The following is a 57,671-nucleotide window of genomic DNA, read 5'->3' as shown; positions in this document are numbered from 1 at the left end:
GAGATTGCTTGTACGTCAATGAGCGATTTTTGGAGATGGCGGGACTGACTGCGCCAAAGGCACTCGGCGAAGGTTGGGCGCAAAGTTTGCATCCCGAAGACCGCGAGCGTGTTTTGAGCCAGTGGTATCGCGCTGTCATAGACAAGTTGCCATGTAAGTTAGAGTACCGCTTTTGCAACGGTGAGTTGACAACCTGGGTATTTTGGCAAGCAGTGCCAGAAATTACCAAAAGCGGGGAAGTTCTAGGCTATCTCGGCACGTTGACCGATATCACCGATCGCAAGCAGGCAGAATTCGCGCTGCAACAGGCCGAAGAGAAATACCGCAGTATTTTTGAAAATGCGATCGAAGGCATTTTCCAGACAACGCCCGACGGACGCTACCTCAGCGCTAACCCTGCTTTGGCGAGAATTTACGGCTATTCCTCGGCCGCCGACTTGATCGCGAACATACGCAACATCGACAGCCAACTCTACCTCGATCCCAACCGCCGTGTCGAGTTTTTGCGCGCGATCGAAAAACACGGTTTTGTGTCTGAGTTCGAGTCCCAAGTTTACCGCGCTGACGGCAGTACTATCTGGGTTTCCGAGAACGGCCGGGCAGTTCGCGATCCTGACGGAAATTTACTTTACTACGAAGGCACTGTCGAAGATATTACCCTCCGCAAAATAGCAGAAGATAAGTTGGTACACGATGCTTTGCACGATATGCTAACCGGTTTGCCCAACCGAGCTTTATTTATGGATCGCTTGGGGCACGCGATCGATCTTTCCAAACGCCGCCCCGAAATTTTGTTTGCGGTGCTGTTTATCGATCTCGATCGCTTTAAGGTTGTTAACGACAGTTTGGGGCATTTAGTGGGCGATCGGTTGCTCATCGCGATCGCGCAGCGCCTGGGAATCTGTTTGCGCGCTGGAGATACCGTTGCGCGTCTTGGTGGCGACGAATTCGCTATTTTGCTGGAAAATATCAAAAGCACCGAGGATGCGATCCAGATTGCCGAACGAGTGCAAGCGGAACTGGCAGAGCCTTTTTACCTTAACGAATATCAAGTTTTTACCAGTGCTAGCATTGGGATTGTTTGTTCTGGTTTGCCTCGATATCCAAGGGAAACTAGCAAACTGTCGAGTCCCGAAAATTTGGGAAATATCGATCGGGAAACTTCTTTGTCTGGCTTATCTTCCGACTCTCCTGTTCCCAATGTCCCGTTCCCAATGTTGTACGATCGGCCTGAAGAACTGCTCCGAGATGCAGATGCGGCCATGTATCATGCTAAGGGATTGGGCAAAGCTCGCCACGAAGTTTTTGACTTAAGTATGCACACTCGCGCCGTCGCCCTTTTGCAACTGGAAAACGACCTGCGACGCGCTTTAGACTCCCAGGAATTTCAGCTTTACTATCAGCCTATCGTCTCTCTTGTTACTGGTAGAATCAGCGGTTTTGAAGCGCTGCTGCGGTGGTATCACCCGCAGCGGGGTGTCGTAGCTCCTGGCGAGTTTATTTTAGTAGCTGAAGAAACTAGATTGATTATACCTATTGGCTGGTGGATGATGCGATCGGCTTGCCATCAGATCCACGAGTGGCACCAAAAATTCCCCGAAAATCCGCCGTTGACTGTCAGCGTCAACCTTTCTAACCAACAATTTAAACAACCGGATTTAATCGATCGCATTCGCGACATTTTACAAGAAACTCAGCTTGACCCCCGCACTTTAAAGGTAGAAATTACTGAAGGCGTCATCATGGAGAATGCCGAATCAGCAGTGGCTATCCTCGCGGAATTGAAAAATTTACAAATTCAATTATATATTGACGATTTCGGCACTGGCTATTCTTCTTTGAGCCGCCTGCACACTTTTCCAACTGATGCTTTAAAAATCGATCGAGCTTTTGTCAGCCGCATGACTGAAGATGAAGGCAACGAAGCGATTGTACAGACTATTTTAATTTTAGCCAGTCATTTAGGCATGGATGTAATTGCTGAAGGCATCGAAACCAGCGAACAGCTTAATTTACTTAGAGCGCTGCAATGCGAATACGGACAAGGATACTTTTTCTCAAAGCCGATAGACAGCATCGCAGCCACACTTTTAATAGAAAGTCAACCCCAATGGTAAGGATCGCGAATTAAATAACTTACAATTTTAATTGTTATTGTGGAAGTTATTTAATTCTCATTCCTAATTAGTCAGGAGTCGTTAGTCATTGGTCATCAGCCATTGGTAATTGGTAGTTGGTAATAAGAAGTCGAAAGTTAAAAGTTAAAACATTCCTTCTGACTAATGACTAATGACTAATGACTAATGACTAATGACTTAAACTTTCGCTTCCAAGGACTTGAGAAACTCAGTATTTACCCCCGACTCGCGCGTCAGGGCAATTTTCCCAGTACGAGCAATTTCCTTAATCCCAAATCTATTCAGCACCTGGACGATCGCCACCATTTTACCGGGATCTCCGACAACTTCCAATGTCAGCGTATCATCACCAATATCCACCACTCGCGCTCTAAAAATTTGAGCTAACTCAATGATCTCCGATCGCGTCCCGCTAGCAGCATTAACTTTCAGCAACATCAACTCCCGTTCCACACAGGGAATTTCCGTTATATCCTGAACTTTAAGCACGTTAATCAACTTGTACAGTTGCTTTGTCAACTGCTCAATAACTTGGTCATCTCCGGGTACAACCATCGTAATCCGAGACACTCCCCCTTGTTCCGCCGGGCCAACGGCCAGACTTTCAATATTAAAACCCCGACGGGCAAACAAACCAGCAATTCGAGTGAGGACACCCGCTTCATCTTCAACTAAAACCGAAAGAGTGTGTTTCATCAGAAAATTGGGTAGAAACCTCGTCCTTTTAGGACGGCTTTATATTACAATATAATTGGTCAACGACCCACCCGAGACGATGGATCAAACAGCCTATACGAGCGAAGTTCAGCCCGAGGTGCTGGCGGCGAAGCAAAATCGGTAGACCGGTTCAAGAGGATAGGGCAATGGTAAACATCCCTAGAATCAAAACGAAGAAGAATTCCGTTTGGTATTCGACACATAAAAACCGCTTTCTCTTGCGGGGTTAGTCTGTGGAGCGAACATAAGACCAAATCTCTTTTAGGGTGGAGGCAGTTGCGAAGAAGCAGAAATTCAAATCGTGAGGTTTGGGAATCCCCGTCCGCGACGGTCGGGGTGGATGTCAATTCTCCAAAAAGACGCATTTCGTGCAATTCTACTTTCGCCCATTCGCCTGAGACCAGAAGTGCACGCCCATTCAACCTGCCTTAGACATTTTATCGCGAGTTACTGGCCGTTCCTTTCCAGGAAAAAACAATATATTAAGCTGTCGGGGCGCCTAGTAACGCCCGATCGACAATATCACTCATAGATCGGCGTAAATCCGCCCCCACCCGCTTATTTTTGTCGATCGCACGCACATGATCTAAGTTTTTTTGTGTACGAACCTACACAATTACTTGAGCGAATAAAAACTTGAAAGGTCGGGCGGCCCACTGGGACTGAAATTTTGAGACCAATTGGTCTCAAAATTCCTTCAGAGAAAAACCCGGTGTTGCAGAGATGGCATCTGGCGGCGGACTTGTTCTAGTCGATCGGGATTAATTTCTGCAATTGCCACACCCGGTTCGTCTCCAGCATCCGCCAAAACGGCACCCCAAGGGTCTACAATCATCGCGTGACCGTGTGTTTGACGGCGGCCGTAGTGGTGTCCAGTCTGTGCAGGTGCGATCGTATAACAAGTATTCTCGATCGCCCTAGCTTGCAACAAAACCTTCCAGTGATCCTTGCCAGTGTAAGCAGTAAACGCCGCCGGCACGAACAAAATATCAGCCCCCTTGTACGACAAATGCCTGTACACCTCCGGGAACCGCACGTCGTAGCACACCGAAAGTCCTAGGGTGCCCAAATCCGGCGACACATAAACAGGGGGCAAATCTTCACCAGCTTTCACAGTGTTCGATTCCCTGTAAGTAATGCCGTCTGGCACATTCACATCAAACAAATGTACTTTTCTGTACCTTGCCACTTCAGTGCCGTTTGGGTCTACCAGCAAACAAGTATTGTATACCTTCCCCCCGGTCGTCGGCACTGGAAATCCGCCGCCCAGAATCGTTACCTGGAACCGCTGGGCCATCGTTTTGAGGAATTTTTCGCTTTGGATGCCGATCGCCTCTGCTGAAGCAATCTTTTCCTCCTCTTCGCCCATAAACGAGAAATTTTCTGGTAAGGAAACTAACTCCGCACCCCGACGCACTGCCAGGTCGATTAATTCCTCTGCCTGAACCAAATTTTTTTGCAGGTCAGGCAAGCTAGTCATTTGAATTGCTGCGGCGAGATAAGACTTCATCGATTCAAAATATTAGTCAATAGTCAATAGTCAATAGTCATTAGTCATTAGTCATTAGCCATTGGGAACTAATTTGATAACTAAATAGTTTAGATCCTTGGGTTTTACCCATCTCGGCGCTGGTTTTGCCCGAACTGGTATGGTTTGAGAGTTTTGATATTTGAGTTTTAAATTAGCCTGTAACTCATCACTCAAAACTCAAAACTCTCAACTTTTTACTCCTAGGTTTTGTAACCTAATTTCCTTCAAATCTTACGGCATCGGATGGAAAAGCAGGTCGGGGAAAAAGCGGTTAAATTCAATTAAAGCCGCAGCTTGAATAGATATCCAAAGGATAGCCAATACTGGTGCTGTCGAAAGAAACTTGACAAAGTATTGCATGAATTCTGCTCCTGAAAATTCCAGACAGTTGGTAATTGCCGATCGGTCTAGCGCGCTAATTGCTATTTTCTAGTTAACTACTTAACTGTTAGCTATTAGCTCTTCTCCATTTCCCAATTTTAGCGGGGGGAAACAGTAATTTCGTCGTCCTTCGCAAACATTTCACCGCTGGTGATTGATGTGAGAGCTGCCAGAGGCCATAAAACGCCGCTCAGCATACATTTGATTGCCAAAGGAACGTCGATAATAATCTCTTTTTCCTCTGGGGTTGCTGATTTCTTGGTAACTTGCAGATAAGAACGGCCCACCCAACCAATCCAACCTGCGATATACAAGAACAGTATGCTAGGAATCAAAAAGTCCCCTGCTTTGCTCAAGTTGCCGTCTACGATTAAGTGCGGGTATCCTTCCGGGCCGCACATAGCTTGAGAATAGCGATCGAATCTTGCTTTCGCAGATGCGGGGTCGCCATTGGTTGAACGTGCATTTTTAGCCAGTTCCTTGAATTCGGGAGAGTCCTTGCACGGCACTAAATTGTAAGCCGAAGCAACTGGAGCAAAACTGATCCAGACACTCAACACTAAAATTGCAGCAAACAATCGTCGCATGGAATTGTTTCCTTTTGTTACAAAACAATAAGTTTTTGTACAAGCATTTCAACTTGCCGATCTGGAATCCAGATTACCGTGTTTGTTGACAGTGTAAAGTATCCATCATTGATGTGGCAAAGTCCAATAGAATGAGGGATTCCCGTTCTCATAGGTCAATGCTGAGCTAGCAATACCGCGAGGATATTCCTTCATTGCATCCGATGATGGTCTTACCTGTCGATCGGGCAAAAATCCCTTAACAATAACCTGAGTACAGGTAGAGCGGGGGACTTGCGCCGAATTAGTTAAGCTAGCAATAACTAACCTATCAAATAAAATTAGCAGTTAATGGCAACCATTTTCGCAATCGAAACAAGTTGTGACGAAACAGCAGCAGCAATTGTTAAGAATCGTCAAGTTTGCAGCAATGTTGTAGCATCGCAAATTAAAATCCACCAGCAGTTTGGCGGGGTAGTACCGGAAGTCGCTTCGCGGAGTCACCTAGAAATGCTCAATCAGGTAATTGCCCAGTGTCTCGGTGAAGCAAACCTGAGTTGGTCAGAAATTGACGGCATTGCAGCGACTTGTGCCCCCGGTTTAGTAGGTGCATTGTTAGTCGGGCTGACAGCGGCGAAAAGCTTGGCAATAGTCCATCAAAAACCTTTTTTAGGCGTCCATCACCTCGAAGGACACATCTACGCTTCTTACCTTACCGAACCCGACTTGCAGCCACCGTTTTTGTGTTTGTTAGTTTCCGGGGGCCACACTAGCTTTATTTACGTCAAAGATTGCGGCGTTTATGAAACAGTAGGACACACACGCGACGACGCCGCAGGCGAAGCTTTTGATAAAGTCGCGAGACTGTTGCAGCTAGGATATCCCGGCGGGCCGCTGATTGACAAATTGGCCGCCCTTGGCAATCCCCAAGCATACCCTCTACCAGAAGGCAGAATTTCCTTGCCCGGTGGTGGCTACCATCCTTACGACAGTAGTTTTAGCGGGTTGAAAACTGCTGTTTTGCAATTAGTGCAGAAACTCAAGAAACAAAATAACAATGTGGGTGAGGAAGGCATCTTGACTGCCTCTACAATTAATGATATTGCGGCCAGCTTTCAGGAAACTGTAGCTAAGGGTTTAACAAAAAGAGCGATCGACTGTGCCGTAAATTTCGGGCTTACCACTATTGTAGTCGGCGGCGGAGTTGCAGCAAACAGCGGACTGCGAAAACACTTACAAGCAGCAGCAGCCAAACACAACTTGCGGGTATTGTTTCCGCCATTAAAATATTGTACAGACAACGCAGCAATGATCGGCTGTGCGGCGGCAGAACACTTGCAGCGAGGACACACATCACCACTCACTTTGGGAGCAAATTCAAGAATGGCTGTCAGCGATATTATGGAACTGTACAAGAGTCATTAGTCATTAGTTGTTAGTCATTAGTTATTAGTCATTAGTTATTAGTCATTAGTTAACAGTCATATCATATCCGATCGAGTGACCGCGATTAAAAGGGCGGGTTTTTGAGATTGTCAATTATTGGCAGATGTTTTTCGTGAACCCGCCCCTACCGTATTAAGGGTAATCGACAGGACATAATATCATTAGTTAACAGTTAACAGTCAACAGTCAACAGTCAACAGTCAACCCAACGATGAAAATCCGATCCGCAAAAGAAAGCGATTTGCCAGCAATTGTCCAAATATATAACGCAGCAATACCGGGCAGAATGGCCACAGCCGATTTAAAACCAGTCTCAGTCGAAAGCCGCCTCCCGTGGTACAGAGAACACTCCCCAAATTCCTGGCCGATTTGGGTAATGGAATCAGAACAAAATATTGTTGGTTGGCTGAGTTTGCAGATTTTCTACGGACGCGCTGCCTATCAGCATACAGCAGAAGTTAGCATCTACGTCGCACCCGATCGCCAACGCTGCGGAATCGGACAAAAATTATTGCAATCGGCAATTGTGCGGAGTCCAGAATTGAAGCTAAAAACTCTCATAGGAATAATTTTTGCTCACAATCAGCCGAGTGTAAGATTGTTTGAGAAATTTGGCTTTCAGCGGTGGGGATATCTGCCGCAAGTTGCCGAACTTGACGGCGTTGAAAGAGATGTCGTAATTCTGGGTTTGCGTTGTCTTTAGGGAAACGGCAATGCCCATTGGTGTCAGCTTAAACTGTCAGTCCGCCCAATCATTCCGTCCGCCCGTCAGTCCGCCAGGGAATGAATTCCCTGTCTAATAGCGAAAGTCCTCTTAAGAGGACTAATGAATCTTAAATTTTTCTTCTCAGTCCTCTTAAGAGGACTTTCGCTTTGAGGCAGGGGTTGAAACCCCTGCCGGAGTATCGGTTGTACGTTAAGTTGTCACCAATGGGCATTGCCGTGTCCTAATTTGGAGGAAACGGCAACACCTTGTCTTGATTTGTAGGGAAACGGCAATGCCGTGTCCTAATTTGGAGGAAACGGCATTGCCGTTTCCCTGGCTCAATCTGGTAAAATTGTAATTTCATCCAAAGATGCGATCGCCACATCAGCATTTTCCAAATGACTAACCTGGGCCTTTCCCCAACAAATCCCGATACAGCCAGCCGCGCCCGCATTTTTACCCATCTGAATATCGCCCGCTGAATCTCCCACCATCAAAGTTGCTGCGGGATTTACTCCGAGTTTCTCACAAGCTTGCAAAAACAATTTCGGGTCTGGTTTATGAAGCGTTGAATCAACTCCCATTTCTAACTGAATGTAGTCAGCTAATGCGTGGTGTTTCACAAACTTCTGCACCGATTCTGTTGTAGCAGCCGAAAGAATTCCCAGTTTTAAACCCGCTTCCGAAAGATATTTCAGCACTTCCAAACTGCCGACAAATAAAGGAGAAACTGCACTATTTTTAAACATTTCGTCAGCTTCATCAAAAGCGCGACGCGCAATAGTTAAAGATTCTAGCCATCCCCTGCCGGTTTCGGCGATGTATCCCGCCGCCACAATCTCATTTTCCCTACGACTACCGACGGCCAGCAAGCCTGTGGGGTCGATGCTGCCACCTTCGATGCCGAAAGCCATTTGTAAAGGCTCTCCAACGCCCGGAATTTGAGCGTCTGCGAGGCGCGATCGCTTAATCCCCAACAATCTCAAAAATTCTTGAGAATCCTCTAGAGTGCCGTCTTTGTCAAAGATTACGGCTTGGATATTCGAGAAGGTAATGCCCCGACATTTAATAGTTACCAAGAATCTGAACTCCGTAATATTTATATCAGGACACAACAATGTTGTGTCCCTACAATATCATGTGCGATCGATTAACCATAATACAATACGCTTGGGTTAGTTTGATACTCCCCACCGATGAATCGGGGGGATTCTTGACGTATTCCATAAAAGAACTTTCAAAGGCGTTATCAAGGCACCTCTACCCACTCAGCTTGAACGAGTCCAAACCTTGCGTATACTTTTAGCTTTTTATACTTTCAGAGTCCATCGCAACGCCAGATAGGTACGCTCAATAATTCACTGTTACTTGTTTGGTCAGGCTACGGTCAAGCCGAGACGAACCAACTCAGGAGTTTCACCTTATTAAATTATTTCAACACGTAGATGGTTATTCTTAATCGATGTAATTAGTGTATCATTTCAATTAAATTTGTGCAATTATTTTAAGGCGACTAAATAAGTCGCAGCCACGTTCCTCCCCATGTCTAAAGCCAGGGGCTTCCCGCTCGTTTTTCGGTGAAAAAAACTGATCGTGCGTAGGTTGGGCCCGTGAAACGGAGGGTGCGCTACGCTCGGAGCCCACCTACAGAAGAGTATTGAACCATAACATGGCGGCCGGGGCGGGTTTTTGAGATTGTCAATTATTGGCAGGTATTGTTGGTGAACCCGCCCCTACGAAAATCGCGCTCGATGACCGGAGATCATATCAGTGGCCGGGGCGGGTTTTTGAGATTGTCAATTATTGGCAGGTATTGTTGGTGAACCCTTCGACTACACTCAGGGCATCGCCCGCCCCTCCAAGAATCACGCTCAATTGACATGATTTCTGTAGGGGCGGGTTCACCCTGATCTTCAACACAAATCCCAAATTCAATAAACCCGCCCCGGCCGGATATTACGATCGATCGACCGGACATGATATCATACAAAATATTTAACTACCAGCCGGGAAGTCCCTCGGTATATTTAGAGGGGATTAATCTGAGCGCTGCGCGAAGTACCCCGAATAAATTACGCCCGCGTGATGAAAGGCTCGTCGGGTGTAGGTACGGAAACCGACAATTAGACATTGCGAGTACCTTTAACTATGATGTACTTCCTAGATATTAAAACAAAAGAAATGGTATATTAAGGTAGGTCGAAAAAAGAAGCTAAAAATGCAACTCACTTACAAATACCGCCTCAAACCAACCAAGCCCCAACTATCAACTATTGTGGCTCATTTAGAACTCTGCCGTCGGCAGTACAACTACCGAATCGGCGAAAGATTTAGGTGGTGGGAAACCACGAGAACACCTATCAACGCCTGCCCATTGATTGTTTCGATAGTCCCTGTTGAGGAGATTTATCGAAATATTCCCTTGACTAGATTGCAAACTAGGGATGGCAGAAAAAAGGATGAGTCAGGCAATCCTCTAACCAGGAAAGGTGATGTTTTCTCAAACATTGAAGGCGGATATGTACAGTGGCAGACGATACAATTAGCTGACCTGAAAAACACTAAAAAACTATTTCCTGACTACAAAGCGTTGGATTCTCAGGTTTTGCAAGATGTCGTCAACAGAGTTGAAACTTCCTTTTCAAATTTCACCACGCCCGATAAAAACGGCAATCGTAGAGGTCAGCCCAGATTCAAAGGGCTTCACTACTACAAATCCTTCACTTATCCTCAACTAGATAACTTAGATATTGTCAAGGACGAGCAAGATAGGATTTGTATTAGTCTCGCCAAAATAGGTAAGCGTGCCTATGGTTTTCCACCGTCCAATACCAACAAAGTTCAAAGTTAAGACGGGTACAGTTATCAGAGAAGCGGATGGGTGGTATATTTCCCTGACGCTAGAAGATAAAACGGTTCCCGTAACGGTTGCAGAAATTCAGCCGACGGTCGAAAATACTGTTGGCATTGATTTGGGAGTCACTAATTACGTCTATCTTTCCAATGGCGAAAGAGTTGAGAATCCTAGATTTTTGAGGAAATCGGCTCAGAAATTAGCAAGGCTTCAAGCGAAGTTAGCTAATAGAGTCAAGGGTTCTCAACCTTGGAAAATAATCAAGGACAAGGTTTCCCAACTCCATCAGTTCGTAGCTAGAGCTAGATTAGATTTTCAATTTAAAACTGCACAGCAGCTCTTTAGCAAGTGTGAGGTTTTAGTTGTTGAAGATTTGAGCGTCAAAAATCTAACTAGACGTGCCAAGCCCAAGACTGATATTGAGAATGGTAATTTGGTTTATTTGCCTAACGGTCAGTCAGCTAAGAGTGGTTTGAATAAATCCATGCTTGATGCTGCTCACGGGCAATTCGCCAACGTTCTGAAATATGTCGCCTGGAAACTAGGTAAAAGTGTTTTATTTGTTGATCCAAAGGGAACTTCCCAGCACTGTTGGAACTGCCTCAACAAAGTCCCGAAAGAATTATCGGAACGGTGGCATTCTTGTCAATGTGGAGAATCTTTGGATCGAGATGAAAATTCAGCCAAACTCATAAGAAAAATTGGTCTGAGTTACAAAAGTGGCGGGGGAACTCCGTCACTCAAAAAAGCCTTTGAAAAAAAGGAAAAAGAAGCCTGCGGTCTAACTGTACTCAGTTGACCGTCAGGTTCGTTCACAATCGTCCTACTAAATTAGCCACCATTAATCCTAGTACAACCGGCTGAATCGGCTTAACCATATGCCTTTGAAAACCAGCTTCGATCGCCCTTTCGCGTTCTTTATCGCCCGCATAGGCAGTCAGCGCCGCGGCGGGGATTTCTCCTCCGGCTTCCGCAGCAAGAGCTCGCACTTCTCGAATTAAGAAATACCCATCTTCCTCTGGCATTCCGATATCGGAGATTAGCACGTCATATCTGGCCGGATTTTCAGTCAAAGCAGCGATCGCACTTCTGGCAGATGCAACTGCCAAAACCTCCGCCCCATAGCCTTCAAGCACAAATTGTAAAAAGTCGCGGGTATCGATCTGATCGTCTACGGCTAAGATGTGCAAGCCTTCTAGAGAGGGGACGCGATCGCTAGAGGCGTTTAAAGGCCCTACCAAAGCAGTTGACTTTAAATCGATCGCCGATGTCAACTCTTGAGGTAGCGATCGCAACGGCAATCTCACAGTCATTGTAGTTCCTTGTCCCTCACCCGGACTTTCGGCTTGCACCGTTCCCCCGTGCAATTCAACCAGGTGACGCACGATCGATAAACCCAATCCCAGCCCTTGATTGGTCTTAGTGCTGCTGGCATCACCTTGATGGAAACGATCGAAAATATACGGCAAAAATTGTGCCTCAATCCCTTTTCCCGTATCGCTGACTCGAAGTTCAGCATGATTCTCAATCGTCGATAGCATGATTTCCACTCGTCCCCCCGCCGGAGTAAACTTAATCGCATTCGACAGAAGATTCCACACAACTTGCTGCAAGCGATTGATATCCCCTAAAACAGTCGTAGAAATCAACTGCGAAACAATTTGAATGTTTTTTGCTTCGGCTGATAATTGAACCCCCTCCAGCGCAGCTTGCACCACTAACCGCAGATCGATCGGACAAATGCACAGTTGAAGCTTACCACTCGTAATCCGAGAAATATCCAGGATATCTTCGATTAACTGAGATTGCGCCCTCGCGCTGCGCTCGATCACCTCTAAAGCCTTAGTAACGGCTGGTTCCTTCAGTTCCCCCGAACGCAGAATTTGTGCCCAGCCCAGGATCGGAGTCAAAGGATTGCGTAATTCATGGGAGAGATTCGCCAGAAATTCATCTTTACTACGGTTGGCTGTTTCTGCCTGTTGGCGGGCCAACTGTTCATGCAGTAATAACTGCGATCGTACAGTCTCAAACTGCTTGCGCTGCGTGATATCCTCGATCGACAACAGAATCATTAAAGCTTGGTCTTCTCTTTCAAGTTTACAAGCATTCAGCAGCATGGTTTTGGGCCCGATCTGCTCAAACAGGTGATCCAACTCAAAGTTTTCAAGCTGAACATCACTAACCAGAATATCTTCCAGAATCCATCGCACTTGGGGGATATTCCACTGCCCGTTGCCTAGCTCAAACAGCGAAGATTTTGCTACTTCTGACGGTGAAACCTGAAACATTTCATAGAACGATCGATTTGCTTTATTCACTCGGAAATCAGCATCTAGGACGACTAAAGGCGTTTGCACAGTTTCCACAATGGTTTCAGCATAATTTCGGGCCTCCTCCAAGGTTCTGGCACTGCGTTTAAGAGCATCAATATCGAGCAAAACCATCACCACACCGTCAATCTGGTTTTCCGTTGTCCGGTAAGGACGAATGCGGAGGTTGTACCAATATCCCGATAAAGTTTGAACTTCTTGTTCTTTCGTCTGGAGAGTATCAATCACCTCCAAAATCATCTGTTCCAAGTCAGGAACGTTCAGAGTTGAGCGGATGTCGCTAAAAGGCCGTCCAACATCTGTGGGAATCACACTAAAAATTTGCTGTGCCGTTGGCGTAAAGCGTCGAATCTGTAAATCGTTTGTCAGCATTAAAATAGGGATATTGATACTGGAAAGCAAATTTATCAGATCGTTATTCACCAGGCTTTGTTCAGTATTGCGGCTGCGAAGTTCATCGTTAGTGGTAGTGAGTTCCTCGTTAGTGGCTTGAATCTCTTCTTTGGCAGTCTCTAACTCCTCATTCGTGCTTTGCAACTCCTCGTTGCTGGATAGGATTTCTTCGTTGGCAATTTTGAGGTCTTGGTTGAGACTTTCCTGATCCTGGATCACCGCTTGCAGTTGAGATTGAGCCGCAGTTTTTTCTTGGTTAGCCGCTGCAACTTGCTGGCTCAGCAGCTCAATTTCGCGCACTAAATCAGCTTGCTCGAAGCTTTCAGAAGGGAGAGTGCTGAAGTTAAGCACGGGGGGTGCAGCCTCTTCAAATACCACCAAAAAGTAGCGTCCTTCGACCGCCGGTGGCCCGAAGGGAATCACCTCAAAATTGACGATACTCGATCGTCCGCCCGATTCAAGCAATACCCTTTCTTTCCTAATGGTTACGTTCTGCGTTTGTGCCTGATAAATCGCGGTGCGAAGCTCAACCAGCAAGCCTGCCCTTGCCATTGCCAGCAAGTTTAAGTCGGGCGTTCCGGCTACCACTCTCAAGTAAGGATCGATGTCTCCCCGCACTTGCAGGATTTTCATCTGCTCGTTGACAACCACACTGGCTGGGGCATATCGATTTAAAATCAGTTGGTCAGTTTCTTGTTGTAAATCCAAGCTATTCGTAAAATTGTTTTTCACTTCCTCCCGTTCACGTGCTTTAGCGACGGGATAGGAACTCGGCGTAAACGAAAAATGGGGACGAGTCGCAGTCAACTTTTTGGCATAAATTTTAGACTTTTTATCCACTGAAGTAAACAAGTAGGAAAATTCTCCGGTACTCTCAGAAGTGCCTAACAGGAGAAAGCCCGTTGGCTTAAGACTGTAATGGAAAATCGGCATCACTTTTTTTTGCAATGACTCTCCCAAGTAGATCAGCACATTGCGACAGCTAACTAAATCGATATTGGAAAAAGGCGGGTCACTGCCTAAGTCTTGTCGGGCAAATACACAAAGTTCGCGGACTGCCTTGCTGATTCTATAGCTACCTCTTGCTTCGGCAATAAAGAAGCGAGTACGTCGTTCTGGTGAAACATCTACCATCTGGTTTTCTGAGTAGACGCCACACCTCGCTTTGTTGATAGCGTGTTCGCCAATGTCCGTGGCAAAAATCTGGATCGGTGGCTGAATGGCTCGATCGCCCAAAAACTCTAACAAGCAAATGGCGATCGAATAAACTTCTTCACCTGTCGAACATCCCGCCACCCAAATCCGAATCGGAGTTTCGGCCGATTTATTTTTGGTAATCGTGGGGAAAACCAGTTCTTTTAACTTTTCAAAGGCTTCGGGATCGCGGAAAAAACTGGTAACGTGGATCAGGATTTCTTCATACAGGGCTGTGACTTCAGCCGAATTGTATCGAAGATGTTGGGCGTAATCATCCAAGATTTCCAGCTTGTACAACACCATCCGTCGCTGGATGCGTCGAGCGATCGTCCTGGGTTTGTACTGGCTAAAATCAACGCCTGTGGTGGATTTCAGCAGCGCAAAAATAGTAGCCAGGGCATCTCCCTGTTCGGGCGATTCCTCAACTTTTGTCATGGCAAGCGGGCCAGTGAGAAGGGGATTGTGACTATAGTTTGCCAGTTCCTCGGCAATTTTTTCCGGTGGCAGAACGAAATCGACATTGCCTGTCGCAACAGCGGTATTCGGCATACTATCGAATTTTGCTGTGTCTTGACATTGAGCAAAAGTCATGCCTCCGGCTGCTTTGATTGCCTTGAGCCCGAGTGAACCGTCTCCGTCTCCCCCGGATAATACTACGGCGATCGCTTTGTGCCCGCGATCGATCGCCAATGAGGTAAAAAACGCATCTCCCGGCATATATTTGCCATAAACCTTCTCGCGCGGTGATAGTTGCAGGACGCCTTTAGATAGCACCATCTTGGTGTTAGGCGGAATAACGTAGACTTGATTGGGTTCTACAGCTACGCCGTCTTTTACCTCATTCACAGGCATTTGGGTGGTTCTCGCGAGAATCTCGCTAAGCAGACTTTTGTGATTGGGATCTAAATGCTGAATCAGCACAAACGCCATACCCGTATCGGCCGGTAAATGGCTGAGTAACTGCGTGAATGCTTCCAACCCTCCTGCTGAGGCGGCAATTCCAACAATGGGAAAGGGGGCATCGGTTTCGGTTAATTGTTCGCTGTCGAGGGCGGCTGGTGCGATGGCTTCGGGTGTATTTTCTGGAGATAATTGAGGAGAAGTCATGCTATGAAGTCGAGGACTTCAGCTATTCAGCAACCTACAGTTCTCGCAAGATGCCGCTGAAGAACCCGTACTATACTTAAGTATACCTTAAGTTATAGGTATTATGCAACTCATTTAATGAGTAAGTATACTGTTGGAGCCATGATCTGAGCGCTCTCGAACAACTCTATCTGCTGTTGGGGCGATCGTAACGAGAGGCTGGCAATAACCAAGTAGTATATCTGCTTGCCTACTTAGCTTTTTTCACCGACAAGTGTAGCAGACAGCGGGATTACTGATTCCGTATTAATTCTAGCAGTATAAGCGACTTGTGCGCCTTGTATTCCTTTTAAATCTTCTACTCGTTTTTGAATTTCGGAGACTCCAGCAGCTTTTAATGCTGTTAAAAATGCTTCGTCGCTGTAAACATCTTCGGAAAATGAAACTTCGTCACTTTTAGAAAGATTTTGAATGCGGGCGGCTTTGTTGACTGTAGAGCCAAAATAGTCGATCGAATTATTAAGATTTACCAGCAAAGCCGTACCTCGGTGAATGCCAATTCTGACTTGAATCCACTCTTGTGGTTGGCGAGTTGAGTTATACTCTCTCAAACAGGCTACAGCACCAGCGGCAGCCATAATTGCTTGTTCGTTGCTGATAAAGGAAGCCATGACAGCATCGCCGATGGTTTTAATGACTTTACCGCCAAATTTCTCGATCGACTCAAAGAAAATTTCAAAATGATCGCGCACAATATTGTAAGCTTTGGTATCTCCCAGTGTTTCGTACATTCTGGTAGAACCGGTAATATCAGTAAACATAATAGTAATCGCCCGAATCTTGACTCGCTCTCTTTCCGAGATTACTCGATCGCCGAACAAACGCTTATAATCCGGGTGATGAAGCAGTTGCATTCCTGACAGCCGCAGGGGCAGTTGTTCGACAGTTAATTCATCGGGCAATTCATCTGAATGCAAAATCAGCCCCGACAAATTGTGTTCGCTATTAGTTAATTCTATCTTGAGTTTTCCCGGACGCACGGCAAGCTCTTTTTTATCGAAATCTGGGCCGGCCAACTGCAGCAGTTTAATTTCTTGTATCTCTTCTGTTTCTTCGCCTTCAACCTTTAAAATCCCTTTAGCTAAAGTCAGGGGACAGCAGTAGCGATATCGACCTTTTTCTAAGCTAACTATCTCGGATTCGGTGCAGTATAAAGGCGTTACCAGTTGCAGTTTGCTCTGGAGTACGGGAGGGGGAGCGCAGACGGGCCGCAGTTGCGGGTCTTCGATTTCTTTGTTCAGGGAAAAAGTGACTTCCACGCGATCGAGCAAATCAATGTTAAACTCGCGCTCGCACATCGGGCAAAAAGACATTTCTGATGTGTCTGCCAAATCCTTAAATTCTTCTGTAATCATGTTGCAGTGGGGGCAGTGAATATCCCAGTGCAAGTCGAAGACACCGGCTTTTACTCCGTGCAGAAATTCGGAAGTAATTTTTTTAACATTCTTGACTGTATCGCCTGCTACGTAGTAAGGATTAATTCTCAATCTCTGCAAAATGTGGGAACCGATTAACCAGTTTTCGATTTGGTCGATCGTTCCTTTGCTCGAATTGGGACGTTTTTTGAGCTGTTCTAATTTTTCTTTTAATAGTCCGATTTTCATGATTCACTTGCCTTTGAGCCTCATGGCAAGAAATTTCTAAGTATTCTTTTGTGTAATTTGCTTGTCTAGTGTGTTTTTGCCTGAGAATGCTGATGAGTTGGGGAGCATCTCATATTTGTAAAAACACTTCTTCTGGCTCCTTCCTTCTTCCTCTTCTCTCTTCTCTCCTGCCTCCTGCCTCAAAACTCCTGCCTCAAAACTCCAATTTCTAGCGGAGGCCTGCTTTCATTGAGATGCTCCCGATGAGTTGGCACTTGTGCGGATGTCCCTGATGTTTGTAAATCTTAACAAATTAGCAGCGTAAAGGCTAGGTTTATTTAGGCAGATCGATCGCGCTGTCACTTGTTTTAATTCCAAGTGCGATCGCTGCATCTGCCTGCAGGAACATATTAAATTGTTGGTAATTGGTAATTGCTAATTGGTAATTGCTAATTGTCAACCACTAAGTAGGGAGACAGCAATGCCCATAGGTGTCAACTTAAGCTGTTAGCTCGCCAAGTTCGTTAGTCATCCCGTCAGTCCGCCAGGGGTTTCAACCCTTGCCGGACTATGGGTTTAACGTTAAGTTGACACCTATGGGCAATTCCGTTTCCCTACAAATGCCCGCGTACTTTTCAGAATTGATATTAATTGGTAATTAATGATTGGTAATTGGGACGTTTAAGGCAAAAAAAAAGAGGGAATTTTCCCTCTTTTAATCACACTAACTGTGATCTTATTCTTCCGTCGCAGGAGGGATTTCTTCCTCTACATCTAATACTGCTTCGGGTGCTGCTTCGGGTGCTGCTTCGGGTGCTGCTTCGGGTGCTACTTCGGGTGCTACTTCCGGCAGATCCTCTTCCATTGCTGAGGGCACATCTTCGAGTTCGTCGGAGAAGTCATCATCAGCATCAGTTGAGTCTACAGGAATGTCTATGCCTGCTTTAGCTTGCTTTTGAGCCAGCATTTTCTCGCGGAACTTAGCTGCCATTTCCTCAGCTTTTTCGTATACCAATTCGCGATTTTTGACCATCGCGCCCGGTTCCGGTTCCAACTGCTTGGTTGAGAGAGAAATCCGGCCCCTCTCGGCATCCAAGTCAATGATCATCACTTTCACTTCGTCGTTGACATTGAAGACGCTATGAGGCGTATCGATGTGATCGTGTGAAATTTCCGAGATGTGCAGCAAGCCGCTGACGCCGCCGATGTCGATAAAGGCACCGTAAGGCTTGATACCGCGTACTGTACCGATGACGACTTCCCCGACTTCGAGGCGGTTCATCTTGCGCTCAACTAAGGCGCGACGATGGCTCAATACTAAGCGGTTGCGGTCTTCGTCTACCTCTAAGAATTTTAATGGTAATTCTTCGGCGACTAATTCTTCCTTCGGTTTGCGGGTACTGATGTGAGAACCGGGAATAAAGCCTCGCAAGCCTTCTATTCTCACGAGTGCGCCGCCGCGGTTGGTGGCAAATACTTGCGATCGTACTGTGGCATCTTCTGCTTGCAGTTGTCGCACTCTTTCCCACGCCCGCATATATTCGATGCGCCGGATGGACAGGGTTAATTGTCCGTCTTCATTTTCATCGGTTAGAATGAAAAATTCTCTGGTTTCGTTTGATTGCAATACCTCTTCAGGGCTTTCCACTCGATTGATGGACATTTCCTGAATGGGAATGTAAGCTGCTGTTTTAGCACCGATATCAATCAGAGCGCCCCTCGGTTCTATACTAAAAACTGTACCCGCTACTACATCGCCCGGGCTAAAGTGATAGTCATATTTATCAAGTAGGGCTGCAAAATCTTCGTGAGTAAAGCCGATGTCTTTGACTGTGGTTTTGAGATTGACCATGCGAATAGTTTCCTAGGATTTCTCTCCTTCATGTTTTTCGTTTGTGCCGGCAGATATTCGAGATTTTGGTGAAAAAGCGATTAACTTTTTTCAAAATCTTTTACTAAAGTCAGTTTTCGCTAACTTTTGCCAGGTGCAACTGCACACCAGCGCTTGCCATTACTGTTACTCCATACTCTGTGTTAAAACGTTGAATCTTAACATTCCGAGTCAAGTAGACTATTTTGACACTCTCAGGTATAAATAAACTGAGATTCTTCGTTCAACGAGCCGACTTGCTGGCGACAGGATTACTCCAGTCTAAGTAGAGGTCGGTTTCTCCAGAAGCGTAAATTTCGGTATGTCCTACCGTATTTAATTAGTCACCGAGCTTTAGTTAGGTTTTGTTCAAATGCGAGCTTTCCTAAACTGCAACACCGTTAGGTGTGACTACGCACTCAACTAATCCAGTTAAGTTTTTACGTTGTCTAGTTATACTCTATTTTAGACCGATGACGATCATATCACACCCAGCACTGTTACTGAGAAAAAAGAACACTCGCTCGAATGAGAGTCCCTTGAGTCGCTATTCCTCCGGGCCTTCATCGGGACACGGTTTTCAATCTCAAGCGAATATTTCTCTAAATTAATTTAAGCGAGCTTAGCTGGGAGTTGCACAGGATGCTGGGCTTTCTCGATCGACTGCTTCGGAATCCGGCAAATCTGCGTCAAAATTTGTCCCTGTTTCTGTATCTTCAGCTTCGTTGAGGGGATTCTGAAGGTGATTTAGGGTATCTACAAAATCTCGGATGCCTCGAAATTGCCGATATACCGAGGCAAAACGGACATAAGCGACTTCGCTGAGGGGTCGCAGGTGCAACAGCACCAGTTCCCCTATTTCTGAACTGGCGATTTCTCGGAGCGATCGACCTTGAAGTTGTGCCTCGATTTCTTCTGCCAGAGTTTCGAGATGCCCGGAAGACAAACCGGTTTTTTCGCAGGCCCGAATCAATCCCCGAACTAATTTTGACCTGTCAAAAGATTCGCGCTTGCCGTCCCGCTTGATCACCGTAATCGGCACAAATTCTATGCGTTCGTAGGTTGTGAAGCGGTGCTGGCAGTTCAAACACTCACGCCGCCGACGGATGCTTTGACCTGATTCGGCTGAACGCGATTCTAGAACGCGGCTATTTGTGTGTTGGCAGGAGGAACAGCGCATGATTGCTGATTTTAACAGGCATTGCCAGCAAATTGCCATTCATCTAACCGCTTGGGGTCTGATGAATGGCTGGACTAGAAAAATCACTTAGCACACAGCGGTGAAAGAGTCCCGCACCAAATTAGATCGCTATGATGCGGGCTAACCGCAGTCCGGTTCAGGATATTTTGGACTTACCGCAGGCGTATAGCTAATTATTTGCCAATCCGGGGAGGTTCCCGAAATGCGATCGCAAAAAATAGTACGCCTATGGCTAAAGCCAGAATCAAAATGTAAGCAACACTTTCCATGTTAAATTTTCCCTATCTTCCCTTGCCGTATTATTTTATCGTGAACAAACCTGACGGTCAACTGAGTACAGTTAGACCGCAGGCTTCTTTTTCCTTTTTTTCAAAGGCTTTTTATAGTGAGGTAGTTCCACCCCCACTTGCTAATATAGTATCAGAGTATTTCCCGATCATCTTGGGGTTTAAAAGAATAATTGTCGGTTTCGGTACCAAAACCCAACAAACCTTTCATCCCAAGGAGTAATTCCCAACGAGGTACGGGGCCGAGCGCTCAGATTAATCCCCTCTAAATATACGTTCGGGACTTCCCGGCTGGTAGTTAATTGCTGGTTTTATTATTAACTAAAAAAACCCGGTTTCTTGAAGAAACCGGGTTTTTTACACCGGGGATGTTTCCCGGCTAGCCAGAGGCTGGCAAAATTTAGAGAGGTTCTTGTCTTCTGGTGGTCACGTCGCCCAGTTTTTGGAACAGGCCCCACTCGACTTGTTCTTCCAAGTCAGCCTCAACTCCAGCAAACACGTCGCGGAAAATAGTCCGAGAACCGTGCCAGATATGGCCGAAGAAGAATAGCAAAGCAAAGCAAACGTGTCCGAAAGTGAACCAACCGCGAGTCGAAGTGCGGAAAACGCCGTCAGAATTCAAGGTTTCGCGATCGAATTCAAACACTTCACCCTTTTGAGCAGCGCGAGCAAACTTCTTAACATCTAGAGGATTATTAAAGGTTTGACCGTTAAGTTCACCACCGTAGAAGCTGACGGTAACTCCGCTTTGTTCAAAGCTGTATTTTGATTCAGCACGGCGGAAGGGGATGTCAGCGCGAACGACCCCATCTTTGTCCGTCAAAATTACTGGGAAAGTTTCAAAGAAGTTGGGGAGGCGGCGAACCGACAATACCCGACCTTCGCTGTCAGTAAATACTGGATGGCCCAGCCAAGATTTAGCAATACCGTCGCCATTGACCATCGCGCCGGCCCGGAACAAACCGCCTTTAGCAGGAGAGTTGCCCACGTAGTCGTAGAAAGCCAATTTTTCGGGAATTTGTTCGTAAGCGGATTGGAAGCTAGCGCCACCGGCCAAGCTAGCTTGAGCTCTGCGATCGATTTCTTGTTGGAAATAGCCGCTGTCCCACTGATAGCGAGTCGGGCCAAAAAGTTCGATCGGAGTTGCAGCAGAACCGTACCACATCGTACCCGCAACCACAAAGGCTGCGAAGAACACGGCAGCGATACTGCTAGAAAGTACAGTTTCGATATTCCCCATCCGCAGGGCTTTGTAAAGACGTTCCGGCGGCCGCACTGTCAAGTGGAACAAACCGGCAATTACGCCGACTACGCCCGCTGCAATGTGGTGAGCCACGATGCCGCCCGGATTGAACGGATCGAAGCCTTCAGGGCCCCAAGCAGGCGCCACTGGCTGGACGTGACCGGTCAGGCCGTAGGGGTCGGACACCCACATTCCGGGGCCAAAAAGTCCCGAAAGGTGAAATGCGCCGAAGCCGAAGCAGAGCAAGCCGGAGAGGAACAGGTGAATGCCAAACATTTTTGGCAAGTCGAGGGCTGGTTCACCGGTGCGAGGGTCTCTGAAAAGTTCTAAGTCCCAAAATACCCAGTGCCAAACTGCTGCTAAGAACAGCAGGCCAGAGAGGACGATGTGAGCGATTGCGACGCCTTCAAAGGACCAGAAGCCCGGATCGACGTTACCTTCGCCAGTGATGCTCCAACCGCCCCAAGAACCCGTAACTCCCAAGCGAGTCATGAAGGGCAACACGAACATCCCTTGACGCCACATTGGGTTCAGAACTGGGTCTGTGGGGTCAAAAACTGCTAGTTCATAAAGGGCCATTGAGCCGGCCCAACCTGCCACGAGGGCTGTGTGCATTAAGTGTACAGAAATCAATCGGCCTGGGTCATTTAAGACGACTGTGTGTACGCGATACCAGGGTAGTCCCATTGACTGCGGTTCTCCAAGGTGTAAGTGATGATGTCTATTTTTACGGAAAAATCAGATTCTCAATCCCCAGCAGTTACCTGCAGGGTTTAAACTCTGCCTTTTGCCGACTGCCATCTACCTTCAAAGGTGGAGGCATAAAAATGAAAGTTATTTAAAGAAGTGTATCGAGTGTTAGAACCGATTGCAATATGTTGAGCATTACATTAGTTGCGGGTTGCCCATTTCGCAGCGGGCGGCGATCGTCCCGAGGCGTTCGAGGACTTGCTCGGCATCGATCAGTCTGGTGAGGGTGACGTTGCCGATATTTTTGGCGGGATCGGCGGGATCGGGACGGACTGCGGGTTGGACTTCTACCATGAGTACGGCGTCTTCTACGCGGTAGAGCCACATTTTTTCGTTGCGATCGGAAAGACAGAGGTTGAGCTGTTGGATGTCCGGCGCCCGCCTCCAGGCGGCGTGACTCCACTCGCCGCCGACGCCCCAAACGCGCCCAACTTTCCAGCCGTCGGATAAGAAGAAGTATTTCACTTGTGTACGCTTGTTGAGATTTTTTTGTCTAACATAACGCAAAACTGGAAAAGTACGGAATTGTTGAACCGCGAAGACGCCAAGGACGCGAAGGAAGAGGAGAGAAGATGTAGGTAATCTGCAAGCTGTTGGGTAAATCTACAGAATTGTCCGATAAGTTTCGGTCTGGTCGATCGGTAAAATATCCAATCTTAGATTTTTCAAGTCGAGTGCAGTTCCCAGCATTTCGAGGAGGAATACTCGTCACAGCGGCTCGCTTGGGTCAGAAAGTTCTAAACATTCAAATGTGCCTTCGGGCCCTAACAAGGTTGTGGTAATTTTGCTGTTTTGGTCGCTGGCTGTCGATCGCATCATCTTAATCTCGGTTAATATGCGCCAATTATGAGCGTTCGATATTTGACCAAACCTTTTAATATACTATATAATGGTATTAAATGACAGGTGCCCTGAACTGCACGGGGAGGTATGGTACGGTTGAGATACCGTGCGCCTGTCAGAGACCAGGTGCCCCGAACTGCACGGGGAGGTATGGTACGGTTGAGATACCGTGCGCCTGTCAGAGACCAGGTGCCCCGAACTGCACGGGGAGGTATGGTACGGTTGAGATACCGTGCGCCTGTCTAAAATCTTATTCAATAAAGGAACCCAGGACTCTCGCAGTCGTGGGTTTCTGATTAAATATCTTTCTTCGCTTAGGGAAGGAGTTCGCGATCGATCGAGCCTTCAAAGTTGTTTTCAGCGTGCATATAAATATTGTTATTCGATCGACTATTGTCTATAATATGCTATGTAAGGCATAATCGATCCAAATGACATGGAACATTCAGTTTCACTTTGATTTTTACTCTGAGTTTAGCGAATTCCCCACTGATGTCAGATTAGAGCTTTTAGCAAAACTCACACTGTTACAAGAATTTGGCCCAAACCTCAAGCGTCCTCACGTCGATACTCTCAATGGTTCTACCTACACCAATATGAAAGAACTTAGGTTTCAGGCGGCTGATGGAGTTTGGCGAGTCGCTTTTGCATTTGACCCCCGCAGAGAAGCGATTTTGTTGGTAGCTGGGGACAAATCGGGTAGTAGTGAGAAGCGATTTTACAAGCAAATAATTAAGATAGCAGATAGTAGATTTACCGACCATTTGAATAAGTTAATGGAGCCAGAAACCGATGACAATTAGCCTGAAGACTATTATGGATAATTTGCCTCCCGAACAACGAGCAATAGTCGAAAAGCGATCGGTTGAATTAATGGCTGAAGAAATGACATTGCAAGACTTACGAAAAGCAAGGAAGTTTACTCAGATTCGCATGGCAGAATTATTAAATATGCGTCAAGAAAATGTCTCGCGACTAGAACGCCGTGCGGATTTGTTGGTATCTACTTTGCAAAGTTATATCGCGGCAATGGGTGGGGAGTTGTCATTTGTCGTAGAATTCAAAGATCGACCCCCCGTAAAAATTACTGGATTAACATCGATGTTTGAAGAAAGCAGCTACACTAATGGAGAGGAAGAGTTTTAATTGAGGAACACCTGTTGTTAAAGTGAGAGCGATCGAACCTTTTCGCATCTAGAGACCGATGATCAAAAACATCGTATCCGATAAGTACGCATCCGCATTAAACTCTGAAGTCAATTAGACATCTTCTAAAAAGATTTTGTCAGCCTTTCCCTACCTGGACTAAAACCTAATTTTGCCAGATGTCTATTATTCAATCTAAAATCTAAAATCTAAAATCTAAAATCGAATGACTGCACAAACACCAGTACAATTCCAAGACAGTTTCGACATCATCGTAGTAGGTGGCGGACACTCCGGCTGCGAAGCCGCCCTCGCCACTTCTCGCCTCGGCTGTCGCACCCTTCTCCTCACCCTCAACCTCGACAAAATTGCGTGGCAACCTTGCAATCCGGCTGTCGGCGGCCCGGCTAAAACCCAACTTACTAACGAAGTTGATGCGTTAGGCGGGGAAATTGGCAAAATGGCCGATCGCACTTACTTACAAAAGCGCGTCCTCAACGCTTCGAGAGGCCCCGCAGTGTGGGCGCTGAGAGCACAAACAGACAAGCGGGAATACGCCGCTGTGATGAATAATATTGTTGAAAACCAACCCAATTTGACCATCCGCGAAGCGATGGTGACAGACTTAGTTTTGGGCAAAAACGAAGAAGTTATCGGAGTAGAAACATACTTCGGCGTCGCTTTTGAATGCAAAGCAGTAATTCTGACCACAGGCACTTTTTTAGGTGGCACAATTTGGGTGGGCAATAAGTCGATGCCCGCCGGACGTGCGGGAGAATTTGCTGCCGTTGGTTTGACGGAAACTCTCAATCGTTTGGGCTTTGAAACTGGTAGGTTAAAAACAGGAACTCCGGCAAGAGTTGACAAACGTACTCTCGATTACACCCACCTGGAACCGCAGCCGGGAGATGCAGTGGTTCGCTGGTTTAGTTTCGATCCAGAAGTTTGGATCGAACGGGAACAAATGCCTTGTTATTTAACTCGAACTACGCCGGAAACTCACCAGTTAATTAGAGACAATTTGCACCTTTCTCCAGTCTACGGCGGCTGGGTTGATGCGAAGGGGCCGCGCTATTGTCCGAGTATTGAAGATAAGATTGTGCGGTTTGCGGATAAGGAAAGTCACCAGATTTTTATTGAACCGGAAGGTAGAGATATTCCTGAACTTTATATCCAAGGATTTTCTACTGGTTTACCGGAAAATTTGCAATTGCAAATGCTGCGAACTCTTCCGGGTTTGGAAAAGTGCGAGATGATGCGCCCTGCTTATGCTGTGGAGTACGATTATTTGCCGGCAACTCAGTGCTTTCCCACGCTGATGACTAAGAAGATTGAAGGGCTGTTTTGCGCGGGTCAGGTGAACGGTACAACTGGATATGAGGAGGCGGCTGCACAGGGGCTCGTGGCGGGTATTAATGCTGCCAGGTTTGCGAAAAATCAGGAGATGATTGTGTTTCCTCGCGAGCAAAGTTATATCGGGACTTTGATCGATGATTTGTGTACGAAGGATTTGCGGGAACCTTACCGGATGTTGACTTCGCGATCGGAATATCGGCTATTATTGCGATCGGACAATGCTGACCAACGCTTGACGCCGCTGGGACGGGAAATTGGTTTGATTGACGATCGCCGCTGGGAGTTGTTCGATCGCAAACAAGCTAATATTGTGGCAGAGAAGGAACGGTTGTACTCGACGCGGGTGAAAGAGCACGAGGAAGTAGGGAAGGCAATTTTTGCTGACACTCAACAAGCAATTAAAGGTTCAATTACTCTGGCTGATTTGTTGCGTCGTCCTGGTTTTCATTATGTGGATTTGGAACGCTACAATTTAGGCAATTCTAGTCTGAAGTTGGCTGAGAAAGATGGTGCAGAAATTGACATCAAATATTCCGGCTACCTGCAAAGACAGCAAAATCAAATCGATGACATTGCCAAACACGAACGCCGACAATTGCCTGCGGATTTGGATTACATGGCAATTACAACTCTATCCAAAGAATCGCGGGAAAAATTGGCTAAGGTGAAACCGCTGACGATTGGCCAAGCGGCGAGAATTGGCGGAGTAAATCCGGCTGATGTTAATGCTTTGTTGATTTTTCTGGAAGTGCGAAACCGTCAGCAGCCAGCGGGTGTAGGAAAATAACCTCAACTAGAGGTGTTTCAAAGCTGCCTTCAATTTTATGCAATATACCAATCCTTGCAGGAGTCGTAAACTTTTTACCCCACCCCAACCCTCCCCTTATCAAGGGGAGGGAGTAAGAAATTCACAAATGATGCGAGGATTGCTATAGTAGTATGAAAAAGTTTGGCTATTGTGGCACCACTTTTTTGTTTGGCGGCTTTCATATTGATGGATATAGATTCTGGGCTTTGCTGAGTCACGGTATGAATCAACTTTTATCGGAATTTACAAAACTCACCAGACTTGGCTTATAAAAACTCCGAAATCGGGAATTGATACCTGTATTCAGCAACGCCACAAAAACGGAAAACTGGCAGAATGTCAACTATAATTGATGAAACTCTGCCAGTCTATTGTAGATATTTATCAATCCTCGAACCCCAACTTCCATAAAGAGTGCGAGAGAGAGTGGGAGAGTGGGAGAGGGGGAGAGGGGGAGAAGTGGGAAACACAGTTAAATTCATCCGTGTATCCGTGTCCGAATCCGTGTCGTGCCTTCCTTCTTCCCTCTTCCTTCTTCCTTCTTCCTTCCTTTAATGTGCCCAGAGAATCACGCCAGCTTCATAAGGACTGCTGAGATTATCGTGCTTCGGCAAAACCCGCAAGGACAAGCCTTGCAAACCGCTAGAAGTATAAGTAATGTCAGCCGTATAAAGGCTAGCATTCTGAGAATCTTCACCCAAATACTCCATCACCACCGGCACGCCACCAATGATATCGCCGTTAGCATCAACCGAGCCTTGATAAAGTTCAACTTGCACGTCTGCAGGCGTCAATCCCATCAGATTAATCCGAGATTTAACAGAGATAGACTGATTGACCTTAACTTCCTTATCCTGGGAAATATCAACAGCCTCAATCTTAATATCGTGCCATTTCGCGAGAACGTGCTTCTTCCAGTGAGACAACTCCTTGGCCGGAGTGCAATTATCCGAAGTCATGGTGTGGTAGCGATCGCTCACGGGGAAATAGGCCCGCCGCGCGTAATCCTTCACCATCCGAGCTGTATTGAACAAAGGACAATTCAAGCGAATAGAATCCTTCATTTTCGCCGTCCAACCGCGGGGAATGCCATCAGCATCCCGGTTGTAAAATAGGGGTACAACTTCTTTTTCCATCAAGTCATACAAAGCATTAGCCTCGACATCATCCTGATACTTAGTATCTTCGTAAAATTCCCCATGTCCGATCGGCCAACCGGTACGAACATAATCAGCCTCATCCCACCATCCGTCAAGAATGCTCAGATTCGGCAAACCATTCATCGAAGCTTTCATCCCGGATGTACCCGAAGCCTCACGCGGGCGGCGCGGCGTATTCAGCCACACATCGCAGCCAGACACCATCATCCGAGCAACGTTAATGTCGTAGTTCGGTAAAAACACCATCGAGCTCATCGTCTCGTGCTCGCGGATGAAGTGAACGATATCCCGAATCAATTCCTTACCCGGAATATCCATCGGGTGAGCCTTCCCAGCAATCACAAACTGCACCGGGCGATTTTGATCCCGCATGATCCGCATAATTCGATCGACATCGCGCAAAAATAGCGTCGCCCGCTTGTAAGTAGCAAAGCGGCGGGCAAACCCGATCGTCAGCACCTTCGGATTGAGAGCCTCCCGCGCGTGTTCGATTTCCGTTTGGGCCGCACCGCGCTCGCGCAAAGTCTTTTGCAGCCACTCCCGCGCGAACACCACCAACTCCGATCGACAGCGTTCGTGATTGCGCCACAATTCCTCATCAGGAATCGACGACAGCCTGTCCCATAGACGATCGTCCTTACCGGTCATTTCCCAGTCCGGGCCGAGATATCGATCGTACAACTCCTGAGTAGACTTCGCCACACAACTGCGAGCGTGCACCCCGTTGGTAATCGAAGTAATCGGTACTTCTTCCTGGGGCAAACCCGGCCACAAACCCTGAAACATCGGGCGCGACACCACACCGTGCAAAGCCGCCACCCCGTTGACAAAACTCGACATTTTAATTGCCAAAATTGCCATATTCAGAGGTGCGGACAAATCCCCAGTATTCTCCCTGCCCAATCCCAGAAACTCATCTTGCGACAAGCCAAACATCTTGGGATAGTGACTCAGATAGTGCATCACCATATCCGGCTCGAACAAGTCAAACCCAGCAGGCACAGGAGTGTGAGTCGTAAACATACTGCTCGAAACCACCACCTGTTCCGCTTCCACGAAACTCAGGTGATATTCCTCCATCAGCATCCGAATGCGTTCCAAAGCCATGAAAGCCGCGTGGCCTTCATTCATGTGATAAGCCGTAACTGTCAGCCCCAATGCCTTGAGCATTTTCACGCCACCGATGCCCAGCATGATTTCTTGGTGCATCCGCAGAGTTTTATCACCGCCATACAGTTGGTCGGTAATATCTTGGTCGTAGCGGCTGTTAGGTTCAATATTTGTATCCATTAGGTACAAAGGAACCGTTCCCACTTGTACTCGCCAAATCCGGGCATACACCTTGCGGCCGGGATAGTCTACCTCAATCCGCAATTCCGAACCGTCGGGATTGCGTTCTGGGTGCAGCGGCATATTGTAGAAATCATTGAGCGGATAGCGTTCTTGCTGCCAGCCGTCGGCGTTGAGATACTGCGAAAAATAGCCTTCTTGGTAAAGCAGGCCGACACCGACTAAGGGCAAGCCCAAATCGCTAGCTGATTTGAGGTGGTCGCCTGCGAGCACGCCCAAACCGCCGGAATAGATGGGTAGGGCTTTAACTAAGCCGAATTCCATCGAAAAGTAAGCGTAGCATTCTTGCTGCTCGGTGCCGCGCTGTTTCCGGTACCAGGCGCGATTTTTGAGATAATCGTCTAACTGCTGGGCTGCTCGGTTCATTTGGGCAATGAAGCCTTCGTCTTCTGCCATTTCTTGCAGTCGCTCTTGAGATATGGTTCCGAGCATCAGCACCGGGTTTTGGTTGCTGGAGTCCCACAGGTCTCGATCGAGGCGGCGGAAGAGGTCTTTGGTATCGACGTTCCAGTCCCAGTGCAAGTTGTAGGCAAGCTTGCGTAGGGGTTCGAGAATTGTCGGTAGCGAGGGGGAAACGTTAAATGTGCGAATTGGCTGCATAGACAAAGCATTTATGTTGGGGTAGCGATATTTTCCTCTGTCTTTAGGTACAAGTCCGTTATTCTGCACACTATTTTAAGTTTTAAGCTGCGGGGGGCGATCGCGATGCCGATCTGTATCGACTATCTGCAATGACACAGCAGTGCCGTGTCCCTAACTCAGCTAAGGATCGCGAATTAAATAACTTACAATTTTAATTGTTATTGTGGGATGGGCGTCCCGCCCGTCCACTCATGACGGGCGGGACGCCCATCCCACTTTCAAGAGTGGAAGTTATTTAATTCTCATTCCTAAGCTTTTAACTGCGGTGGCGGGAGCGAGGACTTGATGCCCCTGAGCTGACAATTCCTCAAGTTAAAGCGCTGTGTCACGCTTTGGGCAAGAATCTTAACGAATTGCCCGACAACTTAGGCCCGCCGCAGCGCTCTAGCAGTGATGATGTTGGGGGTGCAGCGCAGGAAAATAAGTCGGGAGACTAAGATTCGCGGTCAAGAACTATAACTTTCGGGGGCGCACGAAGCACCTGATCCCTATTGGTGGGTGAGGCGCGCCGATTAACTATTGTCAGCAATAGATAAATCTTGAACCGCGCCTCACCCACCCTACAATTGACTGATGACTAATAACTAATGACTAATGACTAATTAAGCAATTTTCACTTGTTGCAACTGAGAATTTAGCAATAGCTTCCTAGCCTCACCAGCCGAGAGGGCAGGGCTGAAATAATGACCCTGAATTTCTTGACAGTGGAGTTCGCGCAAACACTCCAACTGCTCTTTAGTTTCTACTCCTTCAGCTACCACGCTCAAGTTCAAATCTCGCCCCAGGGTCGCTACAGCCTTGGCGATCGCCCGTTCGCAGGGATCGGTCGTCAATCCGCTGACAAACGACCTGTCTATTTTTAAGATATTCAAGGGAAACTTTTTGAGATAATTTAGAGAACAATAACCCGTGCCGAAATCGTCCAGCGCAATTTGCACTCCCATATTCTGCAACTCCCTGAGAACTTTTGTGGTATAATCCACATCTTGCATGGCTGTAGTTTCGGTAATTTCTAACTCTAAATATTTGGGTGCTAAACCAGTTTTTTCCAAGCAGTTCGCTACCATTTCTAATAAATTAAATTGCTGGAACTGCCGAGCCGAAACGTTGACTGCTACCCGCAAATCTGGCTGCAAAGCATCCTGCCAAGCTTTATTTTGAGTGCAGGCTGTTTGCAGCACCCATTCCCCAATAGGTACAATGAGTCCGTTCTCTTCGGCGATGGGAATAAATGTAGCGGGAGTAACTAAACCTAATTGTGGATGTTGCCAGCGCAGCAGAGCTTCCATGCCCTGAATTTGCCAAGTAGTAATGTTGACTTTTGGCTGATAGAAAACCTCAAATTCTCCTTGTTCTAAAGCCTCGTGCAGTCTGTGTTCTATAGTTAGTAAATGGCTGCAGTGGGGATTAAGTGTTGAAGTATATAACTGATAGTTATTTCTTCCCATTTCTTTAGCGTAGTACAAGGCAGCATCGGCATTTTTGACTAAAGTTTCGGCCTCTTCACCATCATCGGGATAAAGGGCAATGCCGATGCTGCTGCTAACATGAAACGGTTGTCCTTCTAGTTTAAATGGTGGCTTTAAATTGTTGAGTATTCTTTGAGCTGTTTTAACGGCATCTTCTAAGCAATTGATGTCGGGAAGCAGTATGGTAAATTCGTCGCCTCCCCAGCGGGCTACCGTGTCAGTCGATCGCAAAGTGTCGCTGATGCGTCCGGCAAAACCTTCTAACAGGCGATCGCCCGCAGCGTGACCTAGTGTATCATTAATCTTTTTGAACCTGTCCAAGTCTAAAAACATCACAGCAAGCATTTTTTTTGTTTGTTTAGCTTGTTTTAAGGACGCCAGCAGCCTCTCGTTAAACAGTATCCGGTTCGGTAAACCGGTGAGTTGGTCATAAACAGCTTGATAGCGAATAATTTCTTCAGCTTGCTTGCGCTGAGTAATGTCCATCATCGTGCCGATCGCCCTGACTGCTTGGCCACTTTCATTGCGGATGATATAGCCGCGATCGAGCACAAAAACATATCCCCCGTCTGCACGGTGAAAACTGTATTCTTCCGACCAACATTGAGCGTCTGAGTTCATTGTTTGGTTGAAGCTAAACATCACTCTTTCCCGTTCTTCGGGATGAATATTTAACCACCAAGATTCTAATTCTATCGTCTGAGTTTGGTTGAGTTTGTATCCAAAAACTTTTTCAAATTCTTCGCTCAACCAATACTCATTTTTTAACAAATCAAAGTCCCATACTGCATCATTTGTCGCCCGCGTCAGCAGGTGAAAGCGTTCTTCGCTTTTGCGTAGTTTTTCTTCGGATTGCACCCGTTCCGTTACATCCCGAAAGCTGAATACTCGACCAGTAATTTTGCCTCCCGTGCGCTGAGGCAACGAGTAGCGCTCGAAGATTCTGCCATCTGTTAACTCAATGATATCGTAACTTTCTTCGGTAGGGCGATCGGACAATTCTTTAGCACGGTTGAGAAATATTTCCGGATATTTTAACTGGTTGATTCCAAAGGCCAAAATTTGGTTGTTATCTCTCGAATCCAGCAGGAAATCCGGCAACTGCCACATTTCGGCAAACTTGCGGTTAAAGGTGAGCACTGTGCCTCCACTGTCAACCGCCAGAATACCGTCAGCAGTAGATTCAATGGTTGCTTGAAGCAAGGAAAGAGATGTTTCTCGTTCTAACTCTGCTAATTTGCGATCGCTGATGTCAAATGCTGTGATTAATATTGAGGCTTTTTTTTCAAATTTTATAATATCTACAGTTGCTTCAATCCAGCGCATTTCTCCAGTTTTCGTGACTATTACTAATTCATATTTAGAGCCTGCTGTTGAGCGCGCATGACTGGATTTACCCCATTTTTTAACTATTTCTATAAAATCTAGATGAATTAAGTCGTATAAATCCAATGCTAGTAATTCTTCGCGAGTATATCCTGTCAGAGCTTCTGTCTCAGCATTGACATAGCGGAACTGTCTGCGGTGATAGATAAATGCAACAGCATTAACAGTTTCTATCAGTTGGCGAAACTTTTTTTCACTGCGTCGCAAATTTCTTTCAACCTGCTTGCTTTCGGTAATATTTTGTGCTATGTATAACTTACCGCTGACCTTGCCTTGACTGTCGCAAATAATTGAAATAGAAAGCAGTACAATTATTTTTTTTCGCTGTTTAGAAAGGTAGACTTTTTCCACGTTGTGGACAGAACCTTCGGCTGTTAAACTTCCTAAATCTAACACCGGGGCTGGTGATTCACTTTTCTTAAAAAGTCCGGCTATTGGTTTGCCTAACAACTCTTTTTTAGAGTATCCCAAAAGTTGACAGGTAGCTTGGTTTAACGATAGGATATGACCGCCTGGAGTCGTCGCGATTATCGAGACGTTCATTTCCTCACAAATATCGAGAGCATATTCGGCAGTTTGCTGCAAATCTTGGGTCATCTGGGCAATAGTATGCCAGATATCCTGTTCTTTTTTTGGATATAACACTTTTTCTCCTTTTGGTAGCTTGTCATTCTCTGTTTCAGACTTCGGCTTGATTAACCTCATCGTCTTGGATAAGCTATTTACTGTCTTCTCCCGGATCAATAATGAAATTACTAAACAAAGACAAACCAGAAAATAACCGATGATTTTTAACCTAACATTAGGTTCTTCTTTATTGGTATTTTGAGAGTTAATCTGATTGTAATTTGGTAATATTCGTGGTTCAATTTGGGATAAATGATTCAAAAATAATGCGGCGCTTCCAGAGGTAAGGGGACGAGATGCCGATCGCAAATAGCTATGTTTTTGAGACAGCACCAAAACCCTTTCTACAGGGTGAGTGCCAGATTCACCCCATACACTTATCGGTAATATTTTTGCACTCATGCTAGATTCCACACCAAAAATAGCAACCGCGAAATATCCCCAAATTAATTGAAAAATTATTTTCATTTGCTCTATTTCCTAAGATAAAATACTTTTTTAGTAACCAAAAATTGTAAAAATCTTAGCAGAAGTTTCTCTGCCATAGGAAAACCCAGCCACCATTAATTCATGTGGATTTGTAAATTAAATTTTAGCCAGGTAATAACTTAGCTTTATAACTAATTACAATTTTAATCTTAATTTAAAATGTGTCATCAGCCATTGTGCCACAAATTATCCGCCATTCTGCCTAGACACCGGGTGGAAGCGCGCTAAAATTAGATAATTCCCGCAAGGAGGCGATCGGGATTTGTTAGAAAAATAAACAATTAGCTTAAAATCTATGCAGAGGTCCACTAATTGAACCCATGAGTCAGACCATCCCAGAACTCCAAAAAGAAGTCCGCGCGCTAGAAGCAGAACTTACCGCCCTGCAAGAGTCGCGGGAAAAACTTGGCGTAGAGCGCTCAGAGTGCCGAGTGGCAGTCAGTTTTCCCAAAAATAATACTCCTGAAGCCATTGCCGAGTTCCACCAGCAAACTGCTGCTTTTGGGGAGCAGTGGTTGCAGCAAATCCAGGAAATTGACCGAGAGACTAAAAATATTGAAAAGCAACTGCAACAAAAACAGGCTTTACTCAATTACAAGCAAGGTGAACTAGAAAAGTTGGTGGCCGGAGAGCACTGGCAAGAACTAGAAAACAAAGTTCAAACCGGGGAAAAGCGCTTGCAAACACAAGCTCGCAGAATCAATCAAGCAGCAGCGCAGCTACAGGCAGAAATCCAAGCTTTGAAAGCACTGTACGACCAACTCAATCCGAGTTATTCCGAGTGGTTTCAACAACCAACTCAAATAGTCAAATTTTCAGCCACAACTATTCCTTACGCTGTTCCCAGCAGCAGCGGGTTGATATTGGAGAATAAGGAGATTGAGTGGGAAAAGAAGTAGTTTTGGATTGTAAATTTAAAAGGTAAATTAGTGATTTGAATGTCGCCGTCGAACCATCTAATAAGGAATGAGAATTAAATAACTTCCACAAGTTTGTGGGATGGGCTCTTATAGCCCGTCATGAGTGGACGGGCGGGACGCCCATCCCACAATAACAATTAAAATTGTAAGTTATTTAATTCGCGATCCTAAGCAATACAGATTCGACGGCAACATCGCAAGGCTTTTTCCTGCAGTTTTATATAAAAAATATAAAACTGCCTCTGGCGCAGCTAATTTTAAGATTTTTGAGTTTCTTTTTTGGAAACAGGTTTATTTTTAACTCTGGTGTGAACCTAAAATCTAAAATATAACTGTTATGAACGCATCAACCGGGTTTTACGAAAAGACTTTGTGGCTGCCCTCGCTTCCGCTAAAAAACCCGGTTTATGGGAGTGAGGAGTGCGTAAGCTCTGTCTAAAATTTCAAATAGACTTACTAATGAAACAATTGATTTGGATAGCGCTATTTATTGTGGTTGCGGTGACGGCTGCGGGTTGGGGTTCTGACTCGTGGCAGCGGTTGTCGGCTGTACCCGAAGTTGGGATCGATCGCAATATCCACACTTCCCAAAAACCGTCTCCCTTACCGCTTCCTGCTGAAAAAAATAGTTTTTTTCAGCCCCAAATTGACCCGTCTCGGTTGTGGAAACACGTCGATAGTTTAGCAGGAGAACGCGATGGAGAACGAGATCGCTCTTTTACTAGAGACTACATTTCCCAACAACTAAAAACATTAGGATTTTCCGCAGAGTTGCAGCCGTTCGATCGCGGAATCAATGTCTTCGCTGAGAGAAAAGGCACTGACTCAAACGCCGGTGCAATTTTAGTAGCAGCACACTACGATACTGTACCAAACTCCCCCGGCGCTGACGACAATGCGACGGGAGTTGCAGTAGTTTTAGAAGTAGCAAGATTGCTGGGTTCTCGCCCCACGCCTCGGACATTGCAAGTAGCATTTTTCGACAGGGAAGAACTCGGACTTTTAGGCAGTTTAGCATTTACAGGTAGCGACGCGCGGTTAAAAAATTTGCAGGGTGCGATCGTCCTAGATATGCTAGGTTATGCGTGCCGCACGCCCGGATGCCAGCAATATCCCGAAGGATTGACAGCGCAACCTTTTCTAGAAGCTGCGGGGGTGACATCTCCCGACAAAGGCGAGTTTATCGCTGTGGTTGGGGATGCGGAACATCCGCAGCTATTGAAAAGTTTTGCGGAGTCGCGAAAAGCCGATTTGCCTCCGGTGGTGGCGCTGCCGGTTCCCCTGAAAGGGTTGCTGACTCCCGATGTTTTACGCAGTGACCACGCGCCTTTCTGGTATAAAGGAATTGGTGCTGTGTTGGTGACGGATACTGCAAATTTGCGATCGCCTCACTATCACCAATCTAGCGATACATTAGCAACTATCGATCGACCTTTTTTCGCCGGTTCTGCTCAAATTGTTGTTAATGCCACCGCTAAATTATTGGAAATTCGGTAATCTACTCGTTATTAGGCTCTGCCTGGTAACGCATATCTGGAGGCTCTGCCTCCTATTTTCCCACGCCAAGCAAGCGAGGCAGAGCAAGAGTGAAATCGGTTCATAAAGAATGAGAATTAAATAACTTCCACAAGTTTGTGGGATGGGCGTCCCGCCCGTCCTTTTTGGATGGGTGGGACGCCCATCCCACAATAACAATTAAAATTGCAAGTTATTTAATTCGCGATCCTAGGCAGAGCCTAGGAACTAGGTAAATAAAAAATAAGTAATAAAAAATGACTAACAAAGAAAGCCTGCAACGGCATTTACTGCAACTAGACAATCGAGGCTACAAAGCATACAAAGACATTCAAGGTAGTTACGAATTTTCAGAATTCACATTAATAATTGATTACGTGCAGGGAGATCCCTTTGCTTCTCCCAGTAAATTTAGAGTCATAGTTCCCCCCAACATTGCTCAAATTCCCCGCGAACTTTTCAACTCTCGCAGTCGAGAAATAGCCTTGCGAGATTACCTAACTCGCCAGTTTGACAAAGCAGCACACAGCATCAGCAGCAAACGCGGCACTGGCAAAAGCGGTATGATTGCAGTGACTCGGTTCGGACAAGAAGTTTTAGAGCGAACTTCCGCATTTATTACCCCCCCAACCCCCCCTTATCAAGGGGGGGCAAAAATCTCTATATCCCCCCCTTATCAAGGGGGGGCAAAAATCTCTATATCCCCCCCTTACCAAGGGGGGGAATTAGGGGGGGTAGAACTGCGATTTGCCGTCGGACTTCCAGCGGGCGGGCGGAGTATTTTAGGGCGACAAGCTGCTGAAATGCTCTGCGAAGATATTCCTCAAATAGTCAGTAAATCTCTGAAGTATGCTAATTTAAATCCTGCGGAATGTCGCCGTCACGTTGAAACTGTAGAAGATGCTGACTGGCTGCGGGAACAGTTAGCTGAAAAAAGATTAGTTGCGTTTGTTGCTGACGGTTCTATTTTACCCCGCCGCAGCGGTGTTGACAACAGTCCTTTGTTAAATAATGCTGTGGCTTTTCAGTCGCCGCCGTCGTTAAAAGTTGAGTTTAATTGTCCGAATCGCGGTTTGATTTCCGGTATGGGTATTCCCGCTGGCATTACTTTGATTGTTGGGGGCGGCTATCACGGCAAATCAACTTTACTCAGGGCGATCGAGTTGGGGGTTTACAACCGAATTCCCGGAGATGGTAGGGAATTTGTGGTGACTAATCCGGCGGCGGTTAAAATTAGAGCGGAAGATGGGAGAAGTGTTGCGGGAGTTGATATTTCGCCTTTTATTAACCACTTGCCACAAGGTAGAGATACTGCACAATTTTATACTGAGAATGCGAGCGGTAGCACGTCGCAAGCTGCTAATATTATTGAGGCTTTGGAAGTGGGGAGAAGGAAGAAGGAAGGCACGACACGGATTTTGACACGGATACACGGATTAATTTATGAAGAGGATTTAGTGCCTGTTTTATTGGTGGATGAGGATACGGCGGCGACAAATTTTATGATTCGCGATCGCAGAATGCAGGAACTCATCGCTAAGGATAAGGAACCGATTACGCCGTTTATTGATAAAGTTAAACAGTTGTACGCAGATTGCGGCGTATCGACTATTTTAGTAATGGGGGGAAGCGGCGATTATTTTGATGTGGCGGATACTGTGATTTCAATGGATAATTTTCAAGCATATAATGTGACGGAGAAAGCTAAAGAGATTGCTAAAAATTACTCGATTAGCCGTGCTGCTGAAGGGGGAGAAATTTTTGGTGAGATTACTCAAAGAGTGCCGATTCCTGCTAGTTTAGATCCGAGTCGGGGACGGCGAGATGTGCGGTTGAAGGTGCGGGATGTTGATGAATTGGCTTTCGGAACTGAGGATATTGATTTGGGTGCTGTTGAGCAAATTGTGGACAGCGGACAGTTAAGGGCGATCGCTGCGGCAATGGTTTATGCTAAGCAGCAATACATGGACGGAAAACGCACTTTGTCGGAAATTATCGATTTGGTGATGGCAGATATTGACGCGCGCGGGATGGATATTTTATCGCCTTTTCCTGAAGGGGATTTTGCCATGTTTCGACGCTTTGAATTGGCGGCGGCAATTAATCGGCTTCGTAGTTTGTCGGTTGTTGCTAAGTAGATTTTCTTAATATAAGTGTATTGTTGTCCTACTTTTGATATGCTGACCAAAGTGAGTGCAAAAACCGCGATTGAAGTATGACAGGCAATATAGGACAACTGACTGCTTTAAGCGATCGACCTTATTTAGTATTAAGCAATCAAGGGGAGGTTTTACAGTTAGAGTTAAAACAGCAGCAGCACGTATTGGGGCGCGATCGCACTCGTGCTGATTTAGCCATTCCCGAAGCTTGGCGCGCAGTTTCCGGCGTTCACGCTGTTTTGCGCCAAATTGGGGATAATTACTGGATTTACGACGGTGACGGCCAGCGGCCGAGCACTAATGGCTTATTTGTCGATCGCACTCGCATCACTCCCAATGACGGCTATTGTCTGAAAAACGGCACAGAACTTAAAATCGGTCTCGATCCTCAAAATCAAGTTTTGCTGACTTATTTTAATCCGCTGGCGAATCAGGTTGCTGTCCCTAGCAAGCAGTCAATTCTTCTTAAGAATCGGTCGGTTTTGTTGGGTCGCGATCCAAACGCTTCGCTGCAATTAGATGCGCCGCTTGTTTCTAGACGCCACGCCACAATCGACCAAGACAGTCGCGGTAATTATATTTTGCGAGACCACAGCGTTAACGGGGTTTTTGTTAACGGTCAGCGAGTCACAAATTCTGTACAGTTGTCCGAAGGAGATGCAATTCGGATCGGCCCGTTTACTCTAACTTACCGCATCGGTGAGTTGCAGATGCAAGACTCCGGCCATCAAATTCGTTTGGATGCTGACAGTCTGGTGATTCCGAAGCGTTTGGATAACATCACTTTGGCGATCGAACCGGGGCAGTTTGTGGCTTTAGTCGGCGGTAGCGGTGCGGGTAAATCTACTTTAATGCGGACGCTTTTAGGCATCGAAAAAACTACTAACGGCGCTGTGTTTCTCAATGGCGACAACCTGCGCCAAAACTTCAATATTTACCGCAATCAAATCGGTTACGTGCCTCAAGATGATATTGTGCACGCAGATTTGACAGTAGAAGAAGTCTTGAGTTATGCCGCTAAATTGCGCTTACCTCCCGATACAGATGTCAAGCCGGTAGTCGCCAAAACTTTAGAAGATATTGAAATGACTCACCGTCGCAAGGCTTTAGTAAAACAGCTTAGCGGCGGACAGCGGAAGCGGGTCAGTATCGGAGTCGAACTGTTAGCAGACCCGAAACTTTTCTTTTTAGACGAACCGACTTCAGGACTCGATCCGGGTTTGGATAAGAAGATGATGCAACTGCTGCGAAAGTTGGCAAATCAAGGCCGGACGGTGATTCTGGTGACTCACGCGACGGCAAATATCACGATGTGCGATCGGATTGTGTTTTTGGGTCGCGGCGGTCGCCTTTGTTACTTCGGCCCGCCTAGGGAAGCGCTCGATTTTTTCGATATCAAAACAAGCGATTTTGCCGACATTTACAACGAATTAGAAACAGGAGAAATCAACGTTCAAAGCTGGGCAGAAAAGTTTAATAAATCTCCCTACTATCAGCGCTATATTGTCAATCACTTCAGCACAGGCAAGGCTAATGCAAAAATACCTTCTGCACCTTCTGTACCAAAATCTCAATCTTTTGTAAAACAACTCGTTTTGCTTTCCCAGCGCTATTTTCAACTCGTTTCCCGCGACTTAGTTAACTTGAGTTTAGCTCTTTTAACGGCTCCGATCGGCATTAGTTTGCTGCGGCTAGCCGTCAGAGATAAAGACCCATTAATTGGCGCACCGGAGGCAACTTTAGCACCTTTAGCGCTCAGAGTTCTATTTGTATTTACCTGCGCGGCGATTTGGGTAGGGCTGGCAACTTCTCTGCAAGAAATTGTTAAAGAATCTGCTATTTATCTGCGCGAACGTTTGGTCAATTTAGGATTGTTTGCTTATTTAGGTTCAAAAATTTTTATACTTTCTGGTTTAGCCGTATTGCAAACACTGTTAATGGTAGGAGTTATTCTGATTGCTTTTAAATCCCCCGAACCGAGTTTTATTTCCTGGCCGGTGGGGGCAAGTATTACCACATTCCTAACTTTAATGAGCTGCATAAGCCTTGGATTAGTCGTTTCCGCGATTGTTAAAAATAGCTCTCAAGCTAATAGCGCTTTGCCTCTATTATTGCTGCCTCAGATTATTTTTTCGGGAGTTTTGTTTAAGATGGAAGGTGCGGCGAGCAAGTTTTCTTGGCTGATGTTAAGCCGCTGGTCTGTGGGTGCTTACGGCTCTTTAGTTAATGTGAATGGGATGGTTCCCGCACCTACTACATTACCGGATGGGAGTACGCTTCCTCAGCCGTTTGAGCCTACTCCTGTTTACGATCCAACTTGGGAAAATTTGGGTTTGAACTGGGCTATTTTGTGCGTGCATATTTGCGTTTATTTGATGTTGACTCTGTGGTTGCAGAAGCGGAAGGATATTTTATGAATTATTGGCTGATGAAGTCGGAACCGGATGTTTACAGTATTGCGGACTTGAAGGGCGATCGCACTTCCATTTGGGATGGCGTTCGCAACTATCAAGCGCGCAATTTTATGCGAGAAATGAGTCGGGGAGACTTAGTATTTTTTTACCATTCTAATACTAAATTTCCCGGTATTGTCGGGTTAGTGCGCGTCGTTGAAACTGGGATTGCTGACCCTACTCAGTTCGATATGAAGAGCGAATATTATGATGCTAAATCGCAGTTAAGTGCTCCTCGCTGGCAAACTGTGAAAGTGGAGTTTGTTGAGGAGTTTGCTAAGTTAATATCTTTGGATGAACTGAAACAAAAGTTTAGCGCTGATGAGATTTTGGTGGTGAGAAAAGGCAATCGGTTATCGGTGATGCCGGTATCTGAAAGTGCGGCACAGAAGATTTTGAAGATGAGAGAATCTAATGATTAAACCGCAGAGAACGCAGAGAACACAGAGTCAGAAAAAAGAGAGATGAATAATTCTGATGCCAACAGATTTGATATTACCCACAGTCAGGACACGGCAGTGCCGTATCCCTACAATTAATCTGGCGATGGTTACATCTCTCAGGTCGTGCTCGTGATTATTTTGGGGTAGGGAAACGGCATTGCCGTGTCCGTCTTGCCTATCATGTCTGAGTGCAACCGGAATTAATACTACAGGCAAGATGCCTGTGCCACAAATTGCTTGTGGGGTGGGCCGAAGAGCCCGCCCCAAATATTTGAAATCCCCTAAAGACCGGCAGCACAAACTGCGGCTCCAATTAACCCTACATTGGGATTCAAAACCAATCGAACCGGTATCATTTCTAATAGCGAATCCATCCGCCCTTTGTGGGTAAAAGCCCGCATAAAACCCCCTTCTAGAATCAGTGGCAAAATTTTAGCAGCAATGCCACCTGCTATGTACAAACCGCCGTAAGGTAAAAGTGATACAGCCATATTTCCCGCCACCGCACCGTAGGCTTCTACAAACATTTGCATTGTTTGTTCCGAAAGCCGATCGCACTTTTTGAGGGCCGCCTGTGCAATTGTCGCCCCCGGATCGACAGTCTTTTCAGTTTTCCCGATTTCTGACTCCCATTTTTTGATAACTTCCCCTACCTCCGGCGATTCAGGAGCAAACTTTCTGTCCCGCAAAAACTGGTAAATTGAAACAATCCCTTGTCCCGAAACTACACGCTCGATCGATATTCTTTGAATGTCGTGTTTTGCTAACAAATATTTCAGCAATTCAAACTCCAACTCCGAACGAGGAGCAAAGTCACCGTGCCCCCCTTCCGAAGAAAATACCCGGATGCCATTTGCCTCTGGAATTCCAAAACAATTTCCCAAACCAGTACCCGCACCAATCACAGCAATTGGATCGTATTGGCGGGGTTTTCCGACTTGCAAAATGTGCAAATCTTTAGCATCCAAACCCCACACGCCGTAGCCAACCGCAACAAAATCATTAATTAAACTGACGCGGGATATTCCTAATTCTTGTTCCAGACGCTTCGCATCCAGCCTCCAAGGCAAATTAGTCAGTTTTGCAGTATTGTTAACCACCGGGCCTGCGATCGCAAAACAAGCTTTTTCAGGCAATGGCGCAAAATCCAATTTCGTAGCAGCTTCCGTCAAAAACTGCAGCACCATTGGTACTAAATCGGGAAACTCCCCGCTCGGATAGCGAAACTCGTAAAGAGCGTTCATTTCACCGTTAACAGTCCTTTCCACTAAGCGCAAAATTGTCTTAGTTCCGCCAATATCGCCCGCTAATAATAATGCCATAAATCTCTTTTTTCACCAAAGATAACATTCCCCATTTAAACACCCACAGTATTAATTGCCAACCAAGCCCGCAGCACCTCAGCCACTGTCCAAGCTTGAGCCGTGCAGCCCCGCGGCGAGTGGGGGGCGTCGCCCTCAAAAATTTCGCTCAGACTGCCAACTCCGCCGCCCCTTATATGATGTGCCATTGATTCGAGAAATTCGCGAGCTTGTGCTGGGTCTTTGTATACGTGCAAGTGCGCCAAGACAAACGGGCCAATCAGCCAGCCCCAAACTGTGCCTTGGTGGTAGGCGCTGTCGCGCTGCAATTGGTCGCCTTCGTATGCGCCGCGATACTGGGGGTGATGTGGCGAGAGGCTGCGGAGGCCGACAGAAGTGAGCAACTGTTGAGCGCAGCCGTCCACCACGCCGCGCTGCTGGATGGGCGTCAGTAACGGTGTATACCGCGTTTCCTGGCGCATCCCCGCTGACAAGGAGTTGGCGGAGTGAGGAGGAATCGAGTCTAGGGGCAGGGAAACGGCGAATATTTGGTTGGGCCGCAGCGAGGCATCGTGTCCGTCTGGGCCGTCGAGAACGTCGTAACAGTAACCGGTTGAGGCGTTCCAGAAGCGAGGGAATCCGGCGGCCGTTCGATCGCCCAATTGCTGGTATTCATTGTGAGGCTTGCCCAATTTTCGAGCAAAACTTGCCATAGCTTGTATAGCATTGTACCAAAGCGCGCTGAGTTCGATCGGCTTACCAATCCGGGGCGTCACCACCCAATCGCCGATTTTCGCGTCCATCCAAGTCAGTTGCACACCCTTTTCGCCCGCGTAGATTAAACCGTCATCGGGATCGACGCGGATATTATACCGAGTTCCCTGTATGTGCCAATCAACAATCTCACATAAAGTAGGCCAGAGTTCGCTCAAAAGTTCGTCGTCCCCCGTGGCATCGATATAAGCGCGAATTGCCTCAAAGTACCACAGAGTGGCATCTGCGGTGTTGTATTCCGGTGCGCCGCCCGCATCCGGGAAGCGGTTCGGCAGCATCCCCCGATCGACATACCGCGCAAATGTCCGCAAAATCGATCGCGCAATTTCCCATCGCCCGGTACAGATTGTGAGGCCGGGCAGGGCGATCGTCGTGTCGCGCCCCCAGTCGCTGAACCAGGGATATCCGGCGATGATCGTTTTGCCTTCGGTTTCCTCCGCTAGCGGGCGGTTGACGATAAATTGGTCGGCGGCTAGCACTAAGTGATTGATCCAGTCGGGAGATTCGCTCACTTTTGACCAGTTTTGCAGGAGTTGTTGGTCATAAGTGCGGCGCACTTCTAAAGCTGTACCGCCGTTGAGTTCGGTATTTTTCTCGGTGCTGGCTATCAATGTGAGAGAACTTCCCGGTGCGATCGTCATGTGAAAAGTCGCCGCCTGCAAGTGATCCTCGCAGCAATCCAATCCGCGGCGCTTTTCGGCTGCTAGATCCAATCCGTAATGCCAATTGTATAAGGGCGCAGAGACTTGAAATTTGGCTTCTGGTGTGGCATCTGTCAGCAGGTACAGGGGTGCAGCCTTGGGAAATGCCGTCACGCAAACGCCGCTTTCCAAGGTTTCTAGGCTCATCTGCCAGTCGCCGGCGCTCGTTGTGTGGTGGTAGTCGCGATAGTTGACTAGGGCTTTGACAGCGAGGGCGATCGGTTGTGAGGCGCGGTGCAGGCGGTATTGAATATATGTTGTGTTAGCACCTTGCTGCATCCAAATCCGCTTTTCCAGGATAGCGTCGCCGAGAGCAAACCTCCAAACAGGCGTCGTGCCTTCGAGGTGAAAGCTTTCGATGTAGTTGTAGCCGTGGGGTTCGATCGTCGCGTCGGCCCAGCGGTTTGTATAAAGCGGATAGGCGCGATCGTGATACACCGCCGTCTCGTCCAGCTTGGCGAGCATCAAAGTGCGTCCCAGCGGGGGTTTGAGGGCTGCTACCAGCAAGCCGTGATAGCGGCGGGTGAGGAGATTTGCGATCGTCCCGCTAGCGTAACCGCCGATCCCGTTTGTGACCAACCACTCCCGAGACTCCGCCGAGTCAAGATTGCAGCAGATTTCCCGTCCAAAAGCCATAACCATAAAATCCACACTCGCGCTGATTTTTTACCTACCTTTAGGTAGATTTTCGACATAATATCAACCACAAATATTAACGATTTCAGACCGTTAATTTGGCGATCGCCCCCGTGCGGATTCATGCTCTAATTTAGACATAACTAACCGCTACTTTTGCCCCATATACAATTTTAGCCTTTGATGCCTCTGTCTAAAGTTAGTTGTTTGTTATATTAAGTAATATTACCGTCTAAACAGGCGCTCAACGTTAAGGGCAAAGCATTTGATAGCGCGTCGGGCGATCGAACTACCAACCTATTTTATAAGGAGAACGGCTCAAAGTGAAGATAGGAGCAAATTACCTCGGCAATAACCAATGTGAATTTACCGTTTGGGCGCCCACCCTCAAACAAATCGCAGTCCAAATTGTTTCCCCAAAAAAACGCCTGATACCCCTGCAACAATCAGCAGAAGGTTATTGGCAAACCACAGCTACAGACATCGAACCAGGAACCCTTTACACTTACCAAATCGAAGGAAAAACCGACCGACCAGACCCAGCCTCAAAATATCAACCCCAAGGCGTACACGCTCCGTCGCAAGTAATAGATCAAAATATTTTTACTTGGACTGACACAAATTGGCAAGGCGTGCCGCTAGCCGAAATGATTATTTACGAACTGCACGTCGGCACATTCACCCAAGCCGGAACATTTGAAGCAATAATTCCCCATCTAAAACAACTTAAAGACTTGGGAATCAACGCCATCGAAATCATGCCAGTAGCCCAATTTCCCGGCGAGCGAAACTGGGGATATGACGGCGTATATCCCTACGCAGTTCAAAACTCCTACGGCGGCCCCGAAGGCTTCAAAACACTCGTCAACGCCTGCCACGAACACGGCATTTCAGTAATTCTCGATGTAGTTTACAACCACCTCGGCCCCGAAGGCAACTACCTCAGTCAATTCGGCCCCTACTTTACATCCAAATACGGCTCAATTTGGGGAGATCCCCTCAACTTCGACGACGCCTACAGCGACGGCGTGCGTAACTACTTTATTGAAAACGCCCTCTACTGGTTTCGAGACTATCACATCGATGCCCTGAGATTAGATGCAATTCAAGCAATATTTGAAGTAGGTGCAAGACCTTTTTTACAAGAACTATCCGATGCCACAGCAGATATTTCCAACGAACTAGGACGGCAACTTTACTTAATAGCCGAAAGTGACTTAAATGATGTCCGCACTATACGTCCCAAAGAACTCGGTGGCTTCGGACTAGACGCCCAATGGTGCGATGATTTCCACCACGCACTGCACGCCTTGCTCACCGGAGAAGACGACCGCTACTACCAAGATTTCGGCAAATGCGAACACTTAGAAAAAGCCTTCAAAGAAAGCTTTGTTTACTCCGGCCAGTACGCCCCCCACAGAAAGCGGAGACACGGCAATTCTGTCAAGGATGAACCGGGTCATAAATTTCTGGTGTTTGCCCAAACCCACGACCAAATCGGCAACCGCATTTTGGGAGACCGACTCTCCAAAATAGTTAACTTTGAAGCATTGAAACTCGCAGCAGGCACTGTCTTAATTTCTCCTTACATTCCCTTCTTTTTTATGGGAGAAGAATACGGAGAAGAAGCACCGTTTTTTTACTTCGTTTCCCACTCGGACGAAAACTTAATTGAAGCTATCCGCAAAGACAAACAACAAGAATTTAAAATCTTTGAAGGCCGAGGCGAGTTTCAAGACCCCCAGAGTCCAGAGACTTTCGATAAGTGTAAGTTAAACTGGGAAAAACAAACCGAAGGCAAACACAAAATCCTTTGGGAATGGCACCAACATCTGATTCAACTGCGGCGGACAATACCAGCCCTTAAAAAACTCGACAAAAACAGTCTAGAAGTGTCCAGCATTGAAGCGGAAAAAATCTTATTTCTACGTCGCTGGACAGATGACAGCCAGATATTCTGCATTCTAAACTTCAACACGCAAGATGTCACTTTTACGGCTACACTGCCCCAAGGCAACGGTCACAAAATTTTAGACTCTGCTGATGAAAAATGGATGGGTTCAGGTTCTAGCTTGCCTGAAAAGATAACTTCAGAGCAAAAATTGACCGTTAAACCGCAGAGTTTCGCACTCTATGAATTAGAGTAATTAAAACGGGAGGCAGAGCCTCCAATACAGGCGTTCCCAGGCAGAGCCTAGGAACAAGCAATAGGAGGCAGAACCTATGTAGTTCTCAGCCTCTGTCGCGGAATCTAGTCCCACAAGAAACGGGAGGCAGAGCCTCTCTCGTTCCCAGGCTCTGCCTGGGAATGCAGTTCAGGAGGCTCTGCCTCCTATATTACAAAAGAAAACCCTAAAAAACTTGGAGTAAAATTAACATGATGAGAATTCCCACAACAACTTATCGGATTCAATTTCATGGAGGTTTTAACTTTGAAGCCGCCAAACAAATCCTTAGCTATCTGGAAGATTTAGGAATTACCGACCTTTACGCTTCACCAATATTTAAAGCCAGAAAAGGCAGCTCTCACGGATACGATGTCGTTGACTCAAATCAGCTCAATCCCGATTTGGGAACATCAGAAAATTTTGAAGCCCTCACATACGAAATCAAGAAACGGAACATGGGATGGCTGCAAGATATTGTTCCGAACCACATGGCTTATGACACTCAAAATTTGCTGCTGTTAGACGTATTGGAACACGGGCCAGATTCCGACTATTTCGATTACTTCGATATTGAATGGAATCACGCTTACGAACATCTCAGGGGTCGAGTGCTGGCTCCGCTGCTGGGGAATTTTTATGGAGAGTGTCTGGAAAATGGCGAGATTCAACTCAAATACAGCGAAATTGGGCTAACCATCAATTATTATAGCTTACAATTGCCAGTAAGAATTGAATCTTATGCTAAATTCATCAGTCATAACTTGGGGCATTTAGCTAGAGAATTAGGCAGACGCCATCCAGATTTTATCAAGTTTTTAGGAATTCTTTATTTAATTAAAAATACACCTTCAGAAACTAAAGGTAAAACCCGATACGATCAGATAGCTTTTGTCAAAGGACTGCTGTGGGAACTCTACAATCAAAATCCCCTTGTACAGGAATTTATCGATGAAAATATCAAAGTTTTTAACGGAGAAAAGGGAAATTCCGAAAGCTTTAATTTGCTAGACGAATTGCTTTCCGAGCAGTTTTACCGTCTGTCTTTCTGGAAAGTGGGGGCAGAGGAAATTAATTACCGAAGGTTTTTTACAGTAAACGAACTTATTTCGGTAAAAGTTGAAGAGATTAAAGTTTTTCACAAAAACCACGCTCTGATATTCGACATGGTTGATGAGGGAAAGTTTACTGGATTGAGAATCGACCACATCGATGGACTGTACGACCCCACAGAATATTTGAAACGCCTCCGAGAGAAAGTCGGAGACACTTATATTACTGTTGAAAAGATTCTGGAACACGAAGAAGATTTGCCGTCATATTGGCCGATTGAGGGAACTAGCGGCTACGACTTTTTGAATTACGTAAACGGCGTTTTTTGTCGGTGCGATCGCGAGCAGCAATTTACCGAAATATATCAGAGATTTACTCGCTTGACCGTTCCCTACGAACAGTTGTTTTTAGATAAAAAAGGACTGATTGTTGAGAAAAATTTGGCGGGAGATGTAGACAATCTAGCTCAACTTTTGAAGAATATTTCCGGTCAATCGAGACAGGGAAATGACTTTACTCGTCCCGGTTTGGAAAAAGCATTGGCGGCTGTTTTGACAATTTTTCCAGTCTACCGAACTTACATCAATCAAGACGGTTTGAGAGAGTCCGATCGCACTTACGTAAAATATGCGATCGCCCATGCCAAAGAACAAGCACCCAGACTCCTCAAGGAACTTAAATTTATCGAAACGGTGCTGTTGCTGGAAGAAGAAGAAACCCTAACACCCGAACAAAAAGAGCAGCGTCGGCACTTTGTAATGAAACTCCAGCAGTTGACAGGTCCATTAATGGCAAAAGGCGTGGAAGACACGCTTTTATACGTCTACTATCGGCTTTTATCCCTCAACGAAGTGGGAGGAAATCCCAGTCAGTTCGGCGTGTCGCTGGGAGATTTTCACGAGTTCAACCAACAGCAGCAAGCAGCTTGGCCACACAAAATGAATGCGACAGCTACCCACGATACCAAACGTGGCGAAGATGTGCGAGCCAGAATAAACGTTTTGTCAGAAATTCCCGATGAATGGGAACAGCAAGTCAGGTCTTGGAGAGAGGTAAACTCTTCTAAGAAAGTCAACTTTGTGAATCGAATGGTTCCAGATACTAATGACGAATACTTCCTGTACCAAACTCTGCTCGGCAGTTTTCCCTTTGAGGGAATTGAAAACACTGATTATGTCGATCGCCTGAAAGATTATGTGATTAAAGCTGTCCGCGAAGCCAAAGTTTATACGGCTTGGCTGAGACCGGATAACGACTACGAAGCTGGTTTTATGACCTTTGTCGATAGCGTTCTCGAAACTTCGGAACAAAATCAGTTTCTCAACAAATTTACACCTTTCTGGAAAAAAGTAGCTAATTACGGAATTTTCAATTCTTTATCTCAAACGCTGCTGAAAATCACGGCTCCGGGTGTTCCCGACATTTATCAAGGGACGGAATTCTGGGATTTAAGCCACGTCGATCCAGATAACCGCCGTCCCGTAGATTTTGAGCGCAGAATCGAGGTTTTGCGGGAAATTAAAGAGCAAGCTCAGACGGATATTTTGCAACTAATTGAAGATTTGATTGCGACGCGAGAAGACGCGAGAATTAAGTTGTTTTTGACGGCAAGAGCCCTAGAAGCGAGAAAAAAATACTTGCAAGTTTTTCAATCAGGCGATTATCTGCCCCTGGAAGCAGTTGGCACGTTTAAAGATAATGTTGTTGCCTTTGCCAGAAGCTTTGGAGAGACTACCGTTATTGTCATTGCTCCCCGGTTTTTGACGGGAATTGTCAAACCGGAAGAAATGCCGATCGGCAAACAAGTCTGGAAAGATACTAATTTGAAATTATCCGAGGAAATGCCGTCGGTTTGGAAAGATGCAATTACAAATCAGGCGGTAGAAAGTAACGGTACTTTGGCAATTGGTGACGCTCTGAGTTACTTTCCGGCAGCTCTGCTGATCGGTAAAAAATAGAAACTAAAGTTGTAGGGTGCGTCAGGAATTGATTATTGGGAGTTCACAATGTTTTTTGGCTCTGACGCACCATACCATGTGCTGGGCTTCTTGAGTTAAAATAGTAGCAGGAAAGCAATCTTAGTAGCGGGAGGAATAGCAAAATGCGATCGCTCGTCAAAACCGAAACCAGTACCGAAACCAGACTCTCTTGGTGGGCTTACCTATTTGTCCTAGACGAATTCATTGCCGAAGCAGATGCTACTATCAACGGCCCAGCAGCTTACAATAATACACCTCCAGCACTGTCCGATCGCGATCGAGCCTTTTTACTTTCAGTCATGGAAAACCCGCCAGCACCGTCTGAAGGATTGCTCGCATTATTTGCAGATTATTAAACAAAACAGTAAAGCGAGTGAATTGGACTATTAGCCGTCTAGAAGATATAAACCGAAGCACGAGCAGTCTTAGAAAAGACCCATTTAATTCGGGAAATACAGAATTAGATGCTTATCTCAAACGATATGCAAAGCAGAACGATCGCCTCGGTACTGCTAGAACTTTTGTAGCTTTAGCAGGTGAAGATAACTACACAATAGCAGGCTATTATGCTGGCAGCGCTAATTTACTCGATCGTACCCAGCTACCACCTAACTTGCGAGAAAATCTCCCCAACTATCCCCCTCCTGCTATGCTAGTTGGGAAACTTGCAGTCGATCGATCAATGCAAGGTAGAGGCTTGGGGAAGCGGTTACTGCGCCATGCCTTCGAGAATGCACTGAATTTATCCCAAAATATGGGAATTTATGCTGTCAGGGTAGATGCTATTGACGAACAAGCTAAAGAATTTTACAAAAGGTGCGGTTTCTTGGAGTACCAAGATAGTCCTTTTTCACTGTTTATTCTGATGAGTACAATTAAACAAGCAGCAAATGGGTAGGTCTCTAACTCATGACTCTAACTGATAAATTTTACTTTTATTTTGAAGCCGATCGACCGATCGCCCCTACCAACCAAACAAAATTTATACAACAAAGACGGCAAACACAACACAACGTATACGGTTTGCCACAATACCCGAATCGATCGCACACCGTACATTAGGAAGAGTAAAGAAAAGCAGTCAACAACTGTAGCGGTGCAAGCCTCACGGATGCAACCGTCCCCCAACAGGTTCGGTAAATACCCCTTCATCGCAAGGTCTACCGCCCGCAGTATAGAGATAAGCACCCTATCGAAGACTGTATTAAAGCAGGACTCACTACCCGTAAACCGCGAGGTAAAATGGCAGTCCTGAATAACCAGACTATCGCACAGATAAAACACCAAAATTTTGTAGAGATTGGAGCCGGAACACCCCTATGGGAAAAGTAGTTGGAATTGACTTAGGTACGACAAACTCCTGCGTCGCAGTTATGGAAGGCGGCAAACCCACCGTCATAGCCAACGCCGAGGGGGGTCGCACCACACCTTCTGTAGTAGCATATGCTAAAAATGGGGATCAACTTGTCGGACAAATCGCCAAGCGTCAAGCCGTGATGAACGCCGAAAACACCTTTTACTCAGTAAAACGGTTTATCGGGCGTAGGGTTGATGAAGTAACCCACGAAACCACTGAAGTTTCCTACAAAGTTCTCAAAGTCGGCAACAGCCTCAAACTAGACTGTCCCGCCCGCGGCAAGCAATTTGCCCCAGAAGAAATTTCTGCACAAGTTCTTCGGAAACTCGTAGAAGACGCCAGCAAATACCTCGGCGAAACTGTTACCCAAGCGGTAATTACTGTTCCCGCTTACTTCAACGACTCCCAGCGCCAAGCTACGAAAGACGCAGGAAAAATTGCCGGTATAGAAGTGCTGCGGATTATTAACGAACCTACAGCAGCAGCTTTAGCTTACGGGTTAGATAAAAAGAGCAACGAAACCATCCTCGTATTTGACTTAGGTGGCGGTACTTTCGACGTATCTATTCTCGAAGTAGGCGACGGCGTATTTGAAGTGCTAGCAACTTCTGGAGACACTCACCTCGGCGGTGACGACTTCGACAAAAAAATTGTTGATTTCATCGCTAATGAATTCCAAAGAGCCGAAGGAATTGACCTCCGCAAAGACAAACAAGCCCTGCAACGCCTGACGGAAGCAGCCGAAAAAGCCAAGATTGAGCTTTCGAGCGTTACCCAAGCAGAAATCAACCTGCCGTTTATTACCGCGACTCAAGACGGGCCAAAACACTTGGACACGACTTTGACGCGGGGCAAGTTTGAAGAACTCTGTTCCGATTTGATCGATCGCTCCCGCATCCCCGTAGAAAATGCGATCCGCGACGCCAAATTAGACAAATCTGCAATTAATGAAGTCGTCTTAGTTGGTGGTTCTACGCGCATTCCTGCGGTGCAAGAACTGGTCAAAAAACTCCTTGGCAAAGACCCCAACCAAACCGTAAACCCGGACGAAGTGGTCGCAGTCGGTGCAGCAATTCAAGCAGGCGTACTCTCCGGCGAAGTCAAAGACATCCTGTTGCTCGACGTTACTCCGCTGTCTCTCGGCGTCGAAACCTTGGGTGGCGTGATGACCAAAATCATTCCCCGCAACACCACTATTCCTACCAAGAAGTCGGAAACTTTCTCGACTGCTGTAGACGGTCAAACAAACGTGGAAATTCACGTTTTGCAAGGCGAACGGGAAATGGCCAATGATAACAAGGATTTGGGAACCTTCCGCTTAGATGGAGTTCCACCGGCCCCCCGTGGCGTACCTCAAATTGAAGTTACTTTCGATATCGATGCTAACGGTATTTTGAATGTAGCTGCTAAGGATAAAGGTACTGGCAAGGAGCAATCGATTAGCATTACTGGTGCTTCTACTTTGCCCAGCAATGAAGTCGATCGCATGGTGAAGGAAGCCGAATCGAATGCTTCTGCTGACAAAGAGCGTCGCGAAAGGATCGATCGCAAAAACCAAGCTGATTCTCAAGCCTATCAAATCGAGAAGCAGTTGGCAGAATTGGGCGATAAAGTTCCCGCTGATGACAAAACTAAGATTGAAGGGTTGCTTAAAGACTTGCGATCCGCGATCGAGAGTGAAGATGACGATCGCATCAAGACACTGACAACAGAGTTGCAGCAAGCATTCTACGCTGTCAGCAGCAACCTGTACCAGCAAGCAGGCGGCCCAACTGATGGCCCTGGCGGCCCTGGCGGCTATGGAGACGGCGGCCCCACTGGTGGCGACGACGTGATTGACGCCGACTTCACAGAAGGCAACAAATAACAGGCTAAATTAAAAGCCCCCAGCTAGAAGCAAGAAACCCGGTTTTGAACAGAAACCGGGTTTCTGTTCATGCAAAAACAAACCAAAGTCGATCGACTAAAATTACTAAAAATCTTGCTTGAGGCATAGAGACAAAACTAGAATATGCTTCAACAAATATCATAAACTATAGCAATCCTAAATGATTTGTGTAATTCTTGTAGGGGCAAACCCCCCGTGGTTGCCCCGCCTTAGCTGGGCTAGGCACTCTTAGCACTACCCCTACATATTTTTACAACTTATTTAGGATTGCTATAGCAGTAATATCGCAATCGAGAGCAATTAAATGTCACGTTCTCCTATACAAAATTCCTCCCCAAATACTCCCAGCCAATCTCATGTTGCATCCCTGCGCCGACTCCGCCGCATCAGCCATTTACTAGACAATGCAATTCCGATTCCCGGCACAAAATACCGCATCGGACTCGATCCGATACTGGGACTTATACCGGGCGGCGGCGATTTAATCAGTTCAATTTTTGCAGGCTATGTTGTCTTCAAATCCGCTCAAATGGGAGTGCCTCAAGAGACTTTAGTAAAAATGGCAGCTAATATCGTATTTGATACAGTTGCTGGTACTGTACCGGTAGCCGGAGATTTGTTAGATGTTGCTTGGAAAGCTAATGTCAAAAATATAGAATTGCTGGATGCTCATTTAGGTTCCCCTGAACAAGGCAAAAAAGCCGATTGGCTATTTGTGGCGGCGCTGTTATTGGGTTTAATTTTAATTGTCGGAGGTGTTATTTTCTTGAGTGTGATGCTTTTTGGGTTGCTATTTCAATTAATTACAGGGCGTTAAATTGGGTTTAACGCTCCAGATAAATTCCTCTCTTTATGTCATTCATAGTGATAGCATATAATCGGGAAGCTTCTCCTTGAAACTCCTTTTTGAGGATGATTGCGAACCGAAACACAACATCTGGCTTTAATTATCCATAGGGTGCGTTGCTTTTTTTGATGCCTTACTAAAGAGCAAATATTTCACATATCCGTAGATTACAAACAGGGCGATTGGAAAAAAAACAAACTGTTTTTTCGCAGCAATACTTAATAATAAGAGGAGTATTAGCTACAAAAAAACAGTGACTGCAATCAATGTTCAATAAATAAATACTAAAGTGTGTCTGGGTTTAAAAATTCAACCAACCCCTACTAATAAAAGTTCTGATCCTCTTACCAAGAAGAGATATGTGGCAGAAATCTGAGATATTGCAGCATTCTCAACAACAGGCAAGATGCCTGTTCCACAAGAGAATTCACTCTGGATATTAAAAAATATATCTTAAGGGGATTGACAAAATTTATTAAATACATATTTAATAATCAATTTTCTTTGAAACTAGGAATTGACCAGGAATTTCAAAGGTGGTACCCGCCACGTGATGTATCTCGCGCAAATCAATCCAAAATCGAAAATCCTTGCGTCCCCCGCATTTATCCGTCGGGTCGCCTCTAAAATCGAAAATCGAAAATCGAAAATCGATTGACCGGCTCGCCCTTGAGTCCGATATAGTGATATAATCCAGACTATAATATCAAATTGATATAAATGCTTGAATTATCAGCACTTGGACTGCTACAGTTGCAACCCCTGCACGGCTATCGGCTAAAGCAAAAACTGGAGCTGTTTATGAGCAGTTGCATCAGCGTCAACTATGGAGCGATTTACCCGCTGCTGAAGCGCTTGGAAGAGCGAGGGGAGATTTCGGTAATAGCCGAAGAAGCCGGAGATGCGGGCTGTCCGCGCAAAATCTACGGAATTACCCCCAAAGGGCGCGAACTGTGGCGGCAAAAAATGCTCGAACACCCTCAAGAAAGCTGGGTTAACAGTGGTTCCCGGTTCCAAATCAAGTTTTTCTTTTTTGGCGACTTAGAACCGGCAGAACGGCTGAAGCTATTGGAACACCGCTTGCGAGCCTGTTACACCAGGCAAGACTACATCGAAAGCCTCAAGAGCGAATATCCACTAACCGACGACTATCAATTCGCTTCTCGCGATCGCTGCAAGTCAGTGCTGGCCTCAGAGATTGAGTGGTTAACCGAGCAACTAGCCAAGGAAAAAAGCGCGATCGCCCGAGTGCGTGACTCCCCAACCTCCGCTGAATCCGCTGAATCCAAGGGAAAATCCTTCCAACTCACCCACTCAGGTGACTCGTAAGAAGGATGTGCAATCATTCCTGCCATCGTAACTTTTGAGAAATAACAAGAAGCTTTCCTAAAAATAATCACCCCCAGGCTTGGCTAACTGTGATGAGACTAAAGCCCTGCACATACCCCAACCCCATTAAAAAGAGACTTTCCCGATTCCATCCTGTTTAAAATCCCTTGTCATTATTCCCCCTTGTTGGAGGGGAACGCCGGAGAATCAAAGATTTCGCCCAAGTCTCAGTCAGAAGTTAAAAAAAATCTAAGTGGTGCTGCCCATGAGTTATTCTAAATCCCCAGAATCCGTCGTTGAAACCCAAGAGCAAAAACCTGCCACACCCGAACTGCACCCAACCGATGCAGACAGCGATCTACCAGAGGATTTTCCCGCCGTTGTCGATCGCCCGGAACCTGTTGCTAAACCACGATCGCGCTGGCCCCTAATTGCCGCGCTCGCGATCGCCACAGGCGCAGCAGGTTTCGGCTGGTACTCGTGGCAATCAGGCCAGACTCGCGCACCGCAACAGGCAGCCGCCGCCCAACCCCCAGGCATACCAGTCAAGATCGCAGCCGTACAAACCAGCTCAGTCGAAGATGCTTCCGAATTTGTTAGCAGCTTAGAAGCCAAGCGTTCGGTACAAATCAAACCCGAAGCAGAAGGGCTAGTCACGGAGATTTTTGTCAAAGCCGGCGACTTCATAAATCAAGGGCAAGCCATCGCCCGCATGAAAAGCGACAGCGCCCAAGCGGACTTGAGGCAATCCCAAGCCAACCTGATCCGCGCTCAATCCCACTTAGCCGAATTGCAAGCAGGAGCCAGGCCCGAAGAAATCGCCCAAGCTCAAGCTCAAGTCGCCCAAGCCCAAGCCAACCTCGCCCAACTGCGATCGGGCTCTCGGCCAGAAGAAATTGGTCAAGCCCAAGCCCGCGTTAGCCAAGCTGAAGCCGACCTCGCCGACGCCGAAACAGGTAGCCTCTTAGAAGAAATCGCCCAAGCAAGAGCGCAAATAGAAGCAAGCACAGCCGAAGCAAAGTTAGCCAGCCAGCAACTTGCCAGATATCAGGCCTTGGCAAAAGAAGGCGCAGAATCCGCGAACACTCTTGAGCAATACACCCAAAAAGAAGGCAGCGCCAAAGCCAATCTCCGAGAAGCTCAAAGGCGGTTTGAGCAGCGACAAAAGAACAGACAAGCCGAGATCGAGCGTCGCACAGCAGCCTTGCAACAGCAGCGGCAAGCTTTGCGACAATTGCAAAACGGTTCGCGCCCAGAGGAAATAGCTGCATCCGAAGCAGAAGTCGCACAAGCCAAGAGTAGATTAGCCCAGTTAGCCAACGGCACCCGCCAAGAACAGCTCGATCAAGCTGAAGCGCAAGTTGCCCAGGCCGCGGCTCAAGTGCGCGGCTTTGAAGTACAACTACAAGAAACTGCGGTCATCGCCCCCTTCGCAGGAGTCATCGGCGACATACCAGTGAAAGTAGGTGATTACTTGCAAAAAGGCAACGCTATCGCCACCCTGACAGAGAACCAATTGCTAGACTTGCGGTTATCAATTCCTTTGGAACGGATGCCTCAATTACGCTTAGGGTTGCCAGTACAAATGCTCGATGCTCAAGGTAAGGCGATCGCGATCGGTCAAATCAGTTTTATCTCCCCCAACGTCAGCGCCAATTCCCAAACAATTTTAGCTAAAGCCACCTTTCCCAACCCCACCGGCGAACTACTTAATCTCCAGTTTGTAAAAGCTAAAGTCATCTGGAAACAGAACCCCGGAATTTTAGTTCCAGTAACAGCAGTTACTCGTTTAGGGGGGGAAACTTTTGTCTTCACAGCTCAACAGCCGGAACAGCCAAAACCTGGAATGCCACCTTTAGTAGCGCGGCAAAAGCCCGTGAAATTGGGAGCCATTCAGGGGAATAATTATCAAGTTATCGAAGGTTTGAAAGCCGGCGAAAAAATTGTTACCGCAGGCATCCTTAACCTGACAGACGGCGCTCCCATTATGGCTCAAGAGGAAGGGAAAGGAGCAGGGGAAAAATTACCATTAGCAAGCCAAAAATAAGGTAGGTTGTTGCGCTTTAGCGCTCTTAATAGGTAAATTAAGAGCGCTAAAGGGCAACTACGTACCTTACGTGAAACTACTTGATTGCTCCGCTCTAAAAAAGGGGGCTATTTTAATTTTTGACGCAAGTGCAATTAGGAATTAGCAATTATCAACTAACAACTACCCATTACCCAAATAATGTTTGCAGATTTCTTTATTAAACGACCAGTCTTTGCTAGCGTCTGCGCCTTAATTATTGTTTTGGTAGGCGCAATAAGCATTCCCACATTGCCGATCGAACGCTTCCCCGACATCAGCCCCACCCAAATCAACGTCACAGCCAACTATAGCGGTGCCAATGCTGAAGTTGTCGAAAATGCGGTAACAAACATCCTAGAAAGGCAAATCAACGGCATTGAAGGACTGAAATATCTAACTTCCAGTAGCACTAACAGTGGAACTAGCACCATTACAGCCACCTTTGATACTTCCCGCGACAAAGATATC

General features: G+C 46.5%; 39 protein-coding genes (2 of these 39 cut by a window edge). 23 read left to right on the top strand and 16 right to left on the bottom strand.

The window, feature by feature from the left end; translation table 11 throughout:
* Nucleotides 1-2,117, top strand: partial view of an EAL domain-containing protein gene (locus tag QT984_RS13100; RefSeq protein ID WP_333374155.1) — the 3' portion only. The gene continues 1,321 nt to the left of window position 1, outside the view; only the last 2,117 of its 3,438 coding nucleotides appear in the window; the start codon falls outside the window, past its left edge; its stop codon occupies nucleotides 2,115-2,117.
* A gap of 198 nt (nucleotides 2,118-2,315) precedes the next feature.
* Here the strand turns inward: QT984_RS13100 and ilvN are convergent, their stop codons facing one another.
* The 4 genes from ilvN to QT984_RS13080 all read right to left on the bottom strand — a co-directional run bounded on the left by ilvN (nucleotide 2,316) and on the right by QT984_RS13080 (nucleotide 5,354).
* Nucleotides 2,316-2,834: an acetolactate synthase small subunit gene (gene ilvN / locus QT984_RS13095; RefSeq protein ID WP_333054405.1), complete on the bottom strand. Its 519-nt coding sequence runs from the start codon at nucleotides 2,832-2,834 to the stop codon at nucleotides 2,316-2,318.
* 718 nt (nucleotides 2,835-3,552) lie between these two features.
* Nucleotides 3,553-4,365, bottom strand: a complete 813-nt coding sequence (locus QT984_RS13090; RefSeq protein WP_333054406.1) for a carbon-nitrogen hydrolase family protein — start codon at nucleotides 4,363-4,365, stop codon at nucleotides 3,553-3,555.
* A 252-nt stretch (nucleotides 4,366-4,617) separates the two neighbouring features.
* Nucleotides 4,618-4,746: a photosystem I reaction center subunit IX gene (psaJ, locus tag QT984_RS13085; protein WP_333037175.1), complete on the bottom strand. Its 129-nt coding sequence runs from the start codon at nucleotides 4,744-4,746 to the stop codon at nucleotides 4,618-4,620.
* 119 nt (nucleotides 4,747-4,865) lie between these two features.
* Entirely contained in the window at nucleotides 4,866-5,354 is a 489-nt protein-coding gene (locus tag QT984_RS13080) for a Photosystem I reaction center subunit III (RefSeq protein WP_333037176.1), read from the bottom strand.
* A 330-nt stretch (nucleotides 5,355-5,684) separates the two neighbouring features.
* Here QT984_RS13080 and tsaD point away from each other — a divergent pair, with 330 nt between their 5' ends.
* Nucleotides 5,685-6,758 carry a tRNA (adenosine(37)-N6)-threonylcarbamoyltransferase complex transferase subunit TsaD gene (gene tsaD, locus QT984_RS13075; RefSeq protein ID WP_333054408.1) on the top strand — a complete coding sequence of 358 codons (1,074 nt, stop codon included), beginning with the start codon at nucleotides 5,685-5,687 and terminating at the stop codon, nucleotides 6,756-6,758.
* Between the two features lie 232 nt (nucleotides 6,759-6,990).
* Nucleotides 6,991-7,482, top strand: coding sequence for an N-acetyltransferase family protein (locus QT984_RS13070; protein WP_333054409.1), 492 nt, complete (start codon nucleotides 6,991-6,993; stop codon nucleotides 7,480-7,482).
* 341 nt (nucleotides 7,483-7,823) lie between these two features.
* On the opposite strand, the gene QT984_RS13065 is transcribed toward QT984_RS13070, so the two are convergent.
* Nucleotides 7,824-8,564, bottom strand: a complete 741-nt coding sequence (locus QT984_RS13065; RefSeq protein ID WP_333054410.1) for an HAD family hydrolase — start codon at nucleotides 8,562-8,564, stop codon at nucleotides 7,824-7,826.
* Nucleotides 8,565-9,703: 1,139 nt separating this feature from the next.
* Here QT984_RS13065 and QT984_RS13060 point away from each other — a divergent pair.
* Together QT984_RS13060 and QT984_RS13055 are read left to right on the top strand one after the other, a co-directional pair.
* The gene (locus tag QT984_RS13060) at nucleotides 9,704-10,336 is read left to right on the top strand and encodes a helix-turn-helix domain-containing protein (RefSeq protein ID WP_333051457.1); all 633 of its coding nucleotides are present in this window, start codon (nucleotides 9,704-9,706) and stop codon (nucleotides 10,334-10,336) included.
* Nucleotides 10,296-11,138, top strand: a complete 843-nt coding sequence (locus QT984_RS13055) for a transposase (RefSeq protein WP_333374153.1) — start codon at nucleotides 10,296-10,298, stop codon at nucleotides 11,136-11,138. Before QT984_RS13060 ends, QT984_RS13055 begins: the two co-directional genes overlap by 41 nt.
* A 13-nt stretch (nucleotides 11,139-11,151) precedes the next feature.
* Here QT984_RS13055 and QT984_RS13050 read toward each other — a convergent pair whose 3' ends face one another.
* From QT984_RS13050 to QT984_RS13020, 7 genes are all read right to left on the bottom strand, one after another.
* Nucleotides 11,152-15,366: a chemotaxis protein CheB gene (locus QT984_RS13050; protein WP_333374151.1), complete on the bottom strand. Its 4,215-nt coding sequence runs from the start codon at nucleotides 15,364-15,366 to the stop codon at nucleotides 11,152-11,154.
* 233 nt (nucleotides 15,367-15,599) lie between these two features.
* The gene (locus tag QT984_RS13045; protein WP_333374149.1) at nucleotides 15,600-17,009 is read right to left on the bottom strand and encodes an adenylate/guanylate cyclase domain-containing protein; all 1,410 of its coding nucleotides are present in this window, start codon (nucleotides 17,007-17,009) and stop codon (nucleotides 15,600-15,602) included.
* Between the two features lie 715 nt (nucleotides 17,010-17,724).
* Nucleotides 17,725-18,840: a 30S ribosomal protein S1 gene (locus QT984_RS13040; protein ID WP_333051464.1), complete on the bottom strand. Its 1,116-nt coding sequence runs from the start codon at nucleotides 18,838-18,840 to the stop codon at nucleotides 17,725-17,727.
* Between the two features lie 640 nt (nucleotides 18,841-19,480).
* Nucleotides 19,481-20,038, bottom strand: coding sequence for a transcriptional regulator NrdR (nrdR, locus tag QT984_RS13035; protein ID WP_333051824.1), 558 nt, complete (start codon nucleotides 20,036-20,038; stop codon nucleotides 19,481-19,483).
* 194 nt (nucleotides 20,039-20,232) lie between these two features.
* Complete coding sequence (locus QT984_RS13030; protein WP_006635641.1) at nucleotides 20,233-20,328, bottom strand: photosystem II reaction center protein T; 96 nt, start codon at nucleotides 20,326-20,328, stop codon at nucleotides 20,233-20,235.
* Between the two features lie 418 nt (nucleotides 20,329-20,746).
* A complete protein-coding gene (gene psbB / locus QT984_RS13025) occupies nucleotides 20,747-22,276 on the bottom strand; it encodes a photosystem II chlorophyll-binding protein CP47 (RefSeq protein WP_333051466.1) in 1,530 nt (509 codons plus the stop codon).
* A 198-nt stretch (nucleotides 22,277-22,474) separates the two neighbouring features.
* Nucleotides 22,475-22,804, bottom strand: a complete 330-nt coding sequence (locus tag QT984_RS13020; protein ID WP_039887994.1) for a hypothetical protein — start codon at nucleotides 22,802-22,804, stop codon at nucleotides 22,475-22,477.
* 809 nt (nucleotides 22,805-23,613) lie between these two features.
* Between QT984_RS13020 and QT984_RS13015 the strand changes: the two genes are divergently transcribed.
* From QT984_RS13015 to mnmG, 3 genes are all read left to right on the top strand, one after another.
* On the top strand, nucleotides 23,614-23,985 hold the full coding sequence (locus tag QT984_RS13015) for a type II toxin-antitoxin system RelE/ParE family toxin (RefSeq protein WP_333051469.1): 372 nt from the start codon (nucleotides 23,614-23,616) through the stop codon (nucleotides 23,983-23,985).
* A complete protein-coding gene (locus tag QT984_RS13010; protein ID WP_333051471.1) occupies nucleotides 23,975-24,328 on the top strand; it encodes a transcriptional regulator in 354 nt (117 codons plus the stop codon). Before QT984_RS13015 ends, QT984_RS13010 begins: the two co-directional genes overlap by 11 nt.
* A 226-nt stretch (nucleotides 24,329-24,554) precedes the next feature.
* Entirely contained in the window at nucleotides 24,555-26,471 is a 1,917-nt protein-coding gene (gene mnmG / locus QT984_RS13005; protein ID WP_333374147.1) for a tRNA uridine-5-carboxymethylaminomethyl(34) synthesis enzyme MnmG, read from the top strand.
* Between the two features lie 572 nt (nucleotides 26,472-27,043).
* Here the strand turns inward: mnmG and glgP are convergent.
* Nucleotides 27,044-29,602 carry an alpha-glucan family phosphorylase gene (gene glgP / locus QT984_RS13000; protein WP_333374161.1) on the bottom strand — a complete coding sequence of 853 codons (2,559 nt, stop codon included), beginning with the start codon at nucleotides 29,600-29,602 and terminating at the stop codon, nucleotides 27,044-27,046.
* Nucleotides 29,603-30,246: 644 nt separating this feature from the next.
* A complete protein-coding gene (locus QT984_RS12995; protein ID WP_333270358.1) occupies nucleotides 30,247-33,594 on the bottom strand; it encodes an EAL domain-containing protein in 3,348 nt (1,115 codons plus the stop codon).
* Between the two features lie 341 nt (nucleotides 33,595-33,935).
* Between QT984_RS12995 and QT984_RS12990 the strand changes: the two genes are divergently transcribed.
* From QT984_RS12990 to QT984_RS12970, 5 genes are all read left to right on the top strand, one after another.
* Complete coding sequence (locus tag QT984_RS12990; RefSeq protein ID WP_333051476.1) at nucleotides 33,936-34,514, top strand: hypothetical protein; 579 nt, start codon at nucleotides 33,936-33,938, stop codon at nucleotides 34,512-34,514.
* Between the two features lie 480 nt (nucleotides 34,515-34,994).
* Entirely contained in the window at nucleotides 34,995-36,032 is a 1,038-nt protein-coding gene (locus tag QT984_RS12985) for a M28 family peptidase (protein ID WP_333209245.1), read from the top strand.
* A gap of 275 nt (nucleotides 36,033-36,307) precedes the next feature.
* Nucleotides 36,308-38,188 (top strand): ABC-ATPase domain-containing protein, encoded by a 1,881-nt coding sequence (locus QT984_RS12980; RefSeq protein ID WP_333374145.1) that lies wholly within the window; start codon nucleotides 36,308-36,310, stop codon nucleotides 38,186-38,188.
* A gap of 77 nt (nucleotides 38,189-38,265) precedes the next feature.
* Nucleotides 38,266-40,626: an FHA domain-containing protein gene (locus QT984_RS12975; RefSeq protein WP_333374143.1), complete on the top strand. Its 2,361-nt coding sequence runs from the start codon at nucleotides 38,266-38,268 to the stop codon at nucleotides 40,624-40,626.
* Nucleotides 40,623-41,084, top strand: a complete 462-nt coding sequence (locus tag QT984_RS12970) for an EVE domain-containing protein (RefSeq protein WP_333209251.1) — start codon at nucleotides 40,623-40,625, stop codon at nucleotides 41,082-41,084. Before QT984_RS12975 ends, QT984_RS12970 begins: the two co-directional genes overlap by 4 nt.
* Nucleotides 41,085-41,386: 302 nt before the next feature.
* Here the strand turns inward: QT984_RS12970 and QT984_RS12965 are convergent, their stop codons facing one another.
* Nucleotides 41,387-42,427 carry a glucokinase gene (locus tag QT984_RS12965; protein WP_333259599.1) on the bottom strand — a complete coding sequence of 347 codons (1,041 nt, stop codon included), beginning with the start codon at nucleotides 42,425-42,427 and terminating at the stop codon, nucleotides 41,387-41,389.
* Between the two features lie 35 nt (nucleotides 42,428-42,462).
* Entirely contained in the window at nucleotides 42,463-44,523 is a 2,061-nt protein-coding gene (locus QT984_RS12960) for an amylo-alpha-1,6-glucosidase (protein ID WP_333374141.1), read from the bottom strand.
* A gap of 317 nt (nucleotides 44,524-44,840) precedes the next feature.
* Here QT984_RS12960 and treZ point away from each other — a divergent pair, with 317 nt between their 5' ends.
* The 10 genes from treZ to QT984_RS12910 form a co-directional block, all read left to right on the top strand.
* Nucleotides 44,841-46,664: a malto-oligosyltrehalose trehalohydrolase gene (treZ, locus tag QT984_RS12955; RefSeq protein ID WP_333051493.1), complete on the top strand. Its 1,824-nt coding sequence runs from the start codon at nucleotides 44,841-44,843 to the stop codon at nucleotides 46,662-46,664.
* A gap of 233 nt (nucleotides 46,665-46,897) precedes the next feature.
* Nucleotides 46,898-49,693 carry a malto-oligosyltrehalose synthase gene (gene treY, locus QT984_RS12950; RefSeq protein ID WP_333051832.1) on the top strand — a complete coding sequence of 932 codons (2,796 nt, stop codon included), beginning with the start codon at nucleotides 46,898-46,900 and terminating at the stop codon, nucleotides 49,691-49,693.
* A 143-nt stretch (nucleotides 49,694-49,836) separates the two neighbouring features.
* Entirely contained in the window at nucleotides 49,837-50,070 is a 234-nt protein-coding gene (locus QT984_RS12945) for a hypothetical protein (protein ID WP_333028250.1), read from the top strand.
* 17 nt (nucleotides 50,071-50,087) lie between these two features.
* Nucleotides 50,088-50,612 (top strand): GNAT family N-acetyltransferase, encoded by a 525-nt coding sequence (locus QT984_RS12940; protein WP_333051494.1) that lies wholly within the window; start codon nucleotides 50,088-50,090, stop codon nucleotides 50,610-50,612.
* 11 nt (nucleotides 50,613-50,623) lie between these two features.
* A complete protein-coding gene (locus tag QT984_RS12935) occupies nucleotides 50,624-50,776 on the top strand; it encodes a hypothetical protein (RefSeq protein WP_333231314.1) in 153 nt (50 codons plus the stop codon).
* A gap of 257 nt (nucleotides 50,777-51,033) precedes the next feature.
* Nucleotides 51,034-52,938: a molecular chaperone DnaK gene (gene dnaK / locus QT984_RS12930; RefSeq protein ID WP_333231312.1), complete on the top strand. Its 1,905-nt coding sequence runs from the start codon at nucleotides 51,034-51,036 to the stop codon at nucleotides 52,936-52,938.
* A gap of 325 nt (nucleotides 52,939-53,263) precedes the next feature.
* Entirely contained in the window at nucleotides 53,264-53,776 is a 513-nt protein-coding gene (locus tag QT984_RS12925) for a DUF4112 domain-containing protein (RefSeq protein WP_333051500.1), read from the top strand.
* Between the two features lie 750 nt (nucleotides 53,777-54,526).
* A complete protein-coding gene (locus tag QT984_RS12920) occupies nucleotides 54,527-55,135 on the top strand; it encodes a PadR family transcriptional regulator (RefSeq protein ID WP_333051502.1) in 609 nt (202 codons plus the stop codon).
* 265 nt (nucleotides 55,136-55,400) lie between these two features.
* Nucleotides 55,401-57,182: an efflux RND transporter periplasmic adaptor subunit gene (locus QT984_RS12915; protein WP_333051503.1), complete on the top strand. Its 1,782-nt coding sequence runs from the start codon at nucleotides 55,401-55,403 to the stop codon at nucleotides 57,180-57,182.
* Nucleotides 57,183-57,362: 180 nt separating this feature from the next.
* Nucleotides 57,363-57,671 carry the 5' end (the start) of an efflux RND transporter permease subunit gene (locus QT984_RS12910; RefSeq protein WP_333051505.1) on the top strand. Its footprint extends 2,895 nt past the window's final position, so the window shows 309 of its 3,204 coding nt (coding positions 1-309); it begins with the start codon at nucleotides 57,363-57,365; its stop codon lies beyond the right edge, outside the window.

This window comes from Microcoleus sp. Z1_B2, assembly GCF_036700325.1.
Lineage (GTDB): Bacteria > Cyanobacteriota > Cyanobacteriia > Cyanobacteriales > Microcoleaceae > Microcoleus.
The sequence above is the reverse complement of the archived record's forward strand: the minus strand, read 5'-3'. Positions and strand labels throughout refer to the sequence as shown.

Coding starts and splice junctions, on each gene's coding strand:
- QT984_RS12970 (WP_333209251.1), top strand. CDS start 40,623: ATGAATTATTGGCTGATGAAGTCGGAACCGGATGTTTACAGTATTGCG.
- nrdR (WP_333051824.1), bottom strand. CDS start 20,038: ATGCGCTGTTCCTCCTGCCAACACACAAATAGCCGCGTTCTAGAATCG.
- QT984_RS13060 (WP_333051457.1), top strand. CDS start 9,704: ATGCAACTCACTTACAAATACCGCCTCAAACCAACCAAGCCCCAACTA.
- QT984_RS13045 (WP_333374149.1), bottom strand. CDS start 17,009: ATGAAAATCGGACTATTAAAAGAAAAATTAGAACAGCTCAAAAAACGT.
- QT984_RS13010 (WP_333051471.1), top strand. CDS start 23,975: ATGACAATTAGCCTGAAGACTATTATGGATAATTTGCCTCCCGAACAA.
- dnaK (WP_333231312.1), top strand. CDS start 51,034: ATGGGAAAAGTAGTTGGAATTGACTTAGGTACGACAAACTCCTGCGTC.
- QT984_RS12960 (WP_333374141.1), bottom strand. CDS start 44,523: ATGGTTATGGCTTTTGGACGGGAAATCTGCTGCAATCTTGACTCGGCG.
- QT984_RS12985 (WP_333209245.1), top strand. CDS start 34,995: ATGAAACAATTGATTTGGATAGCGCTATTTATTGTGGTTGCGGTGACG.
- QT984_RS12980 (WP_333374145.1), top strand. CDS start 36,308: ATGACTAACAAAGAAAGCCTGCAACGGCATTTACTGCAACTAGACAAT.
- QT984_RS13030 (WP_006635641.1), bottom strand. CDS start 20,328: ATGGAAAGTGTTGCTTACATTTTGATTCTGGCTTTAGCCATAGGCGTA.
- QT984_RS12925 (WP_333051500.1), top strand. CDS start 53,264: ATGTCACGTTCTCCTATACAAAATTCCTCCCCAAATACTCCCAGCCAA.
- QT984_RS13055 (WP_333374153.1), top strand. CDS start 10,296: ATGGTTTTCCACCGTCCAATACCAACAAAGTTCAAAGTTAAGACGGGT.
- psaJ (WP_333037175.1), bottom strand. CDS start 4,746: ATGCAATACTTTGTCAAGTTTCTTTCGACAGCACCAGTATTGGCTATC.
- QT984_RS12990 (WP_333051476.1), top strand. CDS start 33,936: ATGAGTCAGACCATCCCAGAACTCCAAAAAGAAGTCCGCGCGCTAGAA.
- mnmG (WP_333374147.1), top strand. CDS start 24,555: ATGACTGCACAAACACCAGTACAATTCCAAGACAGTTTCGACATCATC.
- QT984_RS12935 (WP_333231314.1), top strand. CDS start 50,624: ATGACTCTAACTGATAAATTTTACTTTTATTTTGAAGCCGATCGACCG.
- QT984_RS12975 (WP_333374143.1), top strand. CDS start 38,266: ATGACAGGCAATATAGGACAACTGACTGCTTTAAGCGATCGACCTTAT.
- QT984_RS12945 (WP_333028250.1), top strand. CDS start 49,837: ATGCGATCGCTCGTCAAAACCGAAACCAGTACCGAAACCAGACTCTCT.
- QT984_RS13015 (WP_333051469.1), top strand. CDS start 23,614: ATGACATGGAACATTCAGTTTCACTTTGATTTTTACTCTGAGTTTAGC.
- tsaD (WP_333054408.1), top strand. CDS start 5,685: ATGGCAACCATTTTCGCAATCGAAACAAGTTGTGACGAAACAGCAGCA.
- treY (WP_333051832.1), top strand. CDS start 46,898: ATGAGAATTCCCACAACAACTTATCGGATTCAATTTCATGGAGGTTTT.
- QT984_RS12995 (WP_333270358.1), bottom strand. CDS start 33,594: ATGAAAATAATTTTTCAATTAATTTGGGGATATTTCGCGGTTGCTATT.
- ilvN (WP_333054405.1), bottom strand. CDS start 2,834: ATGAAACACACTCTTTCGGTTTTAGTTGAAGATGAAGCGGGTGTCCTC.
- QT984_RS12915 (WP_333051503.1), top strand. CDS start 55,401: ATGAGTTATTCTAAATCCCCAGAATCCGTCGTTGAAACCCAAGAGCAA.
- QT984_RS12920 (WP_333051502.1), top strand. CDS start 54,527: ATGCTTGAATTATCAGCACTTGGACTGCTACAGTTGCAACCCCTGCAC.
- QT984_RS13050 (WP_333374151.1), bottom strand. CDS start 15,366: ATGACTTCTCCTCAATTATCTCCAGAAAATACACCCGAAGCCATCGCA.
- QT984_RS13070 (WP_333054409.1), top strand. CDS start 6,991: ATGAAAATCCGATCCGCAAAAGAAAGCGATTTGCCAGCAATTGTCCAA.
- psbB (WP_333051466.1), bottom strand. CDS start 22,276: ATGGGACTACCCTGGTATCGCGTACACACAGTCGTCTTAAATGACCCA.
- QT984_RS13080 (WP_333037176.1), bottom strand. CDS start 5,354: ATGCGACGATTGTTTGCTGCAATTTTAGTGTTGAGTGTCTGGATCAGT.
- QT984_RS12965 (WP_333259599.1), bottom strand. CDS start 42,427: ATGGCATTATTATTAGCGGGCGATATTGGCGGAACTAAGACAATTTTG.
- glgP (WP_333374161.1), bottom strand. CDS start 29,602: ATGCAGCCAATTCGCACATTTAACGTTTCCCCCTCGCTACCGACAATT.
- QT984_RS13040 (WP_333051464.1), bottom strand. CDS start 18,840: ATGGTCAATCTCAAAACCACAGTCAAAGACATCGGCTTTACTCACGAA.
- QT984_RS13090 (WP_333054406.1), bottom strand. CDS start 4,365: ATGAAGTCTTATCTCGCCGCAGCAATTCAAATGACTAGCTTGCCTGAC.